The following is a 57,671-nucleotide window of genomic DNA, read 5'->3' on the forward strand; positions in this document are numbered from 1 at the left end:
GAAATTTTTTCTTACGAGTAATAAATCTTACTTTAGACTTAATAGAAGAAGAGTTAGAAAAGATAGAAGAACCCATAGCATAATGGATTGTTAAGCAACTCAAAACCTTTCCTATGCGGTTATGGTGGCAATTCAATCCACAATTCAAGGGTCGATATTATGAGAGTTTGATTGATCCCTTTAGAGAACTAAAAATAGAAGGGTTTAGGATTGGTTTACCAGCATTAGATTTAGAAGATATTTTTGTTTCTTTGCGAGTAAAAACAGGAACCCCTGATACAATTAGAGGCACAATCATTACAAGACAATCAGACAATGAACAAAGAGAAATTTGGGAATTTTTAAAGAATAACCAGGATAAATTTCAATCCTATCGCCGTTTAGCTGTGATTGCTTCTCCCGGCTCAGGAAAAACAACTCTCCTCAAGCATTTAACCCTAACCTATGCCAAAAAGCAACAGGACAAATATCAGGCACCCAATTTCATTCCTGTATTATTATATCTGCGAGATATTCGCCATCAACTTGTCACAGAAAATCCTCCTTTACTGTCACAACTGATTCGAGAACATATTGAAAACCTCCCCTCAGATCCCCCTTTAGCCTTACCCCCTAATTGGATTGAGGATCAATTAAGATTAGGGAAATGCCTAGTGCAGCTTGGCGAAAGTAATCCACCAGATTTTTACAGAAACTTTCGTGACTAGCCACGACAATGTGTTTCAATGAAACTAACGGAAGAATCTCGAAGTTGATGTCCATGATAAAAGCATTGCCAATTAACCTCTCCAACCTACAGAAAACAGTACTCCAACAAATAGTGAGAGGGACAACAAACCCCTATCGCCTTGTTAGACGAGCCAAGCTAATCTTAGCCGCAGCATCAGGAGAGAGCAATAGTTCGATTAGTCGAAGATTAGAATTAGACCGAGTACAAGTGCGTCAGTGGCGATCGCGATGGTTTGAGGAGAGAGAAAAACTGAGTGCCGCCGAAGAACAACAGGTAACGGAGAAAGCATTAATGGTCTTGATCAAAGGAATTTTAAGCGATCGCCCAAGACCTGGAACAACAAAATCCTTTACGGTCGAACAAGTAGTCCAGATTGTAGAGATCGCTTGTGAAGAATGTGAAAAATCAGACAGACCAGTGAGCCATTGGACACCTTCAGAGTTGGCGGATGAAGCCATAAAAAGAGGAATTGTCGAAAAGATTTCCCCCCGTAGTGTGGGGCGTTTTTTAAAAAGAAGCGACATTACAACCACATCTCGTTCGTTACTGGTTAAATGCCAAAATTGATGATCCCTTAAAATTTAAAAAGCAAGTCAAATATATCTGTGAACTTCATCAAGAAGCTAAAACTTTGTTAGAACAAGGAATTCATTTAATTAGTACAGATGAAATGACAGGGATTCAAGCTCTTGAGAGATTATTTCCGAACAAAAGAATCAAGCCTAAACAAGTAGAAAAAATCGAATTTGAATATGAAAGACACGGAACTTTAAGCTTGATTGCGAACTGGGATGTGGCAAGAGGAAAAGTTGTTAGTCCCTCTATTGGACCGACAAGAACAGAACAAGATTTTTCTGAACATATCCAGAGAACGATTAAGATTGATGAAAAAGCAGAATGGATTTTTATTGTAGATAAACTCAACACTCATAAATCGGAAAGCTTAGTCAAATTAGTAGCAGAAAGCTGTGGAATTACTATTGATTTGGGGAGAAAAGGAAAGGAGGGGATTTTGCAATCTATGGACAGCAGAGCAGATTTTTTATCAGATGAATCTCATCGAATTCGCTTTGTTTATATTCCCAAACATACATCGTGGCTTAATCAAATTGAGTGTTGGTTTTCGATCTTAGTCAGGCGTTTACTCAAAAGAATTACTGTCCGTTCAACTGAAGAACTATCCCAAAAAATTCTCAATTTTATTGATTACTTTAATCAACATTTTGCTAAGCCGTTCGTTTGGAAATTTAAGGGCTTTAAAGATCATAAGTGGCTGGTGGATTATTTTTGCTAAGCTGCACTAGGTTATCGTCGGAAAATCCGTTAATTAACTCGATGTAGGTTAAGTCATCTTGGGGAGAGTACCACATATTGGAGCGATGGCCCAAAGTTTGCCCCCGATGAATGTACCAAAAACGATTAGGGGATTCGATGGTCCCTACTCCTAAACCATAAGAATCATAGCTAGGGTTGTCAATGGTAGGTCTAATATCGAGCATTTGCTCCAAACTTTCCTCTTCCAATAACTCCCCTTTGAACAAACCACGGGCAAAGATATCTAAGTCTTGAAGATTAGAAATCATTGCCCCCGCTGCCCATGCCCAAGACAAACCAAGAAAGCTAATATTATTTAAGGTTCCGTCCCCATCAAAATCCCAGTAAGCATTAACAACCTCTCCATTAACCTCTTCTTCTCCTGCAAAAAAAGTATTTTCTAGACCTAATGGGGTAAGAATGCGATCGCGGATTTCTTGGGCTAGATTATTCCCTGTGACGGCTTCTATAATTAATCCAGCTAAGATAAAATTTGTATTAGAATATTCCAGAGATTCTCCTGGGGCAAACAAAGGATCAAGGCCGTTAACAAACTCAGTTAATTCTTCTGGTTGCCACTCTGTTAAAAATATTGTGGGGTCAATGGCAGCTTGGTTAAAAATTTCCGTTAAATAGTCAGGAATACCGCTTGTATGCTGTAATATCTGTCTTAGAGTTATATCTTGAGCATTGGCAATATCCTCGGTAATAGTTTCTGGCAGCCAAGTAGTGAGGGTATCTTCTAAGGTTAATGCACCTTCTTCTACTAGCTTTAAAATGGTAGCAGCGACAAAGGTTTTGGTGATACTGCCAACTTGAAAAAGATCGTCAGTTTCTACTGGTATGTCATTTTCTAGGTCAGCTACTCCACTGGCTCCATACCAACTGCCAGAGGGAGAAACGATCGCCACCACAGCCCCGGGAACTTCGGAGGCCCGTGTGCCATCCAACCCTGTTTGTAGCTCTTGTTGTAGTTCTTCTTCTAAGGTAATCTCACCCCCTTCGATTTGGGCTTGAGTAAGATCAAATTCGGATAGGTTAGGAGCATTAACTCTAACAACTATACCTGTGTCTGGGGGTGGTTCACTAAGGGTTAGGGTTAGGGAGGAAACGGTTCCCTCAGATTCGATTAGGGTTTGTGGTTGTAGGATTAAGCTGACTTCGGGTTCCATTGTGGATAGTTAATGAGTTAAATTATCAATTACTATACATCTTAAACAAAATTAACAAATGGTGGGTTATCAATTAACAATTAATAATTAGCAATTGACAATTAATTAATTTGGGGTGAATTATTCACCCCAAAGGCAAACTTAAATATCTAAGTCTGTTAGATTTAATTTTGGTCCGTAGGTTTCGATAAACTCCCGTCTGGGGGCAACTCTATCGCCCATTAAAATAGTAAAGATGCGATCTGCTTCGGCAGCGTCTTCTATTTCTACTTGTTTCATACTACGGGTTTCTGGGTTCATGGTAGTTTCCCACAGTTGGGTTGGCATCATTTCTCCTAACCCTTTAAACCTTTGAATCGTATAATTCGCATTATTAGGAAGACTATTAATATGTTCTTGTAATTGTCGTTCATTATAACAATACATATGGTTACGTCCCCTCTCTACTTTATACAAGGGAGGACAAGCAATATAAACATATCCTTGGTCTACTAATGACCGTTGATACCGATAGAAAAAGGTCAATAATAAGGTCCGAATGTGCGCCCCATCTACGTCAGCATCGGTCATAATTACAATACGATGATAACGCAATTGTTCGGAATCAAATTCTTCTCCTTTTATCCCTAAACCCAAAGCAGTAATTAAAGATTGAATTTCGTTATTTTTGTAGATTTTTGCATCATCGGTTTTTTCAATATTAATAATTTTACCTCTGAGGGGCAAAATAGCTTGAAACCGTCGATCTCTTCCCTGTTTTGCTGAACCTCCAGCAGAGTCTCCTTCTACTAAGAAAATCTCTGATTCTTCGGGATCACGACTACTACAGTCTGCTAATTTTCCGGGTAAAGGGGAAGACTCTAAAACGGACTTACGACGTACTAATTCACGGGCCCGTCTGGCTGCTTCTGCTGCTTTAAAAGCTTGTACAGCTTTTTCAATAATATTATCAGCAACTTGGGGATTAAATTCTAAGTATTCGGTTAACACTTCCCCCACCAAAGAGTCTACAATTCCCCTAACTTCTGTATTACCTAATTTTGTCTTTGTTTGTCCTTCAAATTCCGGCTCAGGCACTTTAACAGAAATAACTCCTGTTAAACCTTCTCGAACATTCTCCCCACCTAAATTGGCATCATTCTCTTTTAATTTGTTGCGTTTTCTGGCAACATTATTCATCGTCCTTGTGAGAACTGTTTTTAAACCTTCTAAATGAGTTCCTCCATCAATGGTACGAATGTTATTGGCAAATCCTAATAAGTTATCGCTATAAGCATCGACACACCATAGTAAAGCAACTTCAACTTGTGTGCCGTTCTTTTCTCCTGAAACATAGATAATATCTTGGTGTAAGGGGTCTTTATCCCTACACATATAAGTAACGTATTCTTTAATACCTCCTTCATAACAATAGGTTTCATTATAGGGTTCTTCTTTTCTATGATCAGTAAATGTAATTTTAACCCCGGCATTGAGATAGGCTAATTCTTTTAACCTTCCTGCTAAGGTACTATAATCAAACTCGATTCCTCCTGAAAATATTTGGATATCAGGAAGGAAAGAAACCGAAGTACCAGTTGAGTGTTTTTTATCTGGTTTTGTGTCTAATGAACCAAGAGGAATACCCCTCTCATAACGTTGGGTATGAATATTATTATCACGCCAAACGTTAACAACAACCCATTCAGATAAAGCGTTAACCACGGAAATACCAACCCCGTGTAACCCTCCCGAAACTTTATAACCACCGCCTCCAAATTTTCCCCCGGCATGAAGTACCGTCATGACGGTTTCTAAAGCTGACTTTCCCGTGGTAGGATGAACATCTGTAGGGATACCACGGCCATTGTCGGTAACAGTTATTGAACCATCGGCGTTGATATCAATTTCGATATGGGTGCAATAACCAGCCAAAGCCTCATCAATTGAGTTATCCACGACTTCATAGACAAGGTGATGAAGTCCTCTAGGCCCTGTGGTTCCAATGTACATCCCTGGGCGTTTGCGGACTGGATCTAACCCTTCGAGAACTTGTATCTGCTCTGCACCGTAATTACTTTTTTTGGTCATGGAGTTTCCCTTTATAATCGCTTTTGAGGTGGCTTATGCCGACTCGATAGCAAAATCTTTAAAAATTGTAGCACATAAGGGTTAAAGGCTGCTTAAGGTTGAACTGAGAATATTTATATTGTAAGATCCCATGTCATAACCATTAGCCTATGCTTATATATTATCACTGACTGCGATAAAACTAAGACCACTAAACCTGGTGACTTGATAGTTTAAATCATTGAGTTTCTCAATGATATTGTTCATATTATGTTTTTTGTCTAAGAAATGGGTAATGAAGGGGGTTGAATTATGAAAAATTAAAACAGGTTGATGCTGTTTAATAGTTTTAACCATTCCTTTTAATATACCTAATTCATTTCCTTCTAAATTGATTTTAATAAGACTAATCTTTTTGTTATTAGGAAATCCATACTCATCTAATGCCATCGATTTGAGTGATTTTTCTTTTAAATCTGGGTAATAATAGCTTTTCGGGTTACTTATATATATATTTTCAATAGTGATTTTATTTCTTATTTCTCCAAGATAAAATTTATAATTATCTTTAAATAACTGATAGTGCGAGTAATCAGGTTCAAAGGATATAATATCGGTTTTAATGCGATTTTTGGTTAATATAATACTCAGTAAACAGCTAACCATTCCTACCTTGGCACCAACATCAATAAATATATCATCACCTTGACAGTATTTGAAGATTACAGGAATTAATTCATCCATCGATTGTTGATAATATATCTTTTTCCAGATTAAAAATTTATGCAGTATATTATTAGGGAAATGATACTTAAATGTATAAATTTTATCCTGAAAAGGAATTTCTAGGAGTTGATACTCATTCTGTGAACCATGATGAATTTTCCTTAATTGACAAGCAGGTAATTTTAAGATTTTTTTACCTGCCATTATTAACCAATTTTTTCCAACATTTTTGAATATAGATAAACAAGTATATTCACCATTTTTATTACTATATTTACGTGCATTGGTGATTATAGCATGAGATACATTTTGACACTGTTTATAATTAATTTTATTCTCAAATAAAGTAACATCTTCTAATAAAGAAAGATAATCAAAGCCCCCTATTTCTTTAAAATAATCTCGTCTTACACAAAAAACTTGATCCCCATAAGGCGATCGCCTGATATAATTAACAGTCCAAGCAACCCATTTTAAAGCTAAATGATCAGAATTAAATTGTAAATCAAAATAAGCTAATTTAATATTTTTATGGCTCAAAATAGAGATTAATTTATGATCCCATTCTGATGGTAATAAGGTATCTGCATGACAAAAAACAAGATATTTTCCTGATGAATGTCTTAACCCTACATTCATTTGAAAAGCACGACCTAAAGATGATATAGTAAACGATTGTATAGAAATATTAGGATAGTCATTTGTAAATTCTTCAACTCTTTCTAAAGTATTATCGTTGCTTCCTCCATCAACCACCAAAATTTCTATATTATTTGATGTTTCAGCTTGTTTAACTATATTAGCTAAAGTATCATAGATAGAATTAACTTCATTGAGAGTAGGAATAATAACAGATATTATAGGTTGATTTTCTTCAATCAAGTTACTTAAACCAAGAGATTTTAAGTCACTAATTTCGTCAACATCTACTAAGCTCTGATTGAGAATAGAGGCAGAGTTATAATTTTTTTTCATCAAAGTATAAGTCTGTTGGCCCACATTTCCTAAACTATAATTAATGCTGGTAAAAACATCGCTATAAGATGGTAAAGCAATGAGATAATAACCATTATCTTTAGTTAAGGCGATCGCTGCTTCTTTTCTTTTGACACATTCAATGGCTTGAGATAAAATATCAGCAGTAATCCCTGGTATATCTGCCCCAATTATTATTACTTCTTTTAACTGTTGTGCGATCGCATTTATCCTTTCCCCAAAAGAGGTTGAAGGTTGTTTAATAAAAGACAAGACACCAGAGTTTATCCCTTGCTTAATATCCAATACTAAAGCAGGATCAAAACCTTGGATCATCTCTGTTTGATAATCTATTCCTGTATAATTTACAATAATATTAACCCCATTGATCTCACGGAGTAAAATCATCAACATTTTACTCATAAAAACCCCATGGATATTGGCCGCCGTGCGATCGCCAATATCCCAAGCTAAACGAGTTTTAACCTTTCCTGGATCGGGGTATCGAGTAAACAAAACAATGCTAACAGGATAAGGTAAATTTTCTTTCTCAACCATGAATTAATCAAACATTCTAAATTATTCCCCATACCGCTCTTCTTTCCAAGGATCACCCCGTCGATGGTAACCATTTTTTTCCCAGAAACCTAACTAATCTTCTGGTAAAAATTCTAAACCATTAATCCATTTTGCACTTTTCCAAGCGTATAAATGGGGAATAACTGTCCGCATCGGACCACCATGATCAGGAGGTAAGTTTTCTCCTGATAGTTTGAAGGCAAAAAAGTTATCTTCTAAGACAAAATCCTTTAAAGGAAGATTAGTTGTATAACCCCCATAACAATGCTGCATAATATAGGTTGCTTTGGGATCAACATCTAATAAGTCTATAAAGTCTGTAATTTTGATTCCTGTCCACTTAACATCTAATTTTGACCAACGGGTAACACAGTGAAAATCTTTGGTAAATTCGTAATGGGGTAAACCCATAAAATCTGACCAAGAAAAGGTTTTTGGTGTCACTAAACCCCAGACTTTCAATTGCCAGTTTTCGGTACTTATTTGGGGAGTATCACCATAGGTTAAAACGGGGAAACCTTTTGCTAAATATTGTCCTGGAGGAACACGATCGCTGTTATCGGGTTCTGGTTTTTGGAAGAATTTTAAAGCCATATTTGTTTCAATGATGGACAATGGATAATTATCCGTTGTTTATGCAATAATCTACTTTAGATATTATGATACTCCTAATAGTGAACCTTGACAATCTTCAATACTTATTGTCTAAATACCATCAGAAGATTTAAAATAGTATTAACAATCGTCCTCTAAATTAATCTATGCGACTCATTTTATATAGCAAACCAGGGTGTCATTTATGTGAAGGACTCGAGGGGAAACTAAAACAAATAGAAACCCCAAAATTTGACCTAGAAATACGGGATATTACCACCAGTGAGGATTGGTTTACTGCTTATCAGTACGAAATTCCTGTTTTACGGTTAGAGCTACCCGAAGGAGAAAAAACAATCCCCCGATTTTCTCCTCGTATGTCTGTAGATAGATTAGCACAACAATTAGATAAATATTTACAGTTATCAGATGATGAGTAATCTAGATTGAAGATTTGTTAACTAGCTTGTTTTTGAGGAAGAAAAGATTGAAACAAAGAAAATATGTAGACAAAGGTAGTAATAAATAATTGAAAGTTTTTGATTTCTTTTGTTTTTTTCATTGTTCAATCTCCCTTGCTTAGTTATTCAGAATAATTTTCAACTTATCAGAAATATGATTTTGAGTCTTCCCCCAAAAGAGTGATCCAAAGAGGTTAAGTTTAACTAATTACTTTGATTAAGTTGTGCTGTTTTAACGGTAAAAGGATTCGATAGAGACACACTTTCGATTTTATCGAAAGCAACACCTACTCCAGTCAAGAAACAAGCGATGATTACAGTATCAATGAGAATCTTTGTGAATTTCATAATGATGTAAGTAATTGAATGACCACTTTCTAGATTAAGATTCCCTTGTGTCTTTTCCATGTCATTGTTATAGCAAAGTTATGTCATCCATTACCTTGACCAGAAAACCTGAAATTGTATTAGAATGAACATGAAGAGATGGTAACTCAATTAGGATATTGATTTTATGAGCGATCGCAATGGTCCCGACTGGGAAGAAAAATTAGAACAAAAATTTAAGGATCTCGAAGCAGAAATAAACAATAAAACCTCCCCCGTACGCCCTTTTAACCCCAAAGAAGTCAAAAATAACGAGACTGTATCACGGGTCACTAATTGGTTTCAAGGGTTAGAAACCCCTGCCAAAGTCGGTGTTGCTGTGGTTGGGGTGATTGTGGGTTTATCTGTCCTCAATGGCGTTTTAAAGTTAGTCACCTCTTTAATTGTAGTGGGAATTTTAGGGTTTGTTCTTTACGGTTTATATCGGGCTTTAATTCAGAATAAATCTAAGTGATAAATTACCATTTTATACCAGGGGTTTAGCATTCCTAAACCCGTTAACTTGTACAATAACTGAGCTAAATCCTCATATATAGATTAATAATGAATTTTGATGTTGTAATAATTGGTAGTGGAATCGGTGGTTTAACCGCAGGAGCTTTATTAGCAAGATATGGCAAAAAAGTTGCTATTTTTGAGAGCCATTCTATACCTGGGGGTGCTGCTCATACCTTCACCCGTAAAGGCTTTACTTTCGATTCAGGACCCTCTTTTTACTGTGGTTTAGGTAATGATAAACCTTCTCTTAATCCCCTCAAACAAGTATTAGATATTGTCGGAGAATCTTTGGATGTTGTCCCTTATGATCCCCTAGGCCATTATCACTTTCCAGAAGGTACATTCCCCGTTTATAGCGGTTTAGAAGAATATCGTCAAAATGTGGCTAAAATAACCCCAGAGGGTGCTAAGGAATTAGCTGCATTTGAATCAAAGATGTTGGACTTATATGACTGTTTAAAAGATATACCCACCATTGTTCTACGCTCAGATTGGCAGTTGTTTCTGGTTCTAGCAACCCGTTATTTTCCCTCTTTAATCAAGAGTTTATTTCAGGTAGGAATGATTAGCGGTTCGGCAGGGGATATAATGGATAAAACTGTAAAAGATAAGTGGGTACGCCGTTTAATTGATCTGGAATGTTTTTTACTCTCAGGATTAAAAGCAAAAGGAACAGTTGCCCCAGAAATCGCCTTTATGCTCGGAGAAAGAACTAGGGCGGGTGTAGAATATCCCGTGGGAGGAAGCGCAGCTATTATTGATGGTTTAATCAATGGTTTAAAACGGTATGGAGGAAAATTATATCTCAATTCTCACGTTGATAAAATAATTACTAAATCAGGAAAAGCCACAGGAATTAAACTTAAAAAAGGGGAGATTATAGAGGCTTCAGTTGTTATTTCTAATGCCACACTTTGGGACACATATGAACATCTTTTATCCCCAGAAGATTTGCCATCAAGTCATAGACAAGAACAACTAGCAACCCCTGCTGTTAAAAGCTTTATGCACCTTCATTTAGGAATAAAAGCAGAAGGGTTAGAAAATTTAACAGGTCATCATGTAGTGGTTCATGATAGTAATCAAGATATTACCGTTCCTGGAAATACCTGCATGATTTCTATTCCTTCCGTTTGGGATAAAAACTTAGCCCCAGATGGTCATTATGTGGTTCATGCTTACACTTTAGAACCCTACGAAGGATGGGAAAAAAATGCAGACTATGAGAATAAGAAAAAACAGCGATCGCAAACTCTTTATAAAGCGTTAGAAAAGGTTATCCCTGATATTCGTCAACGAGTGGTTCTAGAATTAATTGGAACCCCCTTAACTCATAGTCGTTTTCTCCGTCGTTATCAGGGAACTTATGGACCAGCGATCGCAGCAGGAAATGGTTTATTTCCTAGCTGTTATACACCTATCTCAGGACTGTATCGAGTGGGAGATAGTACGTTACCAGGTATTGGGGTTCCTGCTGTTGCTGCTTCTGGTATTTTGTGCGCTAATACTTTAGTTTCTCCTCAACAAGTTGAGAAGATATTATCTCTTAGATGTTACCAAAAGCAATAAAGGTGAAAGCACAATCTTCTGGTCTGTCCATTGACGAAGTAACGGGAACAAAGTACTGTGAACCTAATTCAACAATGGCAATAGACTTGTCAAATGTTTGCCACTCATTGCCATAAATGGTAGAAATTACTGCTGGTTCTCCTGCAAAGGGTTGGTCAAATTCTATTATATAGGTTCCTGACCAAATCCTGCGGGTGCTGAAACCTTCACTTACTATTTTTTTATTGATTTTGTTTATCAATTCTCCATCAATTCTTTTCCTAAAATGAACTAGCATTGAAGATTCCAGTGGTGGCTCTTGTTGATAACAAATTAAACCTATAAAGTATTGTAGATAAGGATTTTCTCTAATCTGTTCTATAGTTTCTCTATCACTTGTTCCTAATTTTTCCTTAATAATTAATGTCCCTAATGCCATTCTAAATAGTTTGGCTGGCGCACCTTTTTCTGCTGAAAAAAGTTTAGCATATTCTTCCTCAAAATCATCCCAAGGTATCAACTCTGCCATGATTACCCAACGATTATTGGGGGACAATTTGCCCTCGAAAGGTAATTCAAATTTTTCTGGGGGCGGTAAAGGTTGCTCCTCTTTTCGATACATTTGTTCTTGACCAACAACTGGGAGGTGTTTCTACCAATTATAGCGGTTTGTAGCCGACAAAGCTGATCTTTTTTGCGATCGCGAATATGGGTGTAACCTTTTAAAGAATAGGGTTTTGCTTTTATTCAGCAAACCCTACTTAATCTAGTGACTTTCTCTCCATTGTTGGGCTTGTGATTGTATTTTTTCTAGTTCTACTTTGTCCATTTTTTTGAGATTAGCTAAGATAAGATTCATTCTCCCTAAACCTTTTAATTTTTGTTGGTTACGGGATAAAAAGTCCCAATAAAAGAAGTTAAAAGGACAAGCTTTGTCTCCTGTACGTTGAGTCTGTTTATAAACGCAACTTTTACAGTAATCACTCATTTTATTAATGTAATTAGCGGAAGCTGCGTAGGGTTTTGAGGCTAATATTCCTGCATCTGCAAACTGTCCCATTCCTATAACATTGGGAACCATAACCCAGTCATAGGCATCGATAAAAGCACTGTGAAACCAATCATTGACTGCTTGGGGAGACACACCAACAATTAAAGCAAAATTACCCAAAACCATCAATCTTTGTATATGATGACTGTATCCTGTTTCTTCTACCTGTTGTAAACTTTGTTTTAAACAATTCATATCTGTTTGTGAACTATCCCAGTAAAATTCTGGTAGTTTCTCTTGATGATTAAACCAATTTTTTTGTGCATAATCATCATCCATTATTTTATAAATTCCATACATATATTCTCGCCATCCCAAGATTTGACGGATTAAACCTTCTACACTATTTAAAGGATAATCAAACTCATAATAAGCTTTTTCAATGGACTTAATCACTTCCCAAGGTGTGAGAATACTAAGATTAATATAAGGAGATATTAAACTATGCCATAAAGTATATTCTCCAGTGATCATTGCATCTTGATATGTACCAAAGTTGTTTAAATTATGTTCTATAAAATTATCTAATACCTGTAAAGCTTGGGAACGGGTTACAGCCCATTTAAAGGGTTTAATTTTGCCGTAGGTTGGTATTTTATAGGATTTAATGTCTTTAATTACTTGTTGAGTGATTTTATCTGGTTCAAACTGTAAAGGTGTGGGAGGATTTAAACCTTTTTTTGGAGGTTTCCGATTTTGTTTATCAAAGTTCCATTTTCCTCCTATTGGTTGATTATCTTCCATGAGAATATTGAATCTTTTTCTTCCTTCTCGATAAAAATCTTCTAATAATAGGCGTTTACGTGAGTCTGTCCATTGTTTAAACTCTTCTTGAGTCCAGAGAAAATGATTATTAGGAATCAACTTTATTTTACAATCTAATTTAAAGCTTTTAACGCGGCTTGAAAATGGTTTATCATAAGGCGTTACCAATCTTAATTCTGTTATTTTATTCTTCTTAATCCAATCATTTAAAGGGGTTTCAAAATCTTGAGATATTTCATAAGTAACTGTCCATCCTTGTGTTTTTAATTCTTCAGCAAAATGACGCATTGCTGAGAAAACTAATACTAATTTTTGTTGATGATAGGGACGTTTTTTGATATAATCATGGGATTCGATCAAAATAACATGAGTTTCTTGTTTATCATCTTGACAAGATAGTAAAGCAGCTTGCTCTGAATGTAGTTGATTTCCTAAAATCCAAATACCAATAGTCATAGAAAAATATAAAAGTAAGTTAATTTAAGGTTAGCAGTAAACAACAATAATAATGGAATAAATATTAATTTTAAATTTGCATACTCACCTCCTGTTTTCCTCCTGGCTCCCCTGCTGGGAGGGGCGGGTTGGGTTAAATTTTCAATTCTTAAGTTATCATTCCGAGGAACGAAGAATCTCTATAGATCCAAATCACAAAAAAAGCACCATACAAAAAGGGTAACAAAAATTGCTACCCTTTTTATATGGAATGGGAAATAATATATTATTGCTTTTTAGAGCCTTTACCTTTTAAACCGAGGGATAATCCACCTAAAGCCAATAAACTAATGACAGTAGAAGGTTCGGGAACGGAGGGAACTTCTTGTTGTCCTACTACACGAACAAGTGGTTCTCCAGGACATACTATGCTAAAAAACAGTTTTAAATCCGTGAAAGCCAGATAGGGCAAGCAATATGGACTAAATGATATTTTCATTGAAGTAGTTTTAGAAGTTATTAAAAAGTTTAAAATAGAGCTTAAATAATCTCATCTAGATTCCACATCATTTCATTGCCACTCGCTTGCTTTTCCAACAACTCAAGGATAATATCTGCTTTTAGCTCTACAGCAATAACCCACCAGCTTGTTATGGTGGGTATAATTTTGACAGAAGTTTTATCTAGAGAGATACCCCTCAAGGATAATTGCTAACGTTGATATTCAACAATCAAGGCAAAGGAAAACTATTAGCCCCTGCATATTGGAGTCCTAAAGCTTTATCAAGGTCATCTTTCAACGTTTCCAGATACTGAATGATGTTCTCGCAAAGCACATAACCACCCTCTACAATCTTGTCCGGTTCCCCCGTAAACTCGTCAAGAGTGTATTTGTTCGAGATAACAGGGTTTCTTGGTTATCTCATCCCAGGAAAAAGCCCGTAGTCCAGCAAGGGATAGTTGAGTAGAAAATGGTAGGCACGAACAAATTAGATTTTCAGATTCCCTAAAAGCTTCGTAATCAATGGGAATATTAGCAACAATCTTTAGAGTAGCGTTCGGTCTAGTTTCCTCAAAAAAGTCTACCGTAATGGGAAGCAACTTACTAGGTAAAGGACTAAGAAGACTTAACTCCGCTTGCCAGCAACACCAGCAAAAATAAGACTCTAAAGTATCTATGTAGGGAGGGTCGTCTGGCAATCCTGATCCGCCGTCCATCGTTTTATATCCCTGGGATGCTATGAAACTGCAAGCATTTCCAATATACGCTTCGGCTGTCCCATCATAAAACTGCATCAAGCCTAACAGAAAATCTCCACCCGAACTTAAAGCATCAACTGAATGATAAGGAAATGTTGCCTCGATCTTTAAGTTGGCCGTCAAAGCTCCGTCAACAATTGATCGAGACAAAGCTATCCTCACAGCATTCTTATATGGATAGGAATCATCCCCCAAATTGTCAGCATAATTAACATTAGAAGCACGAAGGGTTAAAGCTCCCCAAATAATGGCGCGCTCCCAGGAATTTATTTCTAAATCATCTCTGTCTGTCTTACTGATTAGATCCATTCTGTTCTGTTAAGTGAATTTTAATGGATAAACAAACTAGCACAATACCTATACTAAGGCACTCACTCACACCAAACACTCCCAAGGAAATAAAAGAATGTGTTTAAGCAAAACTTTTTCAAGTCTGGTAACGTTGCTTAAACACATTTATTATATCACTTATTGAATCGTTTATCCTGTTAAAAGTGTAACATTATTACCCTAGAAAATATCTTGGTTTTTATCGATATAATTCAGCTTCTTTTATTGTCTCTTAATCGTATTTCTTTCTGGTTGCCTTAACAGCCCAATTTTTTAAGCATTTACTAGGGGTTTATCTTACTTGGTTTATATGGGTATAATGGGGGTAGTTCTTACATTTATACGGAAAAACGTAAAAAGTGTAAAATCGCTGTAACCTACTTTTTATGATAAAAATAGCCTTCTCGCTCAGTTTGGCATCTGCTAGACTCTTACGTTCTTAGTGACAATTATACAAGAACTTAAAAAGTATTTTACATAGAAATATTTACCAATAAAGTCCAATAAGCATGGTCAATTTTCTATAATAAAGAGGGAGCAGATACAGGCATTGTACGACAAAGCAAGTCCAGATTTAAGGTTATTTTTACAAATATTTTGTTACACTGGGGAACGTCCACAAGCAGTTTTATCTTTAGAACAGAACATTTGTTATCATGAAGATGGGACTGTGAAAGATAGGCTCTTGTTTAAAGGGATAACCCGTAAGCAAGCGGCAGGGAAACCAGCAAAGGATAGGGTTGTTTTAGTCCGAGAAGAACTTAAGAAAGAACTCGATTGCTACGATAGACATAACTCAATTTATATGTTCGCTTCCCCTAGAAACTTATCTAAGCCTTTGACCTATCACGGGTTAAGATATCGTTTTGAGAAACTGTTAGAAAAGTGTGGCTTTCAGCATCATAATTTTTCCTTGTATAGCTACCGTAGAACTGTAGCCGATAAGTTATCCCGTCAGGCTCTAACCCCCAAGGAATTAATGGACGCTATGGGTTGGAAAAGTTACTCATCAGCTATTCCGTATATGGAAGTTAACAGGGAAGTGGTAGACAATGCGATGCGATCGCTTGATTAACCCCTAGCACAACTTCCTAAAGTGTCAGTTTACCCCTAGTAAAGTATGATTCAAACTTACTCACGAAATCCTCACGAATGCCCCCACTGTTTTCACGAAGGAGTGATGATCTTTGCTGATACTAGGGAACATGAAGAGATAACATGGTATTTCTATCGCTGTGTTTGTTGTGGTAGATGGGTGTCCATGAGGAAAGGGGAAGAACCTAGAAAGTTGTTTGACCTTCCGTTTCTTCCCCTTAATCTAAACAATCCGCTAACTTAATCTATTTGGTGAATGATGTGGGAGTTAAGCACTAGCTTTTTTGCCAAGGACTTCCAGGATTTGAACAACCGGAACCTTATCCCGATTCATTGAGCCGATCATATCCAGGGATGCCTTTGGCACATAGACGGTTTTCTTTTTCCGATCCCCATTGGGTAACGTCTCCTCATATTGGAACCACCACTGAGGATAGGATTTGTTTTTGCGCTTCACATCTTTGCTAAACAGGTAGCCTGTGCCTTCCCCCTTTTTCCGTCGCGAGTTTGTACTAGTGCAGCTTGGCGAAAGTAATCCACCAGATTTTTACAGAAACTTTCGTGACTAGCCACGACAATGTGTTTCAATGAAACTAACGGAAGAATCTCGAAGTTGATGTCCATGATAAAAGCATTGCCAATTAACCTCTCCAACCTACAGAAAACAGTACTCCAACAAATAGTGAGAGGGACAACAAACCCCTATCGCCTTGTTAGACGAGCCAAGCTAATCTTAGCCGCAGCATCAGGAGAGAGCAATAGTTCGATTAGTCGAAGATTAGAATTAGACCGAGTACAAGTGCGTCAGTGGCGATCGCGATGGTTTGAGGAGAGAGAAAAACTGAGTGCCGCCGAAGAACAACAGGTAACGGAGAAAGCATTAATGGTCTTGATCAAAGGAATTTTAAGCGATCGCCCAAGACCTGGAACAACAAAATCCTTTACGGTCGAACAAGTAGTCCAGATTGTAGAGATCGCTTGTGAAGAATGTGAAAAATCAGACAGACCAGTGAGCCATTGGACACCTTCAGAGTTGGCGGATGAAGCCATAAAAAGAGGAATTGTCGAAAAGATTTCCCCCCGTAGTGTGGGGCGTTTTTTAAAAAGAAGCGACATTACAACCACATCTCGTTCGTTACTGGTTAAATGCCAAAATTGATGATCCCTTAAAATTTAAAAAGCAAGTCAAATATATCTGTGAACTTCATCAAGAAGCTAAAACTTTGTTAGAACAAGGAATTCATTTAATTAGTACAGATGAAATGACAGGGATTCAAGCTCTTGAGAGATTATTTCCGAACAAAAGAGTCAAGCCTAAACAAGTAGAAAAAATCGAATTTGAATATGAAAGACACGGAACTTTAAGCTTGATTGCGAACTGGGATGTGGCAAGAGGAAAAGTTGTTAGTCCCTCTATTGGACCGACAAGAACAGAACAAGATTTTTTATCAGATGAATCTCATCGAATTCGCTTTGTTTATATTCCCAAACATACATCGTGGCTTAATCAAATTGAGTGTTGGTTTTCGATCTTAGTCAGGCGTTTACTCAAAAGAATTACTGTCCGTTCAACTGAAGAACTATCCCAAAAAATTCTCAATTTTATTGATTACTTTAATCAACATTTTGCTAAGCCGTTCGTTTGGAAATTTAAGGGCTTTAAAGATCATAAGTGACTGGTGGATTATTTTTGCTAAGCTGCACTAGGATTAATTAATGAGACAACAATGGAAAATAGAGATACTAAGGGGTCAATCAGACTTTCTATGCCTATTTTTCTACTCTCCTTTTTTTCTAAGGTAGAATCTATCAAACGGTTGTTTCTAGAAGCATACCACCAACTCAGAAAAGAAAACAGGCCGACTAAAAATAAGTTAACACTGTAAAAAATTTGTACATAAGGATTCAAACTATAAATATTAATAAAATCGTTAGTATAGGGAATAATCACCACAAACATTAATGACAATAAATTAAGCCATAAATGAACGGTATCTGTTTTTTTATAATGAGTAAATTGTTGTAAGTTACTAAACCAATAAAAAGCAATTAAAATAAAAGTACCTAGATAAATATAAAGTGCCGGCAGTTGAGCAATTAAAAATTCTTTAATTTGTCTGCTTGACATCTCTGCTGAAACATCTGGTAAGTCAAACTGCAATACCATTAAAGTCATTGCTAACATAAAAATACCGTCAGAGAGTCTTTTTAACCGTTGTAAAGATTGTATTTCTTCGCCATTTTGTTGATTCATATTACCCTCCCTGTATTAATTATCTCTCTGATTAATAAAACGGATGAGAGCATAACTAGCTGCTAAAGCAAAACAAGCAAAAGCGAGGGCAATTAAATCATTTTTAGCGTATTTTGAAGGATCAAAAATAATGATTTTTCTAGCAACTGCAATGAGGGCAGTTACCACAACTAACTCTACTTGAACAATATGTTTCCTGAGATAGGCAGTAATATTTTCTAATAATTCTAAGGCAATTAGTATATTGAGGAATAAACCAAATATTTCAATTAAAGTTTTATTAAAAAAGCCAACTGGTTCAGTGGTAAATAAATCTTTTGCTAATATCAATGTCAACTCAAATAAAGAAACCCCAACAACAATAATCAGAGCGACAGACAAAATTTTAGAAACGGCATTCTCAACAAAGTGAATACCAACCATAAAATTATCATCTCTTAATAATTTACCTGTCTTAGTTATCAAACTTTTAAACCTGTTTTTAGACGGGTTTCTTTTTCCCATTGTGACTGCTTTGACCATGATTAACTTACCATTGTACCATAGCAAGGGGCGAAAAGGGACAATTATAAACTAAAAGTTGTCCCTTTTTTTACATTAATTAGCTATATCAGCATTTTGCAATTTTTCTGAGGTTTCTGAAGGATCTTTAAAGGCAAACCTCAATAAAGGAGGTGCGAGGAAAGTTGTCAGAATCACCATCACAATAATAGCTGCTTCTAGGGATTGACTTAATACGCCACTTGCTGAACCAATACCAGCGAAAACTAAGCCAACTTCACCCCGAGGAATCATACCGAAACCAATTGCTAAACGATTAATTTTTTCTTGCCCTGTAAAAGACCATCCTGTAATTAACTTACCGATGATAGCAACAACAATCAAAAATGTAGCAATGATCAAACCTTCTCTATTTTCAGCAACAAAAGGATTAAGTACACCTAAATTTACTTTAGCCCCAACACTAACGAAGAAAACGGGAACTAAAATATCAGCAATAGGAATAACTTGTTGATCCAATTCTTTGCGCTTATCGGTTTCATCCAAAACTAAACCAGCAGCAAAGGCTCCTAAGATAGCTTCTAGTTGAATAACGTTAGCTAAAAACGCCATAAAGAAAGCAAAAATCAAAGCAGGAATCACTAACTTACCACGGGTTTGTAAAACTTCAGAAACTGCGACAAAAGACTTATTAAAGAACTTGCCTAAGAAAATAGAACCCAATAAAAAGACTGTGGCACTAACGATTAAATAGATAACATTAACCACATCAACAGTCCCAGTTTTAGCCAAACTAGCCACCACTGCTAAGACGATAATTCCTAATACATCATCAATAACCGCAGCACCAACAATGATTTGTCCTTCCTTCGACTTTAAATAACCTAATTCTGACAAAACTTTGGAGGTAATACCGATACTGGTAGCGGTTAAAGCTGCACCGGCAAAAATAGCAGGAATTGTCGGAACATTAAACAGTAACATCAAGCCAACCGTACCGGCCGTGAAGGGAGCAATCACACCCACAACTGCCACAATAGCAGCTTGATAACCCACTTCCTGTAACTCTCTGATATCCGATTCTAAACCAATTTCAAAGAGGAGGATAATCACCCCAAGCTCTGCTAAAACGGAAATAACTTCGCTTTGGCTATTAAACACTTCAGGAACAGCTTCCGGGGTTAAACCTCCTACTAATTGTAAGGTACTCATCAATACCGAGTCCGCCGCAGTGGCACCACTTTCGGGGAAGACTAATAGATGTAGGGCAGATGCACCAACAACTACACCACCGACTAATTCTCCTAAAACGGGAGGCAAATTAAGGGATCTAGAGATTTCTCCCCCTAATTTACTGGCTAAATAAATAACAATTAAACTGAGTAAAACACCGGCTAAAATCGTCGGGCCAAGATTGGCTGTCGTTTCTGTCGCTAATAGTGGAATAGGTGGACTTGTGAACATAATTTTTGACTAAGTGGACAATTTTTTTCTGAAAGAGTGAGACTTCGGGGAGAGGGGGGAGACGTTTCAATATATTAGCCTCCTGCCTTCTGCCTCGGAGCCTTTTCTAGTTAGAAAGGCGATCACCGGAAGTAACGCCGTTAGATGGGTTGTTATCGTCTTCAGGGAAATGAGAACCGTTGATCCCCATTCCTTTTTGAATTTGTTCCATGGTGTTTCCATTGATACTGGCGACAGCTAACTGTAACGCTGCAACACGGGTTTGAACACGGTTTTTGTGAGGAACTCGATCCAAAATATCGAATTTTTGTAGTCTCTCTTTGAGTTTTCCTTCCCCACCGACAATATAAACTTCTAACCCTTTAGCATAAGCGTCATCGATGGTTTTCTCAAGAGCTAGGGTAGCAGTGACACCCAATAAAGGTACATGAGTTAAGTCGATCACCAACATTTCGTAGTTATCTAATATATTCTGACGTTGGGTGATGGCCTTAGATGCACCGAAACTCATGGGGCCCCCTAAGTCGAGTAATAAGATACGTCCATTGGCTTCTTTCATCAAGTGTCTGGCTTCTTGGTTAGCAAGACGATCATCTTCGTGGGTATCAATAGCTTTGACGCGATCGGCTTGAATATTGGCTAATTTTTGGATGGTTAAAATGTTAGCAACGAATACCCCTAAACCAACGGCAGTAATTAAATCATAGAAGACAGTGAGCAACATCACCCCATACATAATGGCCGCTGCTTTCCAAGACAGTTTATGAGCGCGTTGGAGAAACTTCCAGTCAATGATATCGATACCCACCTTAAAGGCAATACCTGCTAACACGGCTAAGGGAATATTTTGGGTTAAAGGGGCAGCCCAAAGCACCACAACCAATAAGATAAAAGCACGAGATAAACCAGATACGGCAGTGCGTCCCCCAGCTTGAATATTAACTACGGTTCCCATGGTGGCACCAGCACCGGGTAAACCACCGCATAAACCAGAGACTAAGTTACCAATACCTTGACCAATTAATTCTTTATCAGAGTTGTGTTGAGTTTGGGTTAAACTGTCAGCGATAACTGCGGTTAATAATGCGTCGATACAACCTAACATCCCTAACACTAAACCATCTACAATCATGATTTGCACTTGATCTACGGTAAAGGTAGGCATGACTAAAGAAGGAAGTCCCGCGCTAAACTCAGGGATGGTTTTAATCTCAGCGTTGCCAAAGAAGAAGACTGAAATTAAGGTACAACCAATCAACGCTACTAACTGAGGAGGAACAACTTTCTTCAGTTTCGAGGGCATTAAAAATAACACTGCTACCGCTAACAAACCTAAAATAACCTCACCTATGTTGGGACTAAGATTACTTAATACGGTAGGAGCATTTTGTAGGGCTGCTATTACCCCACCTTTGGGGTTAGCTGTTCCTAATAATGGACCAAATTGTAAAGTAATTAGAATTAGCCCAATACCTGACATAAAGCCAGAAATTACTGTATAGGGCATTAAGGTAATATATTTACCAAGTTTCAGCGCACCGAGAATAATCTGAAAGACCCCTGCTATCATGACCACGGTAAAAGCCATCGCTAGACCGTTTTCGGGGTTATCTGCGGTCAATTTTGTGATCACTGCTGTCATTACCACCGTCATTGGACCGGTGGGTTCAGATATGAGGGTGGGGGTTCCGCCAAATAAAGCAGCGAAAAAACCGATTAATACTGCACCCCATAAACCAGCCGCAGGACCTGCACCAGAGGCTACACCGAAGGCCAGGGCCATAGGAAGGGCGATCACGGCTGCGGTTACCCGCCGAATATATCCCCCTTGACATTTCTAAAATGAATTTGATTTGTTATTTGCATGACGTTTTGTTAAGTTTTGCTTAGTATTTTCTCATTTTTTGATTTTATGCGAGTAATGCCTTTGACTGAGACATCTCCGTAAATTTACAGACCAAGGTTACTTGATTGACGAGAGGGTAAAGGCTCAAGACTCTGATAAATCCTGTACTTAGGGTTTGCTGAATAAAAGCAAAACCCTATTCTTTAAAAGGTTACACCCATATTCGCGATTGCAAAAAAGGTCAGCTTTGTCGGCTACAAACCGCTATAATTGGTAGAAACACCTCCCAGTTGTTGGTTAAGAACAAATGTATCGAAAAGAGGAGCAACCTTTACCGCCCCCAGAAAAATTTGAATTACCTTTCGAGGGCAAATTGTCCCCCAATAATCGTTGGGTAATCATGGCAGAGTTGATACCTTGGGATGATTTTGAGGAAGAATATGCTAAACTTTTTTCAGCAGAAAAAGGTTCGCCAGCCAAACTATTTAGAATGGCATTAGGGACATTAATTATTAAGGAAAAATTAGGAACAAGTGATAGAGAAACTATAGAACAGATTAGAGAAGATCCCTATCTACAATACTTTATAGGTTTAAATTGTTATCAACAAGAGCCACCACTGGAATCTTCAATGCTAGTTCATTTTAGGAAAAGAATTGATGGAGAATTGATAAACAAAATCAATAAAAAAATAGTAAGAAGAGAAATAGACAAGAGTGATAAAGAAGTAAAAAAAAAGGATTGTCTCCAAGAAAAAGGAGAAAAAATAAAAAATAAAGGTAAACTAATTTTAGATGCGACTTGTGCGCCAGCAGACATCAAATACCCAACGGATTTAGGCATATTAAATCAAGCCAGAATTGAGACAGAAAGAATAATAGATAATCTTTATAAACCATTAAGAGTAAAATTGAGAAAAAAGCCGAGAACTTCTAGAAAAATTGCTAGAAAGGAATACTTAAAAGTAGCTAAAAAACGAAAAGTATCTTATCAAGAAAGAAGAAAAGCTATCGGGAAACAGTTAAAATACCTTAAGAAAAATTTAGGAAATATAGAAGACTTAATTCAAGCTGGGGCTTCCCTGGAAAATCTGAGTAAAAGACAGAAAAATTGTCTAGAGACTATCAAAAAAGTTTATGAACAACAACAGTCAATGTGGGAGAATAAGACCCAGAGTGTTCCTCAAAGAATTGTAAGTTTAACTCAACCGCATATTCGTCCAATAGTGAGGGGAAAAGTAGGAAAACCAATAGAGTTTGGAGCTAAACTCTCAGTAAGCTGTGTAGATAACTATGTGTTTCTATACAAAATAAGTTTGGAAAACTTCAATGAATCTTGTCATTTAAAAGAACAAGTAGAAAAGTATAAAGAAACGTTTGGCTATTATCCCGAATCCGTCCATGTAGATAAAATTTATCGAACTAGGGAAAACAGAAATTGGTGTAAGGAAAGAGGGATAAGAATCAGTGGTCCGAAGTTAAGAAGACCTCCGAAAAATGTCAGTGAAGAAGAAAAGAAACAAGCCCACTCCGATGAATGCTTCCGTAATGCTATTGAGGGAAAGTTTGGACAAGCTAAACGAAGATTTAGCCTAAATCTCGTGATGACAAAACTCCCTGAAACCTCCATTACATCCATTGCTATTACATTTTTAGTTGTCAATCTTTCTAAACTTCTGAGGCAGTTTTTGTCGCTTTTTTTGTCCTTATTTACCAATAATAGAACAGGAGAACTCATCAAACCGCCTTTCATTAATTTTGATTATACTTTAAACAATTTTCATGTACTAAAACTTATTGATTTGTCAGAAAATTCTTGGTCAAAAGTGGCATAAATTTTGGAGAAACTTTTTCAGCAAACCCTAATTAAAAAGATAGATAATTTTTCTGAAGAAAAAGCTCAAACGTTGAGAGGTTTAATTAATACCAGTTTCCTAAAGTAGGGGTTAACGGCCGTTAACCCCTACAACGTTAATATAGCAATCATGTATTCAGTTGTGAGAATTAATGTTGAAACTAATCCCCCCTAACTCCCCTTATTAAGGGGGGTTAGGGGGGATCTCGATAATCTCATGAATCATTCGGTGATTGCTATATAACTTGTATTCTCATAACTTCTTTACAAAATTTTACATACTGTCCCATTTTGTATGTATCTTTTCCAAACCCAGTAAAAATTTTCAATTTCTTGAATTTTCTCTGATATTTACATTTCTTTAACTTTGGAAAAATATTAAGGGTTGCTTAAATTTGATTATTTATTAATCCATAATTAAATATAGCCGCTATCATTACAAACATATAGACTTACCCCATGGCAAAACATCATGAAAGCATTAATAAGAAAGCCAGATAATCTATTGGCTTATGTAACAACTGCTACTTTTTTCTTCAGTATGACTCTAAGTTCCTCCGCATCCACAACATCGTTGAAAAAATATGAAAATATTAATCTCAAACAATTCAACGAATGTATAAAACCCCCGACTTCCAATGGTTCCGAACAAGGTTGGGCTGATTACTACGGCGAAAACCAAGGTAAAGTTGAGTTAAAAGTTAGGAATCAACCCATGATTTCTGATGGAACAATTGCAGCCACATTAGACTATAAATTTGAACCATCAGAAGAAGTATTAACCTTAGAAATCAAGAGAAAAACCAAATTTATGTTTGGGATGATTCAAGCATCTGACGAACAAATTTGGGAAGGATTTGACGGTTTAGTAAAACAATGTCGCAAACTTAGTTAGTTAGAAAGGGAAAGAGACTCTTACTCTTTCTTCTGGGGCGGGTCTTTCTTGGCGAATATCAAGAGAAGGGGAGCCATTTCTGTCATTAATGCGGATTCTAGTTTGGGGTCTTCTTTGTTCTTCTACTCCAACAGTCAAGCGACCATTATCACCATAAACCCTTACATTTGTTCTGTTACGGCGACGGCGTTGGTTAGAAAAATCTACCCGAACATCATCTCCCAGTTCGATAATTTGAGCGTTAACAGTTATTGTACCCATAAAAGTGGTGAGAGTCAGACCAAGGGTGAACATTCCAAGTATAGGAATCCGTTTCATAGGGAATTCTCCAAATCGAACTTAAGACATCCTATCCTTAATACTTTCGGGCTGACTTCCCCCAGTTGCATGATTAAGAATTAAGATTTTTTACGGTTAAAACTAACCCACGGACTTAAAACCGTGGGTTTTTCTGATACGAACAATGCCGAACTCAGGTAAGATGGGATCATAAAAAAAAGATAAGACTCCGTCGTTAACCACGGGGTTTAAATAAATTTAGATTATATAAATAAGCAAATAAATGCGCTGTTTAAACTGCCATATGGATAACCTTCCCGAAACGACCCAAATTTGTCCTAATTGTGGGGCGCAAGTCTTTTCATTGTTACAAGAAGTGTTACCCAAAGGAACCCAACTGCGATCGCATACTTATTGTTTAGAGAATGCTATGGGAAAAGGCAGTTTTGGCATTACCTATCGGGCCCATCATACCGCATTAAAGAATCTGGTGGTCATCAAAGAATTTTATCCAGTAGAATATGTATCCCGAAATATTGAAACCAAACTATTAATTATTCCCGAAAAAAATAGAGAGACATACAAAAGAAACTTATATCGTTTTTTAGAAGAAGGGCAGATATTAGCTAAATTGGATCATCCCAATGTAGTCAAAGTAAGAGATTTATTTGAAGAACGAGATACAGCTTATATTGTTATGGAGTTGGTACAGGGAAAAACCTTACTTAAAGAGTTAGAAGATCAACCCGAAAAGAAGCTATCCCCAGATAGAGTAGAAAAAATAATTGGACAATTAGTTAATGCTTTAACAGCTATTCACGAAGCAGGAATTTATCATCTGGATCTCAAACCAGAGAATATGATCCTAACCCCCAATGATCAGTTAATTTTAATTGATTTTGGTGCCGCCACTTTAGCAAGCGACGCTAAACGAAAAAAGACCCGTTCTTTTACCGAATGTTATGCAGCACCAGAAATTATGACAGGGGGAGAAGTAGGACCACAAAGCGATTTATTTGAAGTAGGAATGATTCTCCATGAACTACTAACAGGAAAACTACCACCTCCAGCGATGAAAAGGGCTTTAGAAACCGATCTTTGGCAGCCTAAAGGGTTAGAGCATCCTTGGGATATGTTAATTGTAGATGCCCTGAGAATTAAAAGAGATAAACGGAGTTCTACCGTAGACCAATGGTGGGAACTACGAAAACAAGAACAGGTTAATACTATTAGAATTGAGCAAAAAATGCAGAAAATTTACAAGGTAAGTTTTCCTTACCTTTATTAAAACAACAAGGTATGGCTAAAAAATTGGGTTTAGGTCGTCTGAAGAAAGTTATTGCCTTGAATCAAAAGCAGGTCTTAGTTGTCGAAGCATCAGGGGCATCTTTATTAGATTTTGATAACCCTATTAATCAGTGGTAAATTGACTGTCCAACTTCCTGTGCAGCTATTAGTGAAAATCAAGAAATATTAGCTTTAGTTTGGCAACAAAATATATATTTATGGAATCTAAGTCAAGGAAAAATATTAAGACAATTACAAGGTCATTCCAAAACCATCACAGATTTAGCCTTTAATAAAGATAGCTCTTTATTAGTCTCAGGAAGTCTTGATGAAACCTTTATTGTTTGGGAAATTAAAACAGGAAGAAAACGCCACGAATTATCGGACCCTATGGGTTCTATCACCGCCGTTGCTTTCAGCGAAGATAATCAATTTATTGCCACTGGTTCCCACATCGGAATTGTGAGAATTTGGGGAGCGATTTCTGGTCAAGAATGGCGCTGTTTAGAAGATCATCAAACTGCAGTAGAAAGCTTAAGTTTTAGCCCTGATAGTAAACTATTAGCTTCGGGAGGAAGGGATAAAAAAATTCGTTTATGGGATGTTACTTCAGGGAAATTTCAACAAATATTAGAAGGACATCAAGATTGGGTAACAGCATTAATTTTTGATAAAAATGCGGATCATTTAGCCTCTGCATCCGCCATTAATGATAAAGATATTTGTATTTGGTCTCTCGCACAAAGACAAAAACCCCAAAAACTAAAGGGAGATAGTAATAGTATCCAAGCGATCGCTTTTTGTCCCGATGAGCGTTATCTGATCTCGGCAGCATCGGACAATACTATCCGTCTCTGGGATAGAGAAACGGGAGAAGAGATTAAGCAAATGCAGCAACATAGCAATTGGGTCTATAGTTTAGCTTGTAGTAAGGATGGTCGTTGGGTGGCCATCGCATACAGTGACGGGATCATACATCTGTGGGATATCATTAAACAACGAGAAATTAATTGTCTCGAAGGTCATGAAAGTGTGATTTCTAGTCTAGCCTTTTGTCCTGATAATCAACATTTAGTTTCTGGAAGTTGGGACGGAACCGTAAGGGTTTGGGATATTCATACAAGAAAATGTAAACGCATTTTACAGGGTCATCAAAATTGGGTTAGTAGTGTTGCGGTGAGTCCTAATGGTGAATGGGTTGCGTCTGGAAGTTGGGATAAAACAGTTTGTCTCTGGGAGATTACTAATAGTTGGCCTAATTTTAAAGGGAGTAAACCCACTCGTATTTTACAGGGTCATTTAGAGGATATTGAAGGGGTTGCTTTCAGTCCTGATAATCAATTAATTGCCAGTTGTAGTAACGATAAAACAATTAAAATCTGGGAAGTTGCCTCCGGTCAACAGGTTCAACAATTAGAAGGTCATAAATATAGTGTAGAAGATATAGTTTTTAGTCCTGATGGTCAATTTATTGCTTCTGTTAGTCGAGATAAAACTGTTCGAGTTTGGCACATTATTTCTGGTAAAGAAATTCATCGTTTTCAAGGTCATACTAATTATGTTAATTGTGTGGCCTTTAGTTTAGAAGGTCGTTATCTGGCCTCAGGGGGAAAAGATAAAATGATTGCTATTTGGGATCTGGTTTCAGGGGAATTAACACAATTAATTCAAGGCCATACTAATTATATTAATAGTCTTGCTTTTACTGGGGATGGTTCCTTTTTGGTGTCTGGGGATAATGATGGGGTTGTTCGGTTGTGGAAGTTAGAATTAGGTAAACTTGAGTAATTGAACACACCCCAACGCTCATCAGAGATTATAGTTGGGGATTCACTTGCACCCAGAAAGTTTTAGACTTCTGAGTGTCTCCAGATTTACTGGTGTCCGCAGTGTATTTGTTCAAATGTATTTTGACGCTCAATCCGGTATAATTACCTCGATGCCATCCTAACACACTAACATTAGTTAACGAGAAGGACTCAAGGAGAGAACAAAATCATTGAATAAACAGATAAAAATTCCCATCTTGTATATTTTTGCTCGTTCGGGAGGGACTTTAGTAAACCGTTGTTTGGGCAGCATTTCAAATAACGTTGTCTTATCTGAAATTAATCCTTACTTTTCTGTTATCCCGATGGAAGAGCAGGCAAAAAATTGGTTTTCTTTACTTTCCCCAACGGAATATCAATCGTTGTTAGGACAAAGTTTTATTAATAAACTAGAGTTCATTATACATAAAGCTAATTTGTTGGGTAAAAAGTTAGTGATTAGGGACTGGCCGACACCTAACTTTTTGGGGAATGTATTAGGAGATGGCTCGTTGTTCCCTAGTGGTTTATTGGAACAAAAACTTTATCTTTCTCATCATGGGTTTGAAACCTGTCCTGTTGTCATCAGCCGAAGGTCAGCAGATGTTTATGAATCTCTGACCCGCACCTTTAAACAATTTCATTTACTGTCAATTGACGAATTTAGCTTAGCTTACTTAGAATATGCAAAGGCAGTTCACCACTATCCTAACTTTCACTATGAAGACATCTGTCAAAATCCCGATTCATATATTCGTCAAATCTGTAGTCTATTGGAAATTAATTGCTATTCCTCCTTTGCCAATAATTTTTGGAAATTTACAAAATGTACAGGAGATAATCATTTAAATCAACCATCAAGAGGTTTTAAAGAAGAAAAAATTGTTGCTCTTGAAAGTAACATTAATTCAGATTTTTATATTGTTGCTATGCAAAATGAACATTGTCGTCAAGCAGATAGGTTACTAGGATATGGTGGATAATTCTTCAGAAAACATCAAAAAAGACACACTTTTGAAAATTATTGAAAGTCGTGATGCCAGTTTATAAAGATTACTTAAAGAGTGTCATCAGGCATCAGAAAATCATGTTACTTTGTTAGAAAAATTAGATACAGCTAATAGAAGCTTAGCAGAAACTCAACAACAAGTAAACTATCTTGCTTTCCAAAATAGCAATTTACTAGACAATTTAGCAGCAACTCAACAAGAGGTTGAGAAACTAAAGTCCATAAACCTCAAATTTCAAAATAGAGTTGCTATTTATTCTCAAACTCTTAACGAGTTAAACTTTCATAATTTTCAGATTAAACAGCATAATGCAGAACTTAAAAATCAACTCAATGTTCAGCAAGAAAACCTGAATAGCAAATATAAAAAGATAGACGCTTTACAAGAAAAAATCAATTCTCTTAATGCTTCTGTAGAGACACTGCAAATAGGTCGTGTTGCTTTCAAGCAAGTTATTAAATCCTTATTGAGAAAAACGAAAACTGAAAAACTACTCACCATATACAAAAAATTAGTCAATAAATCCTCATCGAATTTAGAAGAAAATCAAGAAATAATCTCTCCAAAACCTGAGCTTGATACCTCTTCTGTCGAGGAAGAATCTAGGGTTGAATCTGCTTCAGTTAAAGTGAATTTAATATCAGACTCTACAGAAGCATTAATTGTGTTACGAGGAGTAACTTTTAATAATGAACTAGATATTCAAGATGTATCAGAAGAACCTTTACGTTTCTTTAGTGAAATTGTTTCTAAACCTAGTCAGATTTTGTGTATTAGTCCTGATGCTAGAATGGCTTCTTTGATTCAGGCCTTGGCCTATGGAGGTGCAGAAGTATTTTGTTTTGCTTGCTCTCCCAATTTAGCGATCAGTCTGCAAACTGTAGGGGTCAAAATGATTTGGCAAGACCTTGGTAGTTGGATGGTGGAAACTCAACAGACTAATTTAAGTGAATTTGATGTGGTTTGTCTGGGTCAAAATCCTAGTCTTGTAGATTGGGCTTTACTTCATAATAGGCTTTCTAATAATACTAAAATAATTACTCAGGCAGATGTACAAGCGTTGAATCCAAAAGATTTTAATCTACATCAGTCTCTTTTTAAAAGTTGGGAAGTATCTAATTTGACCTTCAACGGTTTAAAGCTTTATGATTCCCCTCCATCTAACTGGAAAGATCCTTTAGATATAATCTCACCTTTGCATCAATATCAGCAATGGCCTTGGCATGATCCTAACATTCGTATTCCCTCTACATTACCATCAGGCAAACCATGGCCAAAAATTTCAGTGGTCACTGTAACTTTTAATCAAGGCAAATACATTGAAGAAACTATTCGTTCAATACTTCAACAAAACTATCCTAACCTTGAATATATCTTGATAGATGCTTGCTCTACAGATAATACCCATGAAATATTAGGTCGCCACAAAGATCAATTTGCCCATTGCATTATTGAACCAGATAAGGGACAGTCTGACGCTCTTAATAAAGGTTTTAGCTTGGCTACCGGGGATATTCTGGCATGGCTCAATAGCGACGATTCTTATGTACCTGATTCTTTGTTTAGGGTAGCTCTGGCTTTTGATCGCTACGTAACAGATATGGTCGCAGGAGGAGTTCAATTACGAGAAGACTTTTGCCCTACTCCTTTCAAAGTGCATCATAGTAAGCTTCCTTTTGGGGAAGTTGTTCCCTTACCTACCGAACAGTTACTAGATTTGGATAAATGTTGGCAACAAGGTCACTTTTTCTATCAACCCGAAGTTTTTTGGACGAGAGAATTATGGGAACGTTCAGGGGGGAAAGTGCGCGAAGACCTCTTCTATAGCATGGACTATGAACTATGGGTTCGTATGTCTGTAAATCAAGCTAAGATTGTCCATATTCCCGAGCCTCTTGTAGCATACCGAGTTCATGAGAAACAAAAAACCTACGGTGACGATATTCCTTTTCTTCCCGAACTGACCTCCGTACGGGACCAATTTTTATCAATTGATCGTTAAATCATTTAGTGATCAATGAATAATAACTATCAAAAATTACATCAATCATAAATTTAAAAATCCTGTGGAGTGACAGATCTTGAGCGAAACAAATAAAAGAGTTTTATTTATCAATGATGTCGGTTTTCAGTATGGGGCAGGTTTAGCTCAACTGAGACAAATTCAATCCTTTTTATTGATGGGTTATGATGTTGCTGCCTTATGCTGGAGTTCAGGAGATAATGTTGAGAGCAGAATTCCCTTTACACCTGTTGAGGGGACCGGAAACTGGTTAGGGATAACATCTCTTGTCTATCTGTGCCAAGAATCTGGAGTTTCTTCAGAAAATATTGTGAATTTGGTGGTATGTGAAGCCGATTTTCTTTGTCCAGATTTAATCATCATCGGCAATATTTACGGTGCGAAATGGCCAACAATTCTTGTTAGTGCTTTAGAAAAGTTAGACTGTCCTGTAATTACCTATATGCACGATTGTTATTGGTTTACTGGACGTTGCGCTTATACGGGAAATTGTACTCGTTACAACATTGGATGTAATCATGAATGTCCTACTTGGCAAGACTATCCCGTTCTCGAACCTCAGTTAATTTTTGATGAATGGCTTTTACGGCGTAAAATGTTTTGCGGTGAACAAGGTATGCCCCCAGTGCAGCTTGGCGAAAGTAATCCACCAGATTTTTACAGAAAGTTTCGTGACTAGCCACGACAATGTGTTTCAATGAAACTAACGGAAGAATCTCGAAGTTGATGTCCATGATAAAAGCATTGCCAATTAACCTCTCCAACCTACAGAAAACAGTACTCCAACAAATAGTGAGAGGGACAACAAACCCCTATCGCCTTGTTAGACGAGCCAAGCTAATCTTAGCCGCAGCATCAGGAGAGAGCAATAGTTCGATTAGTCGAAGATTAGAATTAGACCGAGTACAAGTGCGTCAGTGGCGATCGCGATGGTTTGAGGAGAGAGAAAAACTGAGTGCCGCCGAAGAACAACAGGTAACGGAGAAAGCATTAATGGTCTTGATCAAAGGAATTTTAAGCGATCGCCCAAGACCTGGAACAACAAAATCCTTTACGGTCGAACAAGTAGTCCAGATTGTAGAGATCGCTTGTGAAGAATGTGAAAAATCAGACAGACCAGTGAGCCATTGGACACCTTCAGAGTTGGCGGATGAAGCCATAAAAAGAGGAATTGTCGAAAAGATTTCCCCCCGTAGTGTGGGGCGTTTTTTAAAAAGAAGCGACATTACAACCACATCTCGTTCGTTACTGGTTAAATGCCAAAGTTGATGATCCCTTAAAATTTAAAAGCAAGTCAAATATATCTGTGAACTTCATCAAGAAGCTAAAACTTTGTTAGAACAAGGAATTCAGTTAAGTAGTACAGATGAAATGACAGGGATTCAAGCTCTTGAGAGATTATTTCCGAACAAAAGAATCAAGCCTAAACAAGTAGAAAAAATCGAATTTGAATATGAAAGACACGGAACTTTAAGCTTGATTGCGAACTGGGATGTGGCAAGAGGAAAAGTTGTTAGTCCCTCTATTGGATCGACAAGAACAGAACAAGATTTTTCTGAACATATCCAGAGAACGATTAAGATTGATGAAAAAGCAGAATGGATTTTTATTGTAGATCAACTCAACACTCATAAATCGGAAAGCTTAGTCAAATTAGTAGCAGAAAGCTGTGGAATTACTATTGATTTGGGGAGAAAGGGAAAGGAGGTGATTTTGCAATCTATGGACAGCAGAGCAGATTTTTTATCAGATGAATCTCATCGAATTCGCTTTGTTTATATTCCCAAACATACATCGTGGCTTAATCAAATTGAGTGTTGGTTTTCGATCTTAGTCCGGCGTTTACTCAAAAGAATTACTGTCCGTTCAACTGAAGAACTATCCCAAAAAATTCTCAATTTTATTGATTACTTTAATCAACATTTTGCTAAGCCGTTCGTTTGGAAATTTAAGGGCTTTAAAGATCATAAGTGACTGGTGGATTATTTTTGCTAAGCTGCACTAGTTTTAGAATCCCCAACTTTTTCAGTACGAGTACAAGTCAACCCTAACCCCACCCGTTGCAGTAGCCGGTCAATAAATCTCATTGGGTCCGTTTTTTGGGTAACGGTTAACCCCAAGTTGGTATGAATGGAGTATCGTCTAAACAAAGCCCGTTTCATAAATTCGATTACCTTCGGGTCATCCTTCGATATTTCTATGGGGTTTTCAACTGATCTCACCAATGACGGATCTCCAGTCACACCAGCTAGGGTGGGTTTCTTCAGGTTAATAAGCTCTAGCACACCCAACGCCTTAAGCTCTTCAATCATTATGGTGTAGTTCTTAATATCCGGTAAGAAGATCACCCCCTGACTAAATTGTTTTAATTTCCTAACATAGTGGCCCAAGTCGATCTCTTTAGTTATTTCAGGATGATAGTAATACCACCAGAGCTTGTGACCATTGACTCGCCTTCGTCTGTCTTTAAGTATGTTCTTATAAATAAACTCAGGGGTAAGATCAATTCCAGGAAATTCATGGCGAAGTAAAGCTTTCCTGGCCTGTCGCCTCTGTTCAATAGTAACGTTGGTTCGTAAATATTCATAGGCCATCTCTAAGGTAATATTATCTGCTGATGAAATTCCTTCTGCCTCATCTAGAATATTCTTATCTTTAGTCAATCGATGAAACTCCCCGTCAAGATTTTTTTCTTGACAAGTCTCCCCAACCGCTACAGTAAAGCCCTCTTTTTGTAGTTGTTTAAACAACATCAGGTCAAAGTTTTGACCAGCATAATTAGCCCTAGCTTTAACTTCAGAATAAAGGTCTAAATGAGGATCTATTATATTCCCTGTATCGGGGTCACACCGTTTTTCAAGTTCTTTGATTACCTCTATATCCGTCACCTCTCGTCCTAATCTTTCCGATAATATTTCAGAAGTTAAACCCCAGATACTTAAGCCATTATTATTCCGTTTAATGATCTGTTTTCTAATTACTTCTGGGTCACAAGAGTTCTCAGCGTCTTCTTTGTTTTTCCCTGTACCTGAGTGAATAGTAAAATCAATATTATTACGGTTCCTCCCCATAGCCTGAGTCACTTCTACTGGTTCTATAATTCCCCCCACAGCGACAACAAAGCCATAAGTAAAATGTTCATAAACATCTTTATGGAACACTCCATCAATCCAACCATCAATGGAGATTCCTGTACTCATGGAATTGGTATAGGTTAAGGTACGGGGTTGCTGTTCTTTGATGGATTTATTAATATTATTAGAGATAATTTCTTTGACTTCTGGTTTTTCCGTGGTGTCCCCATTAATTAACCAATGAGTTGCAGAGGGATCTAAGTTAACTAAAGCTTCATGTATCGCTTTACTGTTGGATTTAGCATCACAGAAAATAATTAAATTCTTCCCATTTTGATAACGTTCTTTTATCTCTGTCAAATCATCATCAATCTGTCCCCCATCAAACTTAATAATTCCTTTTTCGTCTCGGTATTGATTATCAACAATAAAGGTATTTCCATCAGGACAAACCCCATCGATATAATTAACTTCTACGTTGGTTAAATCCGCATCAGAGCTAACAATTAAGCCACCTCCATTAATCGCTTCTGGTAGCTTCTCTTGCAGTAACTTGAGAATATAAGACCTCATCTCTTCCAAGGTTGAAGATGATATAAGATGCTTTAAACCTTGCCTAATTTCATCAAAAATAACTAAGGCACCTGACCAATCAAAATAGGATATCTTACCCAAAGAATCGAAACATAAAGCGATAGATTCATGAAACTCTCGATGGATGTTCCCGTAGCTATCGATGGCAGTTATTTCCCATCTATCCACCTGTTCCTTATAGAGCAGAATTCGGGGAACAATGGAGATAATAGGTTTCCTTTTTTTCTTCCACTCTTTAATTAATGGCTCATTGATTTCTGAAGATTTACCTGTCTTTTTAGCAGATTTTATAAAGACTTTCCCTGTCCGAGGAATTTTAGCTAAAACCCCTTTTAACTTCGGCTGATATACTTTCAAGTTAGTCTTTCTGGTTAATTGATTCAGTTTATCTGTTATTCCATAGGAGGCTAATCTTTCGGCTCTGGCTTTAGCCTTTTTAAGCTTCTCAATGGCTGATATGTGTTTCTGTTGCTGCGCCGCTTTATTTTGGATATCTAACTCATATGAGCTTAGTTTATCATTAGCATCAGATAAGGCTTCTAGTTCTTGGTCGAGTAATAAAAGGTTATCCCATAAGGGTAACTCAAAGATATTAGATTGGGCAATTTTATTAAGCAGTCCAGTAAACAGCTTAAAGTTAACCTTGTCACTGTAGTTATATTTGACTGCTAGACTTCCCCACAAGATAGAAGCTAAGTGAATCTTAAACGTCTTAACTTGACGATACTTAGCCACAGGTAACTTTTTAATGAGGGCTTTAATCTCTGACTTAAATAAGGATTGAATGAGAGATTCTAGTCCCTGATTAAGAGTTCTTTGTCTTTCTACATCTTGGAAGGTTTCAGGGGAGAAATTATCAAACACGCCCTGACTTTCGGCATAGGTTGTTTCGACTAACTGTTTCCACTCTTTAATAGCTAATCTTTTCTCAGAGATACGGCGTAAAAGTTTCTTAATTTCAGTGATACTAGAAACTTCCTTAATTTTCGCTTTTAATTCTCCTATCTCTCTTTTAGTTCTTTGAGGATTAAAAGGTTTGGTTCCATCATCATAAACCACATAATCAAAAGCAGGAATTTCTACGGATTCGTCAACTTGACCGATAAATTTAGCGACTTTAATTCTTTCTTTTAAATAGGGTTTGCTGAAAAAGTTTCTCCAAAATTTATGCCACTTTTGACCAAGAATTTTCTGACAAATCAATAAGTTTTAGTACATAAAAATTGTTTAAAGTATAATCAAAATTAATGAAAGGCGGTTTGACGAGTTCCCCTGTTCTATTATTAGTAAATAAGGACAAAAAAAGCGACAAAAACTGCCTCAGAAGTTTAGAAAGATTGACAACTAAAAATGTAATAGCAATAGATGTAATGGAGGTTTCAGGGAGTTTTGTCATCACGAGATTTAGGCTAAATCTCACGAGATTTAGGCTAAATCTTCGTTTAGCTTGTCCAAACTTTCCCTCAATAGCATTACGGAAGCATTCATCGGAGTGGGCTTGTTTCTTTTCTTCTTCACTGACATTTTTCGGAGGTCTTCCTAACTTCGGACCACTGATTCTTATCCCTCTTTCCTTACACCAATTTCTGTTTTCCCTAGTTCGATAAATTTTATCTACATGGACGGATTCGGGATAATAGCCAAACGTTTCTTTATACTTTTCTACTTGTTCTTTTAAATGACAAGATTCATTGAAGTTTTTCCAACTTATTTTGTCTAGAAACACATAGTTATCTACACAGCTTACTGAGAGTTTAGCTCCAAACTCTATTGGTTTTCCTGCTTTTCCCCTCACTATTGGACGAATATGCGGTTGAGTTAAACTTACAATTCTTTGAGGAACACTCTGGGTCTTATTCTCCCACATTGACTGTTGTTGTTCATAAACTTTTTTGATAGTCTCTAGACAATTTTTCTGTCTTTTACTCAGATTTTCCTGGGAAGCCCCAGCTTGAATTAAGTCTTCTATATTTCCTAAATTTTTCTTAAGGTATTTTAACTGTTTCCCGATAGCTTTTCTTCTTTCTTGATAAGATACTTTTCGTTTTTTAGCTACTTTTAAGTATTCCTTTCTAGCAATTTTTCTAGAAGTTCTCGGCTTTTTTCTCAATTTTACTCTTAATGGTTTATAAAGATTATCTATTATTCTTTCTGTCTCAATTCTGGCTTGATTTAATATGCCTAAATCCGTTGGGTATTTGATGTCTGCTGGCGCACAAGTCGCATCTAAAATTAGTTTACCTTTATTTTTTATTTTTTCTCCTTTTTCTTGGAGACAATCCTTTTTTTTTACTTCTTTATCACTCTTGTCTATTTCTCTTTTTACTATTTTTTTATTGATTTTGTTTATCAATTCTCCATCAATTCTTTTCCTAAAATGAACTAGCATTGAAGATTCCAGTGGTGGCTCTTGTTGATAACAATTTAAACCTATAAAGTATTGTAGATAGGGATTTTCTCTAATCTGTTCTATAGTTTCTCTATCACTTGTTCCTAATTTTTCCTTAATAATTAATGTCCCTAATGCCATTCTAAATAGTTTGGCTGGCGCACCTTTTTCTGCTGAAAAAAGTTTAGCATATTCTTCCTCAAAATCATCCCAAGGTATCAACTCTGCCATGATTACCCAACGATTATTGGGGGACAATTTGCCCTCGAAAGGTAATTCAAATTTTTCTGGGGGCGGTAAAGGTTGCTCCTCTTTTCGATACATTTGTTCTTGACCAACAACTGGGAGGTGTTTCTACCAATTATAGCGGTTTGTAGCCGACAAAGCTGATCTTTTTTGCGATCGCGAATATGGGTGTAACCTTTTAAAGAATAGGGTTTTGCTTTTATTCAGCAAACCCTAATTAGTTATAGGAAAGCCAGAGATTAAGTCGGATGACTTAACCCTTGGGATCTTGATTAGAGTCGGGAGACTTGGGGTGAATCTGTTCTGCTTCGGGACAGTCATCAGATACGAAAATTTCTGAGTTGTATCTGGGAACAGAAGCTAATTTTTGGCTAACTGAACCAATACTTTCTAGTCTCACCATTTCTTCCCAAGAACTTATTTCTTCGTCCTCTTCGGTTTCATAGCGAATGGTCACTAAGTCCCCTTCTAGAGAAACAATAGTCGCACCTTCGATCCAACGTTGCTGATCCCGCAAGAACAGACAAACTTCTCGGCCCTCTGTACAAAGTTGATAAATCTTGCGGTGTAGCATAGCTATCTCCTTAGCAGGTAACAATCTTTGATGACTTTACCTTAACATTAAAAATCCTCTCTAGGCTACGTCACGAAGACGGTTTTTGGTAAAAAATATTGCATCATCTTGAAGGTTGGGTTTAAACAGCAAGCATAATCAGCTTTCTGGGGGATGATTGCAAAGATGGATGGATTTTAAAAAGACAAAAACTAACTTAATCTTCATCCCATGCTTCAACGACTAACACTTCGCTGACGGGATCTTGCATTGTAAAACCAAACTCTAATAGTTCTTTTTTCCAGTAAGACCAGTCATTTCCATAAAGAAGGGCTAACTTCCAGATACTGTCACTGGGTTTCAGAACGTTTGATCCTACCAGGGAGGAAACTTTGCGTTGAAACTTCATCATAGGATGAGCTACTTTATTAGTCATAGACTCAATTAATTCATGTTTACTAAATTTTACAAATGCTCTGGTGAGCAACACTTCCCCTGATGGGTTGCCGTTTGGTTAAATCGTAGATATTTATCCGAGCAGGTGATTTGAGAAGTATTTTACACTTCTTCATTTATAACTGATTTCTTGGATTTGCGCAAGTCTTTTTACTCAAAAGTTCGGAAATTACTACTCATATCTTTGATTCACGACTGATATTCCGATGCCACAATCATCGAGCCAATACCCCGATCTGTAAAGATTTCCAAGAGAATAGAGTGGGGGATACGACCATCAATAATATGGGCTGCGCGAACCCCTTGAGCCAGCGATCGCACACAACAATTTACTTTCGGGATCATCCCTCCACCCACAATACCCTGGGCGATTAAGTCTCTAGCCTGTTTAATGTCTAGTTTCGTCAAGAGTGTATTGGGGTCTTGATAGTTTTCTAGAATACCTGCGGTATCGGTCAACAAGATTAATTTTTCTGCCCCCAAAGCGGCGGCTATTTCCCCAGCCACAGTATCCGCATTAATATTATGAGCTTGTCCTGTTTCATCGGCTGCTACGGAGGAAATAACGGGGATATAATTATTATTCACTAAAGCGTCAACAATTTTGACATCGACTTTGCTCACCTCTCCAACGAAGCCAATATCTTCTTGATCCACACGACGGGCTTTAACTAAGTTACCGTCTTTTCCGCATAGTCCCACACCTTTGCCACCAGCTTGATTAATTAAAGAGACTAATTCTTTATTAACCCTGCCCACCAACACCATTTCCACCACATCCATTGTGGCAGCGTCAGTTACCCTTAAGCCGTCTTTGAATTGGGGTTCAATGCCTAATTTCCCTAACCAACTGTTGATCTCGGGGCCGCCACCGTGAACAACCACAGGATGGACTCCTACACAAGCTAGAAAAATAATATCCCGAATGACTTTATCTTTGAGGGAACTATCTTTCATGGCAGCCCCTCCATATTTAATAACGAACGTGCGTCCAGCGAATTGTTGGATGTAGGGAAGGGCTTCGCTTAAAACTCGGACACGGTTAGCATCGGCTTCTTGAATATAGTCGTTTTCGCTACTCATAAATTGGTCATAACTCATATAGCCTTAAGAATGATAGCATTGTTAAGGCTAATTTTGTCGGGAATGTAATTATAAAATATTATTAAATTATTTTTTGGGTTTAAAAATAGTCAATAAAATAAAGATAAAAAAGAAACAATTGTGAACAGGAAAATATCACAAGAATGGTTAGGTTTAATGATTGGCAATTCTCGACTTCATTGGGGATACTTTCAGGGAGAAATTTTACAAAGGACTTGGGATACTGTTCATATTCAAGAGTATGTTAAGCCTTTAGAATTACCTAACAATTTTCTTGGTTTTTCTCTGGATAATTCTTTACCTTTAATGATTGCTTCTGTGGTTCCTTCTCAAACTCAACTTTGGCAAACTTATCAAAAGTTTAATCTAGTTAGGTTAGATGATGTACCCTTAAATAATCTTTATCCAAGTATGGGCATTGATAGAGCTTTAGCTGCATTAGGTGGGGGAGAAATGTATCAGTTTCCTTGTTTAATTATTGATGCTGGTACGGCTTTAACTTTAACAGGAATTGATGGCGATCGCACTTTTATCGGTGGGGCTATTTTACCTGGGTTAAAATTACAATTTGATTCATTGTCAACCAAAACAGCAGCTTTACCTAATATTAGTTTGCCCAAGAAATTAAGCGATCGTTGGGCTAATAATACAGGAAATTCTATTATTAGTGGTATTTTATACACAGTTTTAGGTGGTATTAAAACCTTTATTGATGATTGGTTAATCAAATATCCTGAGAGTAAAATTATTTTAACTGGTGGCGATGCTACTCAATTATATGATTATTGGCAACAAGAAAATTATGAACAATTAGAACAAATAATAGTTGATCCTAATTTAATCTTTTGGGGAATGCGATCGCTTTATGTTTCAGGTTTGTACTTTTAAGAGGTTATCTATTTTTAAGGATGATGAAACGAAAATATTTACTACATTTATTTATCCTGACTTTAAGTTTATCAATTTTCTTGGGTTCTGTTAGTTCTTCTTATTCTCAAAATACTACTTCTAACTTTTCTAGTAAGCAAGTGGTGGTTAATGAGATTAAAGGATATGCACAGCGTCATGTTGATAACAATGAGAACATGAAAACTGAGGTTCTTATTGAGCTTTATCAGGATAATACTATTGGACTGACAAAAGTTCAAATTGCTGAGATTTATGAAAAGGAATATGCTCGACTAAAAGAAGTAAAACAAACAAATAGTAATAGTATTTGGACACAATTACCTAAAGGTTTATATGGATGGATTGTTGCTGGTATTCTTTTAATTTTACTAATCATTCGAGATTTAATTAAGGAGTGTATAAAAATATCAATAAAAAATCTAAGTAACTGGGTCTATAAGCAATTTTCAGGAACAGCTTTTTTTGAAGACATTGCTCTCAAACGTTATCGTCAAGCTTTGATTGAAAAATATGAAAAACTCAAGATTCCTTTTCGTCCTAATTACCCTTTGAATATGAGAACAGTTTATGTTCCTTTGAAAGTTTCAGGAAGCAAAGAATATAAATTAATTGAAGTTGATCATGCACTTAAAGATTATAAGCGTTTTGTAATAAAAGGTGCGCCTGGTTCTGGTAAATCAATGTTTTGTCGATATTTATGTCTGTCTTATGCGGAGGGTAAATTAAACGATTTATAGGATAAACCTATTCCTATTTTAGTGGAATTACATAGTTTAAAAGAATCTAAGCTAACTGTGGAAATATTAGAAAAAAAATTAGTACAAGTCTGTGCTTTAAATGATTTTCCTAAAGCAGATCGCTTTATTACTGACGGTTTGAAAAAGGGAAGATTGTTTTTACTATTGGATGGATTAGATGAAGTTAATTTTTCTCTTAGAGCAGAGGTTATTGAGATTATAAAAACTTTTATAGATACTTATGAAAAGTGCCGAGTTATTATTACTTGTCGTACAGCAGTTTATCATAATCAATTTTTTGATGTTGTGCAGCAAACTTTAGACATAGAAGATTTTAGGGATAAACAAATTAGAGATTTTCTCAAAGCATGGAAGTCTCAAATGTCTCCTGGAAAATCAGTGGAACAACTCATAGAACAATTGCGAAAACGACCAAAAATTATGGAGTTGGCAAGAAACCCTTTATTATTAACCATGATGGCTTATCTTTATACCGATACACCTTTTATTTTGCCTCATTCTCGTATCGAATTTTATCAAAAAGCAACGGAGACTTTACTTGAACTTCGGGATCAAATAAAAAATATACGTAATGAATATGAAGGAAAGAATAAAAGACGTATTTTACAATCTCTTGCTTTATATCTTTCTAATTTTCAACAATCAGATCGTCGTGAAATATCTTATGACACCATAATAAATAAACTTAAAGAAGTTCTCCCTGATCTTAATTTAAGTCCCAGTGACACCAACCCTATTATCAAAGAAATTTGCGATCGCAGTGGTTTATTATTACGTATTGACGGAGGAGAAAATTATAAGTTTGCTCATCTTAGTTTACAAGAATATTTTGCAGCAGAAGCATTAAGAGAGAAAGAACAAGAATTGATTAATAAGTTTAAAATTGATACAGTTGCATGGCGAGAAATTGTAAAATTATGGTGTGGTTTAGCCACTGATACCACTAACTTAATTCGAGAGGTTTATGAAAAAGATCCTTTAGCAGCGTTGGAATGTTTAGCAGATGCTCAAGTTGTTGATGAAACTTTAGCAAAAAAAATTATCGAACATTTTAAGCAAGAACTTCTCCATCAAGAAGATACAGAAAATATTGCCAAAGCTTTAGCTGCTGTTGCTGCTGATTATCGTCCCAGAGGATCAGCTTTATTACAGTTTCTAGTTGATATTATGAATGAGGATGATAACTCTAGTCATAAACAAGCAGCAGCGAAGACATTATCTTACACAAATTTACCTCAAGCAGTGGATATTTTAGCTAAATACTATGATAAACCCCATTTATTAGAAGTTCGTCAGGAATTAATTAGAATGGGTGACTTAGCTGTGTCAACTCTAGAATCTATTGCTATGGAAAATTGTGTCGAAGCAATGGATGATTTAGTGGCTATTGGAACCCCTGATGCTGCTGATACTTTAGAGAAATTCCTGCATGATCCTCAATTAAAACAACAAGCTGCTTGGCGGGTGACTGCTGTTTTAGATAAACTTAAAGAAGATGAAAATATCAGCGATCGCCTTTAATTTTTCTAAGAGACTGTTTGTCAAGTGAATCGATAGAGAATGGTAGGGTGTATTAGCGTAGCGTAATACACCAAAGAACAGCATTGTGGTGCGTTACGGCATAAAAACAGTAGAGAAATCACCCCAAAAATTATAGTTTGCGCTTAGCGCACCCTACTTAATATCTTTTTTAGGAACAATCTCTAATAACATGATATAATCTTAGTCAATGTAAGAAAAATCCATTAGTTATTACTACAAATAAACCGGTTTAATTAAACATAATTTCAACAGTTCGTATTGCATAACATATTTATCCTGTTTTGTCAAGATATATTTTACAAAAGTTATTTACAGGTAAAAATGAACTATAAAAAATGAAATTTAAAACCTTGAAAATTTGTAGGGATATCAAGACAAAATATTAATGAGATAACGAGGTAATCACTATTACAAGGGGGAAGCCTTATTTTTGGATATACTTAAAGCTCATCCTACCTGAAATATTTATAACACGAAAATAACCAAAATGCAAATATCAGGCAAATTTAGTTAAAATCTGGCAAAATCGATCAATCATTAAGTTGTGTAACGAGAGCAATTTTATTTAAAAATATCATAATATTACTAGAAAAGCATAATCTTTCATTATATAAAATCAGCTAACTAAATATTTCTGTTTTTATAACGGATAGAAAATTGAGATTGACTTATGATATGTAGATAAGAACACTATAGCACTAAGCATTGCGGTTAGGACGTTAATTAGATTCCTCGTTCCTCGGAATGACAATTAAAGATACAAAAAATGTCCATAGCTTATTTTTATCTTGCTATATTATAAGCCATCGAACTGATAGAAATCATGAAAATTAATAGTTTACCGCTATTTAATAGACGAAGACGCAGACAAACAAGAGAATATTTATCTAATGAAGATTATAGATAGATTTTATAAAAGTCTGCATTATGATTTGATTCTCGCTATTCTCGTAACTGCTCACCGCAACAAAAAAGTCTTATTGAAAAGCACTACAAACAACATCAGTTGAGTCAACAAAAATATAAGCCCTGTGATTTAACGTAAAATTTAAGCTAATTTATTACGGCTATTTTAATGACTAACATTCCCAGAATCAAGTCTTTTTAAAACCTCAAATAAAAACAACAATATGAGAAAAAAAAGAATAGTAAGATAGTTTTTTGTTAGCGGAGATTATCCGCTAATCCTGTGTATTTTTGTGCAGAGAGATAGGGGGATCAAGAAAAATCTATCCCCCATCGGCTCCGGAGCCTTTTACATCTCTAATCCTGGGGGACTCCGACCAGCTAATGAAAATAATTCGCATAATTGGACAATGGCATTTTGCCCCTGTAATCTCATGGTCTCTAAAAAACTGAACATTTGGGTGACTAACTCTGCACCCCAGTCGCTTCTTGCTCCCCCACTTACTTTGCGGTGAATGATAATGGGACGTAAAGCTCTCTCAGCATCATTATTATCTGGTTTGACTTCAGGATAAGTTAGAAAGGTGAACCACTCTTCCCAATGACGTTTGAGACGGTTAATCAATCTTTGTGCATCATAAGGCCATCCTTTTTTGGGAGTTGCTTTAAAAATCTTTTGCAGTGAGTTCTCGACTTCTGTTCTTTTGGAGCCTAAGTCTTCAAGGGTTAAATTTCGAGCATGATAATGACGATAATGGATACGGGCGGTTGCTAAAACTTGCTGTACATCGGCAGCAAATTCTCGATTCGCTTGAAAACGACTGGTTTTAAGGGACTCTAACTCTCGTTCTAAATGTGCCAGACATTTCTGTTTGGCCATCGCACTTTGTCTAAAGTAGGCACTATAGCAGTCACTGGTGAGGATGCCCTTAAAATCTGCTCCTAACAATTTCTCGACTTCTGCGGAGCTTCTAGTGGGAGCCAACATCAACACACAGACCTCATTTGATGTGGCTACCCAAACCCAATACTTGATGCCATCGATGCAATAACTGGTTTCGTCAACACATCGGATTCCTGGCTGCTGGATGTACTTTAACCACTGTTGGGTCAAGGGTTCTAAACTTTCTTGAAACCATTTGTGCATTTTGGCAAGGCTCCCTTGAGAAATGGGAATGCCAAAGACATACTCTATAAAATGTTCCTGTTTACGCCATGTAAGATTACCCCCATAGCCAAGCCAGCCCACGATGCTACTTAATCGCGCCCCATAACGGAATCCTTCTTTAACTCCCAATGGAACAGGACTGTAATCTGACCATCCACAACTAGGACATTTATAGAATCCGCGACGATATTCCCTGATTTCTATGGGTTGGTCTACTACTTCAGCCACTTGCTGGACTTTTTCGGGAACTACTTCATCTCGTTCCACTGAACCCCCACAAACAGGACAGTTTTCTAGTTCTAAAGTGACTATCTTATCGGGCTGACCAAAACCATTACGGGTCTTCCCTGGGTGGTCATATTTTGGTCCGCGTTTAAATCCTTTTTTGCGTTTCTTTTTGTCAGAAGGCTTTTTTAGTGGGTCTGATGATGGGGGGACTGAACTGTTTTTTGAGTTACGGTTTTTTAGCTTATCTCTCTCTTCTTTCAATTTTTCAATTTCTTGCTGTTGTGTAGAGATTTGTTGTTGTTGCTGGTCAATCAGTCTTTGTTGAAGAGATAACTGTTGTTGTGCCTTGACTAGCCACTCAATCATGAAGACATTGTTCGCCAACTGTTCATCGGCGATAGCTCTAACTAGCTTTGAATCAATGGTAGCATTTGTGGTCATAACCCCCACTATACATAAAAATCCCCGATTTTACCTTTATGTTGTCAAGACAGATTCTTTATTGCGGTGAGCAATTACAATCAAGGCAATCAACAACTAAAAAAAATCTGGCAAAGTTCTTTATTTTCTGATAAATTATCTGTCTTAGTGGCTGATAGTGACTACAGCCAAAAGGATTTTATTGGGGAACAAGTTAAGCATGAAGACGTAGTTACTATTACAAGAGTTAGAAGTGACCGAGTTTTTTATCGTCAATTTATTCGGGACCCAAATCAAGCCAAAACTTCGGGACATCCCCGTTGGTATGGGGATAAATTTGACCTTAAAGATGACCAAACTTGGACTGAACCTGATGAAGTTCATCATGTTCCCTTTACAACGAAAAAAGGTCGTCAATTAACAGTGACTATTTCGGGATGGAAACAGATGTTAATGAGAGGAACTAAAAACTATAAAATGAACAATCACCCCTTTACTTTACTCCAGATTGTTGTCAGAGATCAAGAAAGAAATAGTATTTGGAAACCTATGTGGCTTATTGTTATTGGTTCTCGGCGCGATGAGTTAAGTTTAGTTGATTGTTATCAGTGTTATCGACAACGTTATGACATGGAACATCTTTTTCGATTTGGTAAACAAAGATTATTGATGACATCTTATTTAACTCCCGATGTACATCATGAAGAAAATTAGTTTAAACTAACACTTCTTTCTTATGTAAATTTGTGGGCTGCCAGAAAATTAGCTGTGGTTTTACCCCGTGATTGGGAACAGTATTTGAAGACTAATAAATCCATCAAAATCACCCCTAGTCTAGTTCAAAGAGACTTTTCAAGAATAATTACGACCTTGGGGACTTTCGCCAAATTTCCCAAACGTCGAGGTTTTTCTTCCGGACGTATTAAAGGTTACAAAAAAGCCCCACGAACTCGTCATGATGTTATCAAGAAAGGGAGCAAAAAATCAACTGAAAACTTAAAAGCTCCTTAGTTTTCCTCAGAATCTATAGATTAGCCCTATTTGTCAGCCAATTTTATTGACTGATACAGAGCCGATATTTTGGGATTTTAGTTTAGCGTAAAATATACGCTAACAAACTTTTTTTGTCCAAAGTCCAATTAATTGTGGTGTTGATGATGATCATGACCTTCATGACCCTCGTGACTACCATGATCATGAGGTTCAGAACGAATTTCTACTGGTCCAACTTGCCATGTTCCTAAGTTAACCAAAGACATAGTTTCTAAGCCAAAGGAAACCACTCCCATACTTACTAAACCTGTGGCAATGGTTCCCATAGCTACGCTTCCAAAGGATATTAAACCCATAGGAACAAAACCAATAGCGACAATACCCATTGGTGCAACCCCAATAGCAATATAACCGGTTGGAGTAATACCAAAAGAAATCAATTTTTTTTGCTTTCCACCACCACATTCTCCTGTAGCTTGGACATCAATTAAGTCATCGGGTTGTAATTTAACTGCCATGATGGGTTCGGATAAAATTGTTCTTGCGGACACTATGTTACCAGGGACTCCCATAAATGGTCAAAAGACAGTCTGTCAAACTTAACTCTCAGAAAATAATTTAACGATCACCTGGGAAGGATCTGCTTGTTTAACTAGAGATTCTCCAATCAAAACAGCGTTAGCTCCTGCTTGTTTGACCTGTTGTAAGTCTTGGGGGCTATGAATACCGGATTCACTGACAATATAAATGCCTTTCTCTTTGATCTGATCTTGACGGGCAGTTAATAATTCTTTAGTTGTGTCTAAACTCACCTCAAAGGTTTCGAGGTTACGGTTATTAATTCCCAGTAAAGAAACCCCCTCAATAGCCAAAACCCGATCCATTTCATGCAAAGAATGAACCTCTACTAAAGGAGTCATACCCAAGGAAAGAATAATTTTAATAAAATACTGTAAATCTGAATCTTTCAGAATAGCAGCAATTAAAAGAATAGCATCGGCCCCTTTGACCCTAGCTAAATAGATTTGATAGGGATAAATAATAAATTCCTTACATAGCAAAGGAATATCAACTGCTTGACGAACTAAAGCCAGGTTATCAAAACTACCTTGAAAAAATTTACTATCCGTTAACACAGAAAGACAACTGGCCCCACCTTTAACATAAGCTTGGGCGATGGCCACCGGATCAAAGTCTTTTCGAATCACCCCCTTAGAAGGAGAGGCTTTTTTTACCTCTGCAATTAAAGCGGGTTGGGTTTTTCCTTGGCTAATAGCCCCTAAAAAATCTTTAGCTGGTGGCGCGTTTCTCTCCTGTTTCCGTAACTCTAACAAGGAGAGACTTTCCCGCATTCGTTCCACTTCTTTTTCCTTGTGCCAGACGATTTCTTCGAGGATATGGTTAGCCTCACCATTGGGATCAGGCACTTGATAACGTAAGATATCGACTTCTATGGCTGGGTTGGGGGGTCGTCGTCTGATTTGCATGGACTTTGTTAAGAAACTTTAAGAAACTAACTCAGATTTATGGCTATCTAAGGTATTGTATCCATAATTTCCTTCCCTTTACCAGACGATTTAGAAAGTTTACCGTGAACCTGGTGAGGGAAGTTACGGAGAAGGGTGGCTAAGATAAAAAAAAAGATTTTCTATATAATCTCCATAGTATCCCTAACTTTAGACTAAAGATTAAGTCGATCATCCCTATGAACACCATTAAAGAAAAAATCCAATCGATCTTGAATCAATTACCAGATGATTGTTCAATTGAAGATATCCAGTATCATTTGTATGTTCTTGAAAAAATACGTCAAGGATTACAGGTCGCTGAACGCGAACCCATATTACAACAAGAAGAAGTCGAGGGACTACTAAGTAAATGGCTTATCGAGTGATTTGGTCTTCTAAGGCTGTAGAAGATGTTGATTCCATTGCGACCTATATCGCCCGTGATTCTCCTTCCTATGCTGCTGCGGTGGTACGCCAGATTTTGGATGCTACGAGTCAGTTGGAGGATAATCCGTTAACAGGAGAGTTGATTGCCGAAGGGGATAACGACACCTTTCGGGATCAACCAGCTTATACATACCGTGTCATCTATCAAGTTGATGGTGACACTGTGACAGTGGTGGCGGTGGTGCATACGAAACGATTATTAGGTCTCAATGAATAATTAAAGATGGAAGATCAAGACATTCAAGGTTTAATTGAAGCAGTACAAAAGGCTGATTCTGCGGTGGGGTTACTCATAGCAGTTCGGTCTTTGGCTTTGAGTTGCCATGAAAAGGCGATCCCAACGTTAATCGAGGCGTTGGGATATAACAATGCTGGGGCTGCGGCCGGTGCAGTGAAAGGATTGATTAATTTAGGTGATGTTAGTGTCCCCTATCTCCTACAGCAGATTGACGGTTACAATTATGGGGCAAGGGCTTGGGCAACTAGTGCCTTGGCAGGGATCGGTCATCCTTCAGCTTTGGACCATCTCCAAGAGACAGCGTTAAGGGATTTTTCCCTGAGTGTACGCCGTTCTGCTGCGAAAGGACTGGGTTATATAGAGTGGTCTAAGTTATCGGTTTCAGAGGCTTCTGAGGGACAAAAACAGGCAACTGAGACGTTATCTAAGGTATTAGATGACCCTGAATGGGTGGTGCGTTATGCTGCGGTGGTGGGATTGCAAAATTTAGCGATTTCTGTAGATAATCAGAGTCTAGTGCAGCTTGGCGAAAGTAATCCACCAGATTTTTACAGAAACTTTCGTGACTAGCCACGACAATGTGTTTCAATGAAACTAACGGAAGAATCTCGAAGTTGATGTCCATGATAAAAGCATTGCCAATTAACCTCTCCAACCTACAGAAAACAGTACTCCAACAAATAGTGAGAGGGACAACAAACCCCTATCGCCTTGTTAGACGAGCCAAGCTAATCTTAGCCGCAGCATCAGGAGAGAGCAATAGTTCGATTAGTCGAAGATTAGAATTAGACCGAGTACAAGTGCGTCAGTGGCGATCGCGATGGTTTGAGGAGAGAGAAAAACTGAGTGCCGCCGAAGAACAACAGGTAACGGAGAAAGCATTAATGGTCTTGATCAAAGGAATTTTAAGCGATCGCCCAAGACCTGGAACAACAAAATCCTTTACGGTCGAACAAGTAGTCCAGATTGTAGAGATCGCTTGTGAAGAATGTGAAAAATCAGACAGACCAGTGAGCCATTGGACACCTTCAGAGTTGGCGGATGAAGCCATAAAAAGAGGAATTGTCGAAAAGATTTCCCCCCGTAGTGTGGGGCGTTTTTTAAAAAGAAGCGACATTACAACCACATCTCGTTCGTTACTGGTTAAATGCCAAAATTGATGATCCCTTAAAATTTAAAAAGCAAGTCAAATATATCTGTGAACTTCATCAAGAAGCTAAAACTTTGTTAGAACAAGGAATTCATTTAATTAGTACAGATGAAATGACAGGGATTCAAGCTCTTGAGAGATTATTTCCGAACAAAAGAATCAAGCCTAAACAAGTAGAAAAAATCGAATTTGAATATGAAAGACACGGAACTTTAAGCTTGATTGCGAACTGGGATATGGCAAGAGGAAAAGTTGTTAGTCCCTCTATTGGACCGACAAGAACAGAACAAGATTTTTCTGAACATATCCAGAGAACGATTAAGATTGATGAAAAAGCAGAATGGATTTTTATTGTAGATAAACTCAACACTCATAAATCGGAAAGCTTAGTCAAATTAGTAGCAGAAAGCTGTGAAATTACTATTGATTTGGGGAGAAAAGGAAAGGAGGGGATTTTGCAATCTATGGACAGCAGAGCAGATTTTTTATCAGATGAATCTCATCGAATTCGCTTTGTTTATATTCCCAAACATACATCGTGGCTTAATCAAATTGAGTGTTGGTTTTAGATCTTAGTCAGGCGTTTACTCAAAAGAATTACTGTCCGTTCAACTGAAGAACTATCCCAAAAAATTCTCAATTTTATTGATTACTTTAATCAACATTTTGCTAAGCCGTTCGTTTGGAAATTTAAGGGCTTTAAAGATCATAAGTGACTGGTGGATTATTTTTGCTAAGCTGCACTAGAGTGCTATCTGTCCAAACAAAATTATCTTGTGCTGAAGTTGGAGGAAAAGTGGTGTTGTTAACCCAGTTAAAAATTCCTTGTTCCCAAGTACCATTGTTCGCGTTGTTCCCGATGCGTCCTTCAGCAACCCAGTCTTCCTCAAAAAGCCCGCTATTTTTAGCGTTATTGAAGTCGGTATCTGTAAATGTGGGTAAATCGGTAAAACTAGCAGCTTGAGCAACTGAGGTACTAAGTCCAACCCCCATTGCAATCGTTACAGCAGCTAAATATTTATATTTCATCATGCTTCTCCGTGTATCTATCTACGTATTTACTTAAGTATATATATTAATTTTCGGGTCAATGTTAGCGTTCATGTAAACGTTCATGTAAACGTTCGTGTTTGATTTAAGAAATTATTGTTAACACTACGTATTTATACTTAGATACCCTCCATTAAAGAAGTGCCAACTTGAACAATGTACAACTGTCACGTAGACACCTAATTTCAATTGTCGACCTTTGATTTTAACTCTGCTATGATTTTCTCTGTTTTTCTTTTTGACCTTTTCAGTCCATAAATCTGAGAACAAAACGAGGTGATAATTGCGATCAAGTCTTCCATTAGTTCATCTTGTTTATCCTCGCTATGATTAACAATTTCTAATTTTTTGCTCAGTTCTTTTAAGAGAAGTTCTATGTAATTAGTTCCAAATCGGGCTAATCGATCTTTGTGTTCTACTACTAAGATATTATAATTTGGATCTACTAAAATCTTTCCTAATTGCTTGCGATCATCATTTAAAACACTCCCTATTTCTTTAACTATTTTGTAAATTTTATAGCCACGAGCTATGGAGTAATCTTTGAGTAGTTCTGCTTGGCGATCTAGATTATCTTTGTTTTCTGCACTAGAAACCCTCGCATAAATACAAGCTATCAAGTCAGATTTGGAGTTTTTTTCATCCAGAATGATGATTGTACCAGTGGGTGATTGATAACCTCTCAAATTACCTTGCTTCCACCACCTCTAGGCTGTTCGATAACTTATTCCTGCTTTTTTTGCATAGTCTGAAAGTTTCATGTCTATATATTAACATGAATGACTATACTTGACTATATTTTTATTGAAAGTTTAGGATACCAGTTTCCCAACGTAGGGGTCAACGGCCGTTGACCCCTACAAGGTTTGAAAATCAAGCAAAACGACGGCGTAATAAGGGTTGAATAGTTAATAAAATTAAGGCATCAAACCCTACTAATAGTAGTAAAACCCCAAGAAAATTAATATCCAGCCAAGGGGTTTCCAGGACAATACTTCCTAAAGACCATTGCCCATTGAGGTAAATATAACGAATTGGTTCAATGGCGTAGGTTAAAGGGTTCAAACTCGCCACAACTTGTAACCATCCTGCCATAAAAGATAGAGGTGCAAGGGCGGTACTAGCAAACAATAGGGGTAAGTTGGTGACAAAAATGACTGCTATGAGTTCGATATGCCCCGGCAGGGCAAAAGCTAACCCTAAACTTAATCCTGTTACTCCAGCAACGATTAAAAAGACAATTAAGGCGATCGCTCCTAAACCAGCTAAACCGGGTAAACCTCCTCCTAACATAGCACTGGCCCCAACAATAACGGCGGTTTGGATGATACTGAGGCTAATAATATAGAGGGTAGAAGCAGCCACTATGGAATAACGAGAGGCTAACGGCGCAACCAGTAAGCGGTTGAGAAAGCCAAACTCTCTATCAAACATAACCGGTAGTCCGGCATTTAATGCCCCTGAAAATGCGGTGAAAACAATAATACCAGGGGAGAGAAACTTAGCATAGTTGAGATCATCCCCAAATAACCCTTGAGGGGCGTTGTAAAATAAAGCCCCAAATAATATTAACCACATAAACGGCTGAATAATACCGGCCATAAAGGTTGAGGGACGGCGTTGTAGTTGAATGAACAGACGTTTCGTCATGGCTAGGGTTTCTTGAGAAAAGTCTGAGAACCAATTCCCCTCCGGTGTAATATCAGTGATCACATTGGGGGCTAAACTGTTCTGGGTTTGAGATGGTGTAATGGTTTGACTCATATTATCTATGTATTATTTTTCTCGCTTCTTTGATCTTATAGCAGTTCTCAAGGGACGGAGTTATTGGTTATGTTTGCGTAACTTCTTTTTCTGATTCAGCAATTAAGGTGAAACCTTCGGCGGCAAAGTTTTCTTCAGCACTTAAACCTTGAATAAGTCCAGGGATGGCCCTACCTGTCACGGTAAAGGCAAAAGTTGAACTAGGAAATACAGAAGCCATCAACCCTACGCTAACGGCGAAAAGTGAAGACTTGATTAAATGGGATGTAGATAATTTCATGATACTAAAAATAATTGATAAATAAACGCTCAAATTATAGCAGTTTTAAACATCTTTTTAGGAAGATTGTTATATGGCGTTTCTCGCAACGAGTGAGGTACACCTAACATCTAACTCGGAACTCCGAACTCCGAACTCCGAACTCCGAACTCCTAAAACTAGAAAACTGTGTACCTCACAAGTATGAGAATTGCTATAATGTGCATTGTGCTTTTCTATTTTGTCTAAATGATTAAAGGTTATCAAAGTCGATTACTCTTAATAATAGTTACTATCATAACTGGAATTATTACCCTGGTTTCCCCTGCGTTATCCGTTCCAGAATCTTGTGTTTATCATCCAGAAGTATATCAAGGAGTTAACTTATCTAACTTAAGTGATGAATTAGAAAATACAGGATTGTTAGGGGAAATTCATGGTACAGTTCCTGAAGAAAATATCTTTGTTTTTGCAGTTCGTGATCCTGATAACTTTTTTGACTTTCAACACTTTTCTGTCATTCCTGGTAATAAGCAAACTCAGGAAACTTTAAAGCAAGTTGGGAGACATGATCAAGTTTGTTTACAAGGAAAATTAATTAAAAATCCTAGTCCTCAACCCCATATTGTTGTTCAGTCTGCTGTTGTCACGGAATCTTGGCAAGGGTTAGCAGGATATAAAGGTTATGAGTATCAAGCGGATATCCCCGAAGAATTAAAGTATAGAAATCATGCTATTTTCAAGGTTCACTTTGTCAATAATGAGGGTAAAATTTTAGTTGTAGAATATAAAGATAAAGTATTACCTATTTATGTTAAAAATATAGAACTTACTAAAGATTTATATCGAGGATATTTAATTGATCTGAGTTACAAGATACAACCCTGGCCAGGATATCCCACCCATTTAAACTTAACTTTAAATACTGAAAATCCTCTTAAAACCGTGGATAGATTAGTTGACAAACACAATATAGACACAAAATTAACCGGAAAATTAGTCAAATTTCCTCAAAGTCCACAAATTCAATTTGATGTTTATGCTATAGAAGTCATTACTGAAGGATTACCACGTTATTATACTTTAGTTAATTTTGAAGATATAAAAGAATTTGAGACCATTAGAGAAAAGTTAGCTAATATTTGGAACAGTAACTTAAGTACAGTTGAATCTGGTCGTAACTTTTTAATTAATCCTAACATAATGATGGAGGCACAGGGTAAAATTAATGTTGTTTCTCCCCAACAAGCTAACCCTCAAATTCTTCTAGAAAATGCTAATAAAATTCAACAATTATCGATGGTAAACTGAAGTCATTTCTTCTAGTTTAAATAATTAGCAATTTTTTGGAGCATATACAAACCACCCAAGGAGTTTCCTTGTGCATCCAGGGGAGGACTATAACAGGCGATCGCTCCCTCTTTGGGTACTATAGATAGTATAGCACCACTCACCCCTGATTTACTGGGAAATCCAATCTTTTTAGCAAAGTTTTCTGATGCTTCATAGAGTCCACAAGTAGTCATTATTTCTGTGACAATTGAGACATTTTTTGAGGATATATTCGGGGAATTAACTAATAATAATCCTAACTTAGCTAAATCAATAATTGTTGCAGAAAGACAGCAAATTTTGTTATAAGTATCTAAGGTTATTTCTGGCTCTTTTAGATGTTTTCTTTGGGTTAAGTTATCAATGATAGATTGATTACGAAGATTGGGTAAAGACTCAACGGATTTTAACATTAATTTGTCTAAAAATAGATTAGCGTTACTTTGTTTGTTTAACCATTCTTGTAAGTTATTTAATCTGGTATGACTGTCCTTTCCAGGGAGTAAAGAAGCTAGGGTTAATGCACCACTATTGATCATAGGATTCCGAGGAAATCCCTGATCTAATTGTAATTGATCTAGAGAATTAAAAGGATAATTAGAGTGTTCAGATCCCACTTTAGTAAAAATAAAATTATCTCCTAACTCTGATAATAAATAAAGTAACAAAAAAGGTTTAATGATACTCATCAAAGAAAAAGTAATTTTACTATCTCCTTGAGTTAAAAAAATATTATTTTTAGTAACAACACAAATAAATAATAAACTAGAATCAGTTCGTTGTAATAGAGGAATATAATCGGCTAATTTTCCTTTTTTTGCTTCTTGAGAAGCTTCCATTAACCAGTTAGATAATTGTGCTGAAGACAGAGAAGATAATTGTTTCATTTTTAGACTATTGTTAATGATATTATAGTTTTAGCAAAATATTGGTAAAAATTATAAACTATGATAAATTAAAAATTTGACTTAATCTTTTACGAATCCAAACAACAGGATTTTTCAGATATTCATCATCAATTAAACCCATTTCTTTCAAACTATTTTGATGTTCTTCTAAAGCTTCTTGACGTTTTACTAATTCTGTGGCGATTTCTTTTTCTAAATAAGGATATTGATCAAGAAGATTTTGAAAACAAGTTTTTCCTAGTAAAAATAACTGGGTATCTTCTGATGCGCTCATAGTAGTAGGATAGGGAATTTCTAATAGTAAAGGTAACTCTCCGAAATAATCTCCTTGATTAAAAGTAAATAAAAGACGACTAACTTTTTTAGTTTCATAAATAGCTTGTATTTGTCCCAATAAAACAATACAAAAATGACTATCATATTCTCCTCTGTTAATGAAGATTTCATCTTTTTTGAGATGACGACGACTACCTGCTTCAATTAACTTTCTTAATTCTAGTTCGTCTAAATGTTGAAAACAGGGAAAACTTTTCAAGGAATCTTTCAATGTTATATGGTGAGAAATAGGAGATTTATCAGGTATATTTTGCAGGGTATTTAACTGTAATGATTCAACATTTTTAACCCATAATTCCCGTTGAGGAAAAGGAATAGAGATACCACCTTGACGAAATTTATATTCAATAATAAAGTTGAGAGAACTTTTAATAAACTTGCGATTTTCAATATTAGCAACCCAAACCCATAACTCAAAAATTAAAGCGTTATCTCCATACTCAACAAAGACAACTTTTGGAGAGGGATTGGGTAATACTTCTTGTTCTAAAAAAGCTGCTTCTAATAATAATTCTGTTACCAATAATAAGTCACTATTGTAAGCAACCCCAATAGATATTTCTATTCTTCCCTGACAGTTTTCATAGTTCCAATTTTCTACTGGTTGACTGGTTAAATCTGTGTTAGGAATCACTAATTGAGATCCTTCAAATGTTTTAATAACTGTTGATCTTAATGATATTTCTTGAATATATCCCAAGTGACCTTGAAATTCAATTAAATCTCCAACTTTTAACTTACTTTCTCCCAATAAAGTTAACCCACTGACAAGATTTCTAGTAATTTCTTGTAAACCAAACCCAATACCAACCCCTAACCCTGATGTATGTTTGGGAATATAAACAAAGCGAATTCGATGAGATTCATCTGATAAAAAATCTGCTCTGCTCTCCATAGATTGCAAAATCCCCTCCTTTCCTTTTCTCCCCAAATCAATAGTAATTCCACAGCTTTCTGCTACTAATTTGACTAAGCTTTCCGATTTATGAGTGTTGAGTTTATCTACAATAAAAATCCATTCTGCTTTTTCATCAATCTTAATCGTTCTCTGGATATGTTCAGAAAAATCTTGTTCTGTTCTTGTCGGTCCAATAGAGGGACTAACAACTTTTCCTCTTGCCACATCCCAGTTCGCAATCAAGCTTAAAGTTCCGTGTCTTTCATATTCAAATTCGATTTTTTCTACTTGTTTAGGCTTGATTCTTTTGTTCGGAAATAATCTCTCAAGAGCTTGAATCCCTGTCATTTCATCTGTACTAATTAAATGAATTCCTTGTTCTAACAAAGTTTTAGCTTCTTGATGAAGTTCACAGATATATTTGACTTGCTTTTTAAATTTTAAGGGATCATCAATTTTGGCATTTAACCAGTAACGAACGAGATGTGGTTGTAATGTCGCTTCTTTTTAAAAAACGCCCCACACTACGGGGGGAAATCTTTTCGACAATTCCTCTTTTTATGGCTTCATCCGCCAACTCTGAAGGTGTCCAATGGCTCACTGGTCTGTCTGATTTTTCACATTCTTCACAAGCGATCTCTACAATCTGGACTACTTGTTCGACCGTAAAGGATTTTGTTGTTCCAGGTCTTGGGCGATCGCTTAAAATTCCTTTGATCAAGACCATTAATGCTTTCTCCGTTACCTGTTGTTCTTCGGCGGCACTCAGTTTTTCTCTCTCCTCAAACCATCGCGATCGCCACTGACGCACCTGTACTCGGTCTAATTCTAATCTTCGACTAATCGAACTATTGCTCTCTCCTGATGCTGCGGCTAAGATTAGCTTGGCTCGTCTAACAAGGCGATAGGGGTTTGTTGTCCCTCTCACTATTTGTTGGAGTACTGTTTTCTGTAGGTTGGAGAGGTTAATTGGCAATGCTTTTATCATGGACATCAACTTCGAGATTCTTCCGTTAGTTTCATTGAAACACATTGTCGTGGCTAGTCACGAAAGTTTCTGTAAAAATCTGGTGGATTACTTTCGCCAAGCTGCACTAGTTTACAGGACTTTCCCATAGAAACCGAAAATACCCCCGAAAATCTAGAAATAGAATTTCCTCAAGGGGTTAAATATACTATCACCACTGCTATTAGCGATCGCCCCTCGTCAGAGTTATTACAAGACTTTGCTCGTAGTGGTGCGGCCGGCCT

General features: G+C 36.8%; 52 protein-coding genes and 6 pseudogenes (1 of these 58 only partly in view). 30 read left to right on the forward strand and 28 right to left on the reverse strand.

What is annotated here, in order from left to right:
* The 4 genes from CWATDRAFT_RS00315 to CWATDRAFT_RS00330 all read left to right on the forward strand — a co-directional run.
* Positions 1 to 83, forward strand: partial view of a hypothetical protein gene (locus CWATDRAFT_RS00315; protein ID WP_007303095.1) — the final stretch only. 238 nt of this gene lie to the left of the window's left edge; the window shows 83 of its 321 coding nt (coding positions 239-321); its start codon lies off the left edge, out of view; the stop codon is at positions 81 to 83.
* 84 nt (positions 84 to 167) lie between these two features.
* Positions 168 to 707: a hypothetical protein gene (locus tag CWATDRAFT_RS36800; RefSeq protein ID WP_157134020.1), complete on the forward strand. Its 540-nt coding sequence runs from the start codon at positions 168 to 170 to the stop codon at positions 705 to 707.
* An 8-nt stretch (positions 708 to 715) separates the two neighbouring features.
* Positions 716 to 1,297 carry a helix-turn-helix domain-containing protein gene (locus CWATDRAFT_RS00325; protein WP_007303067.1) on the forward strand — a complete coding sequence of 194 codons (582 nt, stop codon included), beginning with the start codon at positions 716 to 718 and terminating at the stop codon, positions 1,295 to 1,297.
* A gap of 64 nt (positions 1,298 to 1,361) precedes the next feature.
* Positions 1,362 to 2,024: a transposase gene (locus CWATDRAFT_RS00330; protein WP_007303097.1), complete on the forward strand. Its 663-nt coding sequence runs from the start codon at positions 1,362 to 1,364 to the stop codon at positions 2,022 to 2,024.
* Here CWATDRAFT_RS00330 and CWATDRAFT_RS00335 read toward each other — a convergent pair.
* From CWATDRAFT_RS00335 to CWATDRAFT_RS00350, 4 genes and pseudogenes are all read right to left on the reverse strand, one after another.
* On the reverse strand, positions 1,987 to 3,216 hold the full coding sequence (locus tag CWATDRAFT_RS00335) for a serine hydrolase domain-containing protein (RefSeq protein WP_007303098.1): 1,230 nt from the start codon (positions 3,214 to 3,216) through the stop codon (positions 1,987 to 1,989). The genes CWATDRAFT_RS00330 and CWATDRAFT_RS00335 overlap by 38 nt on opposite strands.
* A 141-nt stretch (positions 3,217 to 3,357) precedes the next feature.
* On the reverse strand, positions 3,358 to 5,286 hold the full coding sequence (gene gyrB, locus CWATDRAFT_RS00340; RefSeq protein ID WP_007303099.1) for a DNA topoisomerase (ATP-hydrolyzing) subunit B: 1,929 nt from the start codon (positions 5,284 to 5,286) through the stop codon (positions 3,358 to 3,360).
* A gap of 153 nt (positions 5,287 to 5,439) precedes the next feature.
* Positions 5,440 to 7,524, reverse strand: coding sequence for a DUF2064 domain-containing protein (locus tag CWATDRAFT_RS00345; RefSeq protein WP_007303100.1), 2,085 nt, complete (start codon positions 7,522 to 7,524; stop codon positions 5,440 to 5,442).
* A 21-nt stretch (positions 7,525 to 7,545) separates the two neighbouring features.
* Positions 7,546 to 8,139 (reverse strand): annotated as a pseudogene (locus CWATDRAFT_RS00350) (sulfite oxidase-like oxidoreductase).
* 167 nt (positions 8,140 to 8,306) lie between these two features.
* On the opposite strand from CWATDRAFT_RS00350, the gene CWATDRAFT_RS00355 reads away from it, so the two are divergent.
* The 3 genes from CWATDRAFT_RS00355 to CWATDRAFT_RS00370 all read left to right on the forward strand — a co-directional run bounded on the left by CWATDRAFT_RS00355 (position 8,307) and on the right by CWATDRAFT_RS00370 (position 11,054).
* On the forward strand, positions 8,307 to 8,579 hold the full coding sequence (locus tag CWATDRAFT_RS00355) for a glutaredoxin family protein (RefSeq protein WP_007303102.1): 273 nt from the start codon (positions 8,307 to 8,309) through the stop codon (positions 8,577 to 8,579).
* A 535-nt stretch (positions 8,580 to 9,114) separates the two neighbouring features.
* Positions 9,115 to 9,441 (forward strand): hypothetical protein, encoded by a 327-nt coding sequence (locus tag CWATDRAFT_RS00365; RefSeq protein WP_007303103.1) that lies wholly within the window; start codon positions 9,115 to 9,117, stop codon positions 9,439 to 9,441.
* 89 nt (positions 9,442 to 9,530) lie between these two features.
* The gene (locus CWATDRAFT_RS00370; RefSeq protein WP_007303104.1) at positions 9,531 to 11,054 is read left to right on the forward strand and encodes a phytoene desaturase family protein; all 1,524 of its coding nucleotides are present in this window, start codon (positions 9,531 to 9,533) and stop codon (positions 11,052 to 11,054) included.
* A gap of 211 nt (positions 11,055 to 11,265) precedes the next feature.
* Here CWATDRAFT_RS00370 and CWATDRAFT_RS36805 read toward each other — a convergent pair.
* The 4 genes and pseudogenes from CWATDRAFT_RS36805 to CWATDRAFT_RS00390 form a co-directional block, all read right to left on the reverse strand.
* Positions 11,266 to 11,655 (reverse strand): annotated as a pseudogene (locus tag CWATDRAFT_RS36805) (transposase); the annotation flags it as partial.
* Between the two features lie 144 nt (positions 11,656 to 11,799).
* On the reverse strand, positions 11,800 to 13,305 hold the full coding sequence (locus CWATDRAFT_RS00380) for a cryptochrome/photolyase family protein (RefSeq protein WP_007303106.1): 1,506 nt from the start codon (positions 13,303 to 13,305) through the stop codon (positions 11,800 to 11,802).
* 265 nt (positions 13,306 to 13,570) lie between these two features.
* Positions 13,571 to 13,783, reverse strand: coding sequence for a PEP-CTERM sorting domain-containing protein (locus CWATDRAFT_RS00385; protein ID WP_042711050.1), 213 nt, complete (start codon positions 13,781 to 13,783; stop codon positions 13,571 to 13,573).
* Positions 13,784 to 14,163: 380 nt separating this feature from the next.
* Positions 14,164 to 14,853 (reverse strand): hypothetical protein, encoded by a 690-nt coding sequence (locus CWATDRAFT_RS00390; protein WP_007303107.1) that lies wholly within the window; start codon positions 14,851 to 14,853, stop codon positions 14,164 to 14,166.
* 547 nt (positions 14,854 to 15,400) lie between these two features.
* On the opposite strand from CWATDRAFT_RS00390, the gene CWATDRAFT_RS00395 reads away from it, so the two are divergent.
* The 3 genes from CWATDRAFT_RS00395 to CWATDRAFT_RS32500 all read left to right on the forward strand — a co-directional run bounded on the left by CWATDRAFT_RS00395 (position 15,401) and on the right by CWATDRAFT_RS32500 (position 17,645).
* Entirely contained in the window at positions 15,401 to 15,949 is a 549-nt protein-coding gene (locus CWATDRAFT_RS00395) for a tyrosine-type recombinase/integrase (RefSeq protein WP_042711051.1), read from the forward strand.
* Positions 15,950 to 16,546: 597 nt separating this feature from the next.
* On the forward strand, positions 16,547 to 17,128 hold the full coding sequence (locus tag CWATDRAFT_RS00405; RefSeq protein ID WP_007303067.1) for a helix-turn-helix domain-containing protein: 582 nt from the start codon (positions 16,547 to 16,549) through the stop codon (positions 17,126 to 17,128).
* A gap of 64 nt (positions 17,129 to 17,192) precedes the next feature.
* Positions 17,193 to 17,645 (forward strand): transposase, encoded by a 453-nt coding sequence (locus tag CWATDRAFT_RS32500; RefSeq protein WP_007303109.1) that lies wholly within the window; start codon positions 17,193 to 17,195, stop codon positions 17,643 to 17,645.
* A gap of 17 nt (positions 17,646 to 17,662) precedes the next feature.
* Here CWATDRAFT_RS32500 and CWATDRAFT_RS00415 read toward each other — a convergent pair whose 3' ends face one another.
* The 4 genes and pseudogenes from CWATDRAFT_RS00415 to CWATDRAFT_RS00430 form a co-directional block, all read right to left on the reverse strand.
* Complete coding sequence (locus tag CWATDRAFT_RS00415; RefSeq protein WP_007303110.1) at positions 17,663 to 18,223, reverse strand: TMEM175 family protein; 561 nt, start codon at positions 18,221 to 18,223, stop codon at positions 17,663 to 17,665.
* Positions 18,224 to 18,238: 15 nt separating this feature from the next.
* Positions 18,239 to 18,646 carry a phosphate-starvation-inducible PsiE family protein gene (locus CWATDRAFT_RS00420; RefSeq protein ID WP_007311331.1) on the reverse strand — a complete coding sequence of 136 codons (408 nt, stop codon included), beginning with the start codon at positions 18,644 to 18,646 and terminating at the stop codon, positions 18,239 to 18,241.
* A 174-nt stretch (positions 18,647 to 18,820) separates the two neighbouring features.
* The gene (locus tag CWATDRAFT_RS00425; RefSeq protein WP_007303112.1) at positions 18,821 to 20,188 is read right to left on the reverse strand and encodes a cation:proton antiporter; all 1,368 of its coding nucleotides are present in this window, start codon (positions 20,186 to 20,188) and stop codon (positions 18,821 to 18,823) included.
* A gap of 106 nt (positions 20,189 to 20,294) precedes the next feature.
* A pseudogene (locus tag CWATDRAFT_RS00430) lies at positions 20,295 to 22,054 on the reverse strand (SulP family inorganic anion transporter).
* Between the two features lie 287 nt (positions 22,055 to 22,341).
* Here CWATDRAFT_RS00430 and CWATDRAFT_RS00435 point away from each other — a divergent pair.
* Both CWATDRAFT_RS00435 and CWATDRAFT_RS00440 read left to right on the forward strand, forming a co-directional pair.
* A complete protein-coding gene (locus CWATDRAFT_RS00435) occupies positions 22,342 to 23,868 on the forward strand; it encodes an IS5-like element ISCwa2 family transposase (protein ID WP_007303114.1) in 1,527 nt (508 codons plus the stop codon).
* Between the two features lie 594 nt (positions 23,869 to 24,462).
* Entirely contained in the window at positions 24,463 to 24,783 is a 321-nt protein-coding gene (locus CWATDRAFT_RS00440) for a hypothetical protein (RefSeq protein ID WP_021830305.1), read from the forward strand.
* On the opposite strand, the gene CWATDRAFT_RS00445 is transcribed toward CWATDRAFT_RS00440, so the two are convergent.
* A complete protein-coding gene (locus CWATDRAFT_RS00445; protein ID WP_007303116.1) occupies positions 24,784 to 25,101 on the reverse strand; it encodes a hypothetical protein in 318 nt (105 codons plus the stop codon).
* A gap of 265 nt (positions 25,102 to 25,366) precedes the next feature.
* Here CWATDRAFT_RS00445 and CWATDRAFT_RS39095 point away from each other — a divergent pair, with 265 nt between their 5' ends.
* The 8 genes from CWATDRAFT_RS39095 (at position 25,367) to CWATDRAFT_RS00475 (ending at position 33,164) form a co-directional block, all read left to right on the forward strand.
* Positions 25,367 to 26,350: a serine/threonine protein kinase gene (locus CWATDRAFT_RS39095; RefSeq protein ID WP_232286896.1), complete on the forward strand. Its 984-nt coding sequence runs from the start codon at positions 25,367 to 25,369 to the stop codon at positions 26,348 to 26,350.
* An 11-nt stretch (positions 26,351 to 26,361) separates the two neighbouring features.
* Positions 26,362 to 26,487 (forward strand): hypothetical protein, encoded by a 126-nt coding sequence (locus CWATDRAFT_RS40900; protein WP_268742108.1) that lies wholly within the window; start codon positions 26,362 to 26,364, stop codon positions 26,485 to 26,487.
* Between the two features lie 252 nt (positions 26,488 to 26,739).
* Positions 26,740 to 28,137, forward strand: coding sequence for a WD40 repeat domain-containing protein (locus CWATDRAFT_RS39105; RefSeq protein ID WP_007303118.1), 1,398 nt, complete (start codon positions 26,740 to 26,742; stop codon positions 28,135 to 28,137).
* 238 nt (positions 28,138 to 28,375) lie between these two features.
* Positions 28,376 to 29,140: a sulfotransferase family protein gene (locus CWATDRAFT_RS00455; RefSeq protein WP_232286898.1), complete on the forward strand. Its 765-nt coding sequence runs from the start codon at positions 28,376 to 28,378 to the stop codon at positions 29,138 to 29,140.
* Between the two features lie 112 nt (positions 29,141 to 29,252).
* Positions 29,253 to 31,169 (forward strand): glycosyltransferase family 2 protein, encoded by a 1,917-nt coding sequence (locus tag CWATDRAFT_RS00460; RefSeq protein WP_007303120.1) that lies wholly within the window; start codon positions 29,253 to 29,255, stop codon positions 31,167 to 31,169.
* Positions 31,170 to 31,248: 79 nt separating this feature from the next.
* A complete protein-coding gene (locus CWATDRAFT_RS36810) occupies positions 31,249 to 31,869 on the forward strand; it encodes a glycosyltransferase family protein (protein ID WP_007303121.1) in 621 nt (206 codons plus the stop codon).
* Positions 31,870 to 31,877: 8 nt separating this feature from the next.
* Positions 31,878 to 32,459: a helix-turn-helix domain-containing protein gene (locus CWATDRAFT_RS00470; RefSeq protein ID WP_007303122.1), complete on the forward strand. Its 582-nt coding sequence runs from the start codon at positions 31,878 to 31,880 to the stop codon at positions 32,457 to 32,459.
* 63 nt (positions 32,460 to 32,522) lie between these two features.
* A complete protein-coding gene (locus tag CWATDRAFT_RS00475) occupies positions 32,523 to 33,164 on the forward strand; it encodes a transposase (protein WP_007303123.1) in 642 nt (213 codons plus the stop codon).
* Between the two features lie 17 nt (positions 33,165 to 33,181).
* Here the strand turns inward: CWATDRAFT_RS00475 and CWATDRAFT_RS00480 are convergent, their stop codons facing one another.
* The 5 genes from CWATDRAFT_RS00480 to argB form a co-directional block, all read right to left on the reverse strand.
* The gene (locus tag CWATDRAFT_RS00480; protein WP_007303124.1) at positions 33,182 to 36,061 is read right to left on the reverse strand and encodes a plasmid replication protein, CyRepA1 family; all 2,880 of its coding nucleotides are present in this window, start codon (positions 36,059 to 36,061) and stop codon (positions 33,182 to 33,184) included.
* Complete coding sequence (locus CWATDRAFT_RS00485) at positions 36,024 to 37,571, reverse strand: IS5 family transposase (RefSeq protein ID WP_007303125.1); 1,548 nt, start codon at positions 37,569 to 37,571, stop codon at positions 36,024 to 36,026. Before CWATDRAFT_RS00485 ends, CWATDRAFT_RS00480 begins: the two co-directional genes overlap by 38 nt.
* 175 nt (positions 37,572 to 37,746) lie before the next feature.
* A complete protein-coding gene (locus tag CWATDRAFT_RS00490) occupies positions 37,747 to 38,067 on the reverse strand; it encodes a DUF6679 family protein (RefSeq protein WP_007303126.1) in 321 nt (106 codons plus the stop codon).
* A gap of 196 nt (positions 38,068 to 38,263) precedes the next feature.
* Entirely contained in the window at positions 38,264 to 38,482 is a 219-nt protein-coding gene (locus tag CWATDRAFT_RS00495; RefSeq protein ID WP_007312400.1) for a DUF4327 family protein, read from the reverse strand.
* Between the two features lie 209 nt (positions 38,483 to 38,691).
* Positions 38,692 to 39,585, reverse strand: coding sequence for an acetylglutamate kinase (gene argB, locus CWATDRAFT_RS00500; protein ID WP_021833433.1), 894 nt, complete (start codon positions 39,583 to 39,585; stop codon positions 38,692 to 38,694).
* 141 nt (positions 39,586 to 39,726) lie between these two features.
* Between argB and CWATDRAFT_RS00505 the strand changes: the two genes are divergently transcribed.
* Genes CWATDRAFT_RS00505 through CWATDRAFT_RS00510 form a run of 3 tightly spaced genes read left to right on the forward strand, consistent with a single transcriptional unit; the run spans position 39,727 to position 42,794 of the window.
* A complete protein-coding gene (locus CWATDRAFT_RS00505) occupies positions 39,727 to 40,494 on the forward strand; it encodes a pantothenate kinase (RefSeq protein WP_007303129.1) in 768 nt (255 codons plus the stop codon).
* Between the two features lie 20 nt (positions 40,495 to 40,514).
* On the forward strand, positions 40,515 to 41,252 hold the full coding sequence (locus CWATDRAFT_RS39110) for a hypothetical protein (protein WP_007303130.1): 738 nt from the start codon (positions 40,515 to 40,517) through the stop codon (positions 41,250 to 41,252).
* A 21-nt stretch (positions 41,253 to 41,273) separates the two neighbouring features.
* On the forward strand, positions 41,274 to 42,794 hold the full coding sequence (locus CWATDRAFT_RS00510; protein ID WP_007303131.1) for an NACHT domain-containing protein: 1,521 nt from the start codon (positions 41,274 to 41,276) through the stop codon (positions 42,792 to 42,794).
* Positions 42,795 to 44,070: 1,276 nt separating this feature from the next.
* Here the strand turns inward: CWATDRAFT_RS00510 and CWATDRAFT_RS00515 are convergent.
* On the reverse strand, positions 44,071 to 45,567 hold the full coding sequence (locus CWATDRAFT_RS00515) for an IS66-like element ISCwa4 family transposase (RefSeq protein ID WP_007303132.1): 1,497 nt from the start codon (positions 45,565 to 45,567) through the stop codon (positions 44,071 to 44,073).
* 69 nt (positions 45,568 to 45,636) lie between these two features.
* Between CWATDRAFT_RS00515 and CWATDRAFT_RS36815 the strand changes: the two are divergent.
* A pseudogene (locus tag CWATDRAFT_RS36815) lies at positions 45,637 to 46,548 on the forward strand (transposase); the annotation flags it as partial.
* A gap of 128 nt (positions 46,549 to 46,676) precedes the next feature.
* Here the strand turns inward: CWATDRAFT_RS36815 and CWATDRAFT_RS00530 are convergent.
* Positions 46,677 to 47,048 carry a hypothetical protein gene (locus tag CWATDRAFT_RS00530; protein WP_042711113.1) on the reverse strand — a complete coding sequence of 124 codons (372 nt, stop codon included), beginning with the start codon at positions 47,046 to 47,048 and terminating at the stop codon, positions 46,677 to 46,679.
* An 81-nt stretch (positions 47,049 to 47,129) separates the two neighbouring features.
* Positions 47,130 to 48,017 carry an indole-3-glycerol phosphate synthase TrpC gene (gene trpC, locus CWATDRAFT_RS00535; RefSeq protein ID WP_007303136.1) on the reverse strand — a complete coding sequence of 296 codons (888 nt, stop codon included), beginning with the start codon at positions 48,015 to 48,017 and terminating at the stop codon, positions 47,130 to 47,132.
* Between the two features lie 218 nt (positions 48,018 to 48,235).
* On the opposite strand from trpC, the gene CWATDRAFT_RS39115 reads away from it, so the two are divergent.
* The 5 genes and pseudogenes from CWATDRAFT_RS39115 (at position 48,236) to CWATDRAFT_RS00560 (ending at position 50,589) form a co-directional block, all read left to right on the forward strand.
* Positions 48,236 to 48,424 (forward strand): hypothetical protein, encoded by a 189-nt coding sequence (locus CWATDRAFT_RS39115; protein WP_007311441.1) that lies wholly within the window; start codon positions 48,236 to 48,238, stop codon positions 48,422 to 48,424.
* Complete coding sequence (locus CWATDRAFT_RS00545; protein ID WP_007303137.1) at positions 48,409 to 48,702, forward strand: type II toxin-antitoxin system RelE/ParE family toxin; 294 nt, start codon at positions 48,409 to 48,411, stop codon at positions 48,700 to 48,702. The genes CWATDRAFT_RS39115 and CWATDRAFT_RS00545 overlap by 16 nt, the downstream gene beginning before the upstream one ends.
* A 6-nt stretch (positions 48,703 to 48,708) precedes the next feature.
* Positions 48,709 to 49,293, forward strand: a complete 585-nt coding sequence (locus CWATDRAFT_RS00550) for a HEAT repeat domain-containing protein (protein ID WP_007303138.1) — start codon at positions 48,709 to 48,711, stop codon at positions 49,291 to 49,293.
* 8 nt (positions 49,294 to 49,301) lie between these two features.
* Positions 49,302 to 49,883: a helix-turn-helix domain-containing protein gene (locus CWATDRAFT_RS00555; RefSeq protein ID WP_007303067.1), complete on the forward strand. Its 582-nt coding sequence runs from the start codon at positions 49,302 to 49,304 to the stop codon at positions 49,881 to 49,883.
* A 64-nt stretch (positions 49,884 to 49,947) separates the two neighbouring features.
* Positions 49,948 to 50,589: pseudogene (locus CWATDRAFT_RS00560) on the forward strand (transposase).
* Here CWATDRAFT_RS00560 and CWATDRAFT_RS00565 read toward each other — a convergent pair.
* From CWATDRAFT_RS00565 to CWATDRAFT_RS36820, 4 genes and pseudogenes are all read right to left on the reverse strand, one after another.
* Positions 50,573 to 50,905, reverse strand: a complete 333-nt coding sequence (locus tag CWATDRAFT_RS00565) for a choice-of-anchor W domain-containing protein (RefSeq protein WP_007303140.1) — start codon at positions 50,903 to 50,905, stop codon at positions 50,573 to 50,575. The pseudogene CWATDRAFT_RS00560 and the gene CWATDRAFT_RS00565 sit on opposite strands and share 17 nt — an antisense overlap.
* A 203-nt stretch (positions 50,906 to 51,108) precedes the next feature.
* Positions 51,109 to 51,618, reverse strand: a pseudogene (locus CWATDRAFT_RS00570) (IS607 family transposase); the annotation flags it as partial.
* A 178-nt stretch (positions 51,619 to 51,796) separates the two neighbouring features.
* On the reverse strand, positions 51,797 to 52,687 hold the full coding sequence (locus CWATDRAFT_RS00575; protein WP_007303142.1) for an ABC transporter permease: 891 nt from the start codon (positions 52,685 to 52,687) through the stop codon (positions 51,797 to 51,799).
* Positions 52,688 to 52,754: 67 nt separating this feature from the next.
* Positions 52,755 to 52,910 (reverse strand): hypothetical protein, encoded by a 156-nt coding sequence (locus CWATDRAFT_RS36820; RefSeq protein ID WP_157134021.1) that lies wholly within the window; start codon positions 52,908 to 52,910, stop codon positions 52,755 to 52,757.
* A gap of 285 nt (positions 52,911 to 53,195) precedes the next feature.
* On the opposite strand from CWATDRAFT_RS36820, the gene CWATDRAFT_RS00580 reads away from it, so the two are divergent.
* Positions 53,196 to 54,257 carry a hypothetical protein gene (locus tag CWATDRAFT_RS00580; protein ID WP_007303144.1) on the forward strand — a complete coding sequence of 354 codons (1,062 nt, stop codon included), beginning with the start codon at positions 53,196 to 53,198 and terminating at the stop codon, positions 54,255 to 54,257.
* Between the two features lie 11 nt (positions 54,258 to 54,268).
* On the opposite strand, the gene CWATDRAFT_RS00585 is transcribed toward CWATDRAFT_RS00580, so the two are convergent.
* The 3 genes from CWATDRAFT_RS00585 to CWATDRAFT_RS00595 form a co-directional block, all read right to left on the reverse strand.
* On the reverse strand, positions 54,269 to 55,165 hold the full coding sequence (locus tag CWATDRAFT_RS00585; RefSeq protein ID WP_007303145.1) for a glutaminase: 897 nt from the start codon (positions 55,163 to 55,165) through the stop codon (positions 54,269 to 54,271).
* Positions 55,166 to 55,223: 58 nt separating this feature from the next.
* Complete coding sequence (locus tag CWATDRAFT_RS00590; protein WP_007303146.1) at positions 55,224 to 56,807, reverse strand: mechanosensitive ion channel domain-containing protein; 1,584 nt, start codon at positions 56,805 to 56,807, stop codon at positions 55,224 to 55,226.
* Between the two features lie 64 nt (positions 56,808 to 56,871).
* Complete coding sequence (locus CWATDRAFT_RS00595) at positions 56,872 to 57,453, reverse strand: helix-turn-helix domain-containing protein (RefSeq protein ID WP_007303067.1); 582 nt, start codon at positions 57,451 to 57,453, stop codon at positions 56,872 to 56,874.
* Positions 57,454 to 57,671 lie beyond the last annotated feature (218 nt).

The organism is Crocosphaera watsonii WH 8501 (assembly GCF_000167195.1).
In the GTDB taxonomy this organism is placed as follows: Bacteria; Cyanobacteriota; Cyanobacteriia; order Cyanobacteriales; family Microcystaceae; genus Crocosphaera; species Crocosphaera watsonii.

What these genes read in the sequence shown, in the direction of transcription:
- CWATDRAFT_RS00325 (WP_007303067.1), top strand. Translation starts at nt 716, where the DNA reads ATGTGTTTCAATGAAACTAACGGAAGAATCTCGAAGTTGATGTCCATG.
- CWATDRAFT_RS00335 (WP_007303098.1), bottom strand. Translation starts at nt 3,216, where the DNA reads ATGGAACCCGAAGTCAGCTTAATCCTACAACCACAAACCCTAATCGAA.
- gyrB (WP_007303099.1), bottom strand. Translation starts at nt 5,286, where the DNA reads ATGACCAAAAAAAGTAATTACGGTGCAGAGCAGATACAAGTTCTCGAA.
- CWATDRAFT_RS00345 (WP_007303100.1), bottom strand. Translation starts at nt 7,524, where the DNA reads ATGGTTGAGAAAGAAAATTTACCTTATCCTGTTAGCATTGTTTTGTTT.
- CWATDRAFT_RS00355 (WP_007303102.1), top strand. Translation starts at nt 8,307, where the DNA reads ATGCGACTCATTTTATATAGCAAACCAGGGTGTCATTTATGTGAAGGA.
- CWATDRAFT_RS00365 (WP_007303103.1), top strand. Translation starts at nt 9,115, where the DNA reads ATGAGCGATCGCAATGGTCCCGACTGGGAAGAAAAATTAGAACAAAAA.
- CWATDRAFT_RS00370 (WP_007303104.1), top strand. Translation starts at nt 9,531, where the DNA reads ATGAATTTTGATGTTGTAATAATTGGTAGTGGAATCGGTGGTTTAACC.
- CWATDRAFT_RS00380 (WP_007303106.1), bottom strand. Translation starts at nt 13,305, where the DNA reads ATGACTATTGGTATTTGGATTTTAGGAAATCAACTACATTCAGAGCAA.
- CWATDRAFT_RS00385 (WP_042711050.1), bottom strand. Translation starts at nt 13,783, where the DNA reads ATGAAAATATCATTTAGTCCATATTGCTTGCCCTATCTGGCTTTCACG.
- CWATDRAFT_RS00390 (WP_007303107.1), bottom strand. Translation starts at nt 14,853, where the DNA reads ATGGATCTAATCAGTAAGACAGACAGAGATGATTTAGAAATAAATTCC.
- CWATDRAFT_RS00405 (WP_007303067.1), top strand. Translation starts at nt 16,547, where the DNA reads ATGTGTTTCAATGAAACTAACGGAAGAATCTCGAAGTTGATGTCCATG.
- CWATDRAFT_RS00415 (WP_007303110.1), bottom strand. Translation starts at nt 18,223, where the DNA reads ATGAATCAACAAAATGGCGAAGAAATACAATCTTTACAACGGTTAAAA.
- CWATDRAFT_RS00420 (WP_007311331.1), bottom strand. Translation starts at nt 18,646, where the DNA reads ATGGTTGGTATTCACTTTGTTGAGAATGCCGTTTCTAAAATTTTGTCT.
- CWATDRAFT_RS00425 (WP_007303112.1), bottom strand. Translation starts at nt 20,188, where the DNA reads ATGTTCACAAGTCCACCTATTCCACTATTAGCGACAGAAACGACAGCC.
- CWATDRAFT_RS00435 (WP_007303114.1), top strand. Translation starts at nt 22,342, where the DNA reads ATGTATCGAAAAGAGGAGCAACCTTTACCGCCCCCAGAAAAATTTGAA.
- CWATDRAFT_RS00445 (WP_007303116.1), bottom strand. Translation starts at nt 25,101, where the DNA reads ATGAAACGGATTCCTATACTTGGAATGTTCACCCTTGGTCTGACTCTC.
- CWATDRAFT_RS39095 (WP_232286896.1), top strand. Translation starts at nt 25,367, where the DNA reads ATGGATAACCTTCCCGAAACGACCCAAATTTGTCCTAATTGTGGGGCG.
- CWATDRAFT_RS40900 (WP_268742108.1), top strand. Translation starts at nt 26,362, where the DNA reads ATGGCTAAAAAATTGGGTTTAGGTCGTCTGAAGAAAGTTATTGCCTTG.
- CWATDRAFT_RS39105 (WP_007303118.1), top strand. Translation starts at nt 26,740, where the DNA reads ATGGGTTCTATCACCGCCGTTGCTTTCAGCGAAGATAATCAATTTATT.
- CWATDRAFT_RS00470 (WP_007303122.1), top strand. Translation starts at nt 31,878, where the DNA reads ATGTGTTTCAATGAAACTAACGGAAGAATCTCGAAGTTGATGTCCATG.
- CWATDRAFT_RS00485 (WP_007303125.1), bottom strand. Translation starts at nt 37,571, where the DNA reads ATGTATCGAAAAGAGGAGCAACCTTTACCGCCCCCAGAAAAATTTGAA.
- CWATDRAFT_RS00490 (WP_007303126.1), bottom strand. Translation starts at nt 38,067, where the DNA reads ATGCTACACCGCAAGATTTATCAACTTTGTACAGAGGGCCGAGAAGTT.
- CWATDRAFT_RS00495 (WP_007312400.1), bottom strand. Translation starts at nt 38,482, where the DNA reads ATGACTAATAAAGTAGCTCATCCTATGATGAAGTTTCAACGCAAAGTT.
- argB (WP_021833433.1), bottom strand. Translation starts at nt 39,585, where the DNA reads ATGAGTAGCGAAAACGACTATATTCAAGAAGCCGATGCTAACCGTGTC.
- CWATDRAFT_RS39110 (WP_007303130.1), top strand. Translation starts at nt 40,515, where the DNA reads ATGATGAAACGAAAATATTTACTACATTTATTTATCCTGACTTTAAGT.
- CWATDRAFT_RS00530 (WP_042711113.1), bottom strand. Translation starts at nt 47,048, where the DNA reads ATGGCAGTTAAATTACAACCCGATGACTTAATTGATGTCCAAGCTACA.
- trpC (WP_007303136.1), bottom strand. Translation starts at nt 48,017, where the DNA reads ATGCAAATCAGACGACGACCCCCCAACCCAGCCATAGAAGTCGATATC.
- CWATDRAFT_RS39115 (WP_007311441.1), top strand. Translation starts at nt 48,236, where the DNA reads ATGAACACCATTAAAGAAAAAATCCAATCGATCTTGAATCAATTACCA.
- CWATDRAFT_RS00545 (WP_007303137.1), top strand. Translation starts at nt 48,409, where the DNA reads ATGGCTTATCGAGTGATTTGGTCTTCTAAGGCTGTAGAAGATGTTGAT.
- CWATDRAFT_RS00550 (WP_007303138.1), top strand. Translation starts at nt 48,709, where the DNA reads ATGGAAGATCAAGACATTCAAGGTTTAATTGAAGCAGTACAAAAGGCT.
- CWATDRAFT_RS00555 (WP_007303067.1), top strand. Translation starts at nt 49,302, where the DNA reads ATGTGTTTCAATGAAACTAACGGAAGAATCTCGAAGTTGATGTCCATG.
- CWATDRAFT_RS00565 (WP_007303140.1), bottom strand. Translation starts at nt 50,905, where the DNA reads ATGATGAAATATAAATATTTAGCTGCTGTAACGATTGCAATGGGGGTT.
- CWATDRAFT_RS00575 (WP_007303142.1), bottom strand. Translation starts at nt 52,687, where the DNA reads ATGAGTCAAACCATTACACCATCTCAAACCCAGAACAGTTTAGCCCCC.
- CWATDRAFT_RS00580 (WP_007303144.1), top strand. Translation starts at nt 53,196, where the DNA reads ATGATTAAAGGTTATCAAAGTCGATTACTCTTAATAATAGTTACTATC.
- CWATDRAFT_RS00585 (WP_007303145.1), bottom strand. Translation starts at nt 55,165, where the DNA reads ATGAAACAATTATCTTCTCTGTCTTCAGCACAATTATCTAACTGGTTA.
- CWATDRAFT_RS00595 (WP_007303067.1), bottom strand. Translation starts at nt 57,453, where the DNA reads ATGTGTTTCAATGAAACTAACGGAAGAATCTCGAAGTTGATGTCCATG.